Origin of the sequence: Streptomyces natalensis ATCC 27448 (assembly GCF_000935125.1) — a bacterium.
Taxonomy (GTDB): Bacteria; Actinomycetota; Actinomycetes; order Streptomycetales; family Streptomycetaceae; genus Streptomyces; species Streptomyces natalensis.
Genome location: NZ_JRKI01000061.1, coordinates 857,217 through 912,510, shown reverse-complemented (window position 1 = coordinate 912,510; position 55,294 = coordinate 857,217). Strand labels below are relative to the sequence as shown.

General features: G+C 66.5%; 64 protein-coding genes, 3 tRNA genes and 2 pseudogenes (2 of these 69 only partly in view). 54 read left to right on the top strand and 15 right to left on the bottom strand.

The features are described from left to right. On the bottom strand, nt 1–302 hold the 5' end (the start) of the coding sequence (locus SNA_RS34825) for a D-alanyl-D-alanine carboxypeptidase family protein (protein ID WP_078970423.1). Its footprint begins 1,066 nt before the window's first position; only the first 302 of its 1,368 coding nucleotides appear in the window; the start codon lies at nt 300–302; its stop codon lies beyond the left edge, outside the window. Nucleotides 303–390: 88 nt separating this feature from the next. Between SNA_RS34825 and SNA_RS45465 the strand changes: the two are divergent. The 9 genes and pseudogenes from SNA_RS45465 to SNA_RS34790 all read left to right on the top strand — a co-directional run. Next, a pseudogene (locus SNA_RS45465) lies at nt 391–453 on the top strand (SCO4848 family membrane protein); the annotation flags it as partial. A 47-nt stretch (nt 454–500) separates the two neighbouring features. Continuing rightward, nucleotides 501–2,240, top strand: coding sequence for a recombinase family protein (locus tag SNA_RS34820; protein WP_030066737.1), 1,740 nt, complete (start codon nt 501–503; stop codon nt 2,238–2,240). 505 nt (nt 2,241–2,745) lie between these two features. After that, nucleotides 2,746–2,820 (top strand) — tRNA-OTHER (locus SNA_RS42990). A 58-nt stretch (nt 2,821–2,878) separates the two neighbouring features. Then, a tRNA-Pro gene (locus SNA_RS34815) sits at nt 2,879–2,949 on the top strand. 187 nt (nt 2,950–3,136) lie between these two features. Continuing rightward, nucleotides 3,137–3,207: transfer RNA gene (locus SNA_RS42985), tRNA-Asp, on the top strand. Between the two features lie 26 nt (nt 3,208–3,233). Next, a complete protein-coding gene (locus SNA_RS34810) occupies nt 3,234–3,485 on the top strand; it encodes an Acb2/Tad1 domain-containing protein (RefSeq protein ID WP_044368211.1) in 252 nt (83 codons plus the stop codon). 69 nt (nt 3,486–3,554) lie between these two features. Beyond that, on the top strand, nt 3,555–3,770 hold the full coding sequence (locus tag SNA_RS34805) for a hypothetical protein (protein WP_051877328.1): 216 nt from the start codon (nt 3,555–3,557) through the stop codon (nt 3,768–3,770). Nucleotides 3,771–4,724: 954 nt separating this feature from the next. Continuing rightward, the gene (locus SNA_RS34795) at nt 4,725–5,159 is read left to right on the top strand and encodes a phage terminase small subunit (RefSeq protein ID WP_030066741.1); all 435 of its coding nucleotides are present in this window, start codon (nt 4,725–4,727) and stop codon (nt 5,157–5,159) included. A 43-nt stretch (nt 5,160–5,202) separates the two neighbouring features. Beyond that, nucleotides 5,203–6,831: a terminase gene (locus SNA_RS34790; protein ID WP_030066742.1), complete on the top strand. Its 1,629-nt coding sequence runs from the start codon at nt 5,203–5,205 to the stop codon at nt 6,829–6,831. Here SNA_RS34790 and SNA_RS34785 read toward each other — a convergent pair. Beyond that, the gene (locus tag SNA_RS34785) at nt 6,828–7,379 is read right to left on the bottom strand and encodes a hypothetical protein (RefSeq protein WP_030066743.1); all 552 of its coding nucleotides are present in this window, start codon (nt 7,377–7,379) and stop codon (nt 6,828–6,830) included. The genes SNA_RS34790 and SNA_RS34785 overlap by 4 nt on opposite strands. A gap of 107 nt (nt 7,380–7,486) precedes the next feature. On the opposite strand from SNA_RS34785, the gene SNA_RS34780 reads away from it, so the two are divergent. The 24 genes from SNA_RS34780 (at nt 7,487) to SNA_RS34675 (ending at nt 26,406) form a co-directional block, all read left to right on the top strand. Then, nucleotides 7,487–8,932, top strand: a complete 1,446-nt coding sequence (locus tag SNA_RS34780) for a phage portal protein (RefSeq protein WP_030066744.1) — start codon at nt 7,487–7,489, stop codon at nt 8,930–8,932. Then, the gene (locus SNA_RS34775) at nt 8,916–9,902 is read left to right on the top strand and encodes a VG15 protein (RefSeq protein ID WP_030066745.1); all 987 of its coding nucleotides are present in this window, start codon (nt 8,916–8,918) and stop codon (nt 9,900–9,902) included. The genes SNA_RS34780 and SNA_RS34775 overlap by 17 nt, the downstream gene beginning before the upstream one ends. A 56-nt stretch (nt 9,903–9,958) precedes the next feature. Beyond that, complete coding sequence (locus SNA_RS34770) at nt 9,959–10,480, top strand: hypothetical protein (RefSeq protein WP_051877330.1); 522 nt, start codon at nt 9,959–9,961, stop codon at nt 10,478–10,480. 75 nt (nt 10,481–10,555) lie between these two features. Beyond that, nucleotides 10,556–11,527, top strand: coding sequence for a phage major capsid protein (locus tag SNA_RS34765; RefSeq protein ID WP_030066747.1), 972 nt, complete (start codon nt 10,556–10,558; stop codon nt 11,525–11,527). 10 nt (nt 11,528–11,537) lie between these two features. After that, nucleotides 11,538–11,912, top strand: a complete 375-nt coding sequence (locus SNA_RS34760) for a hypothetical protein (protein WP_030066748.1) — start codon at nt 11,538–11,540, stop codon at nt 11,910–11,912. 316 nt (nt 11,913–12,228) lie between these two features. Further along, nucleotides 12,229–12,525 carry a DUF5403 family protein gene (locus SNA_RS40830; RefSeq protein ID WP_338059846.1) on the top strand — a complete coding sequence of 99 codons (297 nt, stop codon included), beginning with the start codon at nt 12,229–12,231 and terminating at the stop codon, nt 12,523–12,525. Next, the gene (locus SNA_RS34750; protein ID WP_030066750.1) at nt 12,522–12,929 is read left to right on the top strand and encodes a hypothetical protein; all 408 of its coding nucleotides are present in this window, start codon (nt 12,522–12,524) and stop codon (nt 12,927–12,929) included. Before SNA_RS40830 ends, SNA_RS34750 begins: the two co-directional genes overlap by 4 nt. Before the next feature lie 67 nt (nt 12,930–12,996). Beyond that, on the top strand, nt 12,997–13,614 hold the full coding sequence (locus SNA_RS34745; protein ID WP_241779949.1) for a phage tail tube protein: 618 nt from the start codon (nt 12,997–12,999) through the stop codon (nt 13,612–13,614). 82 nt (nt 13,615–13,696) lie between these two features. Next, nucleotides 13,697–14,044 carry a phage tail assembly protein gene (locus SNA_RS34740; RefSeq protein ID WP_030066752.1) on the top strand — a complete coding sequence of 116 codons (348 nt, stop codon included), beginning with the start codon at nt 13,697–13,699 and terminating at the stop codon, nt 14,042–14,044. A 749-nt stretch (nt 14,045–14,793) separates the two neighbouring features. After that, the gene (locus SNA_RS40825) at nt 14,794–17,127 is read left to right on the top strand and encodes a phage tail protein (protein ID WP_241779948.1); all 2,334 of its coding nucleotides are present in this window, start codon (nt 14,794–14,796) and stop codon (nt 17,125–17,127) included. Between the two features lies 1 nt (nt 17,128). Continuing rightward, a complete protein-coding gene (locus tag SNA_RS34735; RefSeq protein ID WP_030066753.1) occupies nt 17,129–18,001 on the top strand; it encodes a phage tail domain-containing protein in 873 nt (290 codons plus the stop codon). 10 nt (nt 18,002–18,011) lie between these two features. Then, the gene (locus SNA_RS38770) at nt 18,012–19,019 is read left to right on the top strand and encodes a hypothetical protein (protein WP_051877331.1); all 1,008 of its coding nucleotides are present in this window, start codon (nt 18,012–18,014) and stop codon (nt 19,017–19,019) included. 81 nt (nt 19,020–19,100) lie between these two features. After that, a complete protein-coding gene (locus SNA_RS34725; RefSeq protein WP_338059845.1) occupies nt 19,101–20,204 on the top strand; it encodes a hypothetical protein in 1,104 nt (367 codons plus the stop codon). Then, nucleotides 20,188–20,937 carry a hypothetical protein gene (locus SNA_RS34720; protein ID WP_030066756.1) on the top strand — a complete coding sequence of 250 codons (750 nt, stop codon included), beginning with the start codon at nt 20,188–20,190 and terminating at the stop codon, nt 20,935–20,937. The genes SNA_RS34725 and SNA_RS34720 overlap by 17 nt, the downstream gene beginning before the upstream one ends. Next, on the top strand, nt 20,924–21,169 hold the full coding sequence (locus SNA_RS34715; protein WP_030066757.1) for a hypothetical protein: 246 nt from the start codon (nt 20,924–20,926) through the stop codon (nt 21,167–21,169). The genes SNA_RS34720 and SNA_RS34715 overlap by 14 nt, the downstream gene beginning before the upstream one ends. Nucleotides 21,170–21,185: 16 nt before the next feature. After that, complete coding sequence (locus tag SNA_RS34710; RefSeq protein WP_030066758.1) at nt 21,186–21,428, top strand: hypothetical protein; 243 nt, start codon at nt 21,186–21,188, stop codon at nt 21,426–21,428. Between the two features lie 139 nt (nt 21,429–21,567). Further along, on the top strand, nt 21,568–22,224 hold the full coding sequence (locus SNA_RS43490; RefSeq protein ID WP_030066759.1) for a hypothetical protein: 657 nt from the start codon (nt 21,568–21,570) through the stop codon (nt 22,222–22,224). 125 nt (nt 22,225–22,349) lie between these two features. Further along, nucleotides 22,350–23,378: an Lsr2 family DNA-binding protein gene (locus SNA_RS34700; protein WP_037790550.1), complete on the top strand. Its 1,029-nt coding sequence runs from the start codon at nt 22,350–22,352 to the stop codon at nt 23,376–23,378. A gap of 227 nt (nt 23,379–23,605) precedes the next feature. After that, nucleotides 23,606–24,322, top strand: a complete 717-nt coding sequence (locus SNA_RS34695; protein WP_078970421.1) for a PD-(D/E)XK nuclease family protein — start codon at nt 23,606–23,608, stop codon at nt 24,320–24,322. Between the two features lie 121 nt (nt 24,323–24,443). Continuing rightward, nucleotides 24,444–25,169 (top strand): recombination directionality factor, encoded by a 726-nt coding sequence (locus SNA_RS34690; RefSeq protein ID WP_030066761.1) that lies wholly within the window; start codon nt 24,444–24,446, stop codon nt 25,167–25,169. Between the two features lie 73 nt (nt 25,170–25,242). Then, the gene (locus tag SNA_RS34685; protein WP_078970395.1) at nt 25,243–25,515 is read left to right on the top strand and encodes a hypothetical protein; all 273 of its coding nucleotides are present in this window, start codon (nt 25,243–25,245) and stop codon (nt 25,513–25,515) included. An 83-nt stretch (nt 25,516–25,598) separates the two neighbouring features. Then, the gene (locus tag SNA_RS34680; RefSeq protein WP_037790552.1) at nt 25,599–25,778 is read left to right on the top strand and encodes a hypothetical protein; all 180 of its coding nucleotides are present in this window, start codon (nt 25,599–25,601) and stop codon (nt 25,776–25,778) included. Further along, nucleotides 25,778–26,026, top strand: coding sequence for a hypothetical protein (locus SNA_RS42980; RefSeq protein WP_157880179.1), 249 nt, complete (start codon nt 25,778–25,780; stop codon nt 26,024–26,026). Before SNA_RS34680 ends, SNA_RS42980 begins: the two co-directional genes overlap by 1 nt. Next, on the top strand, nt 26,023–26,406 hold the full coding sequence (locus tag SNA_RS34675) for a hypothetical protein (RefSeq protein ID WP_157880178.1): 384 nt from the start codon (nt 26,023–26,025) through the stop codon (nt 26,404–26,406). Before SNA_RS42980 ends, SNA_RS34675 begins: the two co-directional genes overlap by 4 nt. On the opposite strand, the gene SNA_RS34670 is transcribed toward SNA_RS34675, so the two are convergent. Next, nucleotides 26,407–26,562, bottom strand: a complete 156-nt coding sequence (locus tag SNA_RS34670; RefSeq protein ID WP_241779947.1) for a hypothetical protein — start codon at nt 26,560–26,562, stop codon at nt 26,407–26,409. Between the two features lie 469 nt (nt 26,563–27,031). Between SNA_RS34670 and SNA_RS34665 the strand changes: the two genes are divergently transcribed. From SNA_RS34665 to SNA_RS34625, 9 genes are all read left to right on the top strand, one after another. Further along, on the top strand, nt 27,032–29,476 hold the full coding sequence (locus SNA_RS34665) for a phage/plasmid primase, P4 family (RefSeq protein ID WP_241779946.1): 2,445 nt from the start codon (nt 27,032–27,034) through the stop codon (nt 29,474–29,476). A 170-nt stretch (nt 29,477–29,646) separates the two neighbouring features. Next, entirely contained in the window at nt 29,647–31,470 is a 1,824-nt protein-coding gene (locus SNA_RS34660; protein WP_241779945.1) for a DNA polymerase, read from the top strand. Between the two features lie 273 nt (nt 31,471–31,743). Then, complete coding sequence (locus tag SNA_RS42975) at nt 31,744–31,908, top strand: hypothetical protein (RefSeq protein WP_157880177.1); 165 nt, start codon at nt 31,744–31,746, stop codon at nt 31,906–31,908. Between the two features lie 494 nt (nt 31,909–32,402). Further along, entirely contained in the window at nt 32,403–33,128 is a 726-nt protein-coding gene (locus SNA_RS34650) for a sigma factor (protein ID WP_030066768.1), read from the top strand. A gap of 50 nt (nt 33,129–33,178) precedes the next feature. Beyond that, entirely contained in the window at nt 33,179–33,427 is a 249-nt protein-coding gene (locus SNA_RS40820; protein ID WP_157880176.1) for an HNH endonuclease, read from the top strand. Between the two features lie 14 nt (nt 33,428–33,441). Beyond that, nucleotides 33,442–33,609, top strand: coding sequence for a hypothetical protein (locus SNA_RS42970; protein ID WP_157880175.1), 168 nt, complete (start codon nt 33,442–33,444; stop codon nt 33,607–33,609). A 590-nt stretch (nt 33,610–34,199) separates the two neighbouring features. Then, the gene (locus SNA_RS34635) at nt 34,200–34,601 is read left to right on the top strand and encodes a hypothetical protein (RefSeq protein WP_157880174.1); all 402 of its coding nucleotides are present in this window, start codon (nt 34,200–34,202) and stop codon (nt 34,599–34,601) included. 581 nt (nt 34,602–35,182) lie between these two features. Then, the gene (locus tag SNA_RS34630; protein WP_030066771.1) at nt 35,183–35,371 is read left to right on the top strand and encodes a hypothetical protein; all 189 of its coding nucleotides are present in this window, start codon (nt 35,183–35,185) and stop codon (nt 35,369–35,371) included. Between the two features lie 96 nt (nt 35,372–35,467). Further along, nucleotides 35,468–35,860 (top strand): hypothetical protein, encoded by a 393-nt coding sequence (locus SNA_RS34625; RefSeq protein WP_044368200.1) that lies wholly within the window; start codon nt 35,468–35,470, stop codon nt 35,858–35,860. A 188-nt stretch (nt 35,861–36,048) separates the two neighbouring features. Here SNA_RS34625 and SNA_RS44545 read toward each other — a convergent pair whose 3' ends face one another. Beyond that, nucleotides 36,049–36,270, bottom strand: a complete 222-nt coding sequence (locus tag SNA_RS44545) for a DUF397 domain-containing protein (RefSeq protein WP_030066773.1) — start codon at nt 36,268–36,270, stop codon at nt 36,049–36,051. A gap of 31 nt (nt 36,271–36,301) precedes the next feature. After that, nucleotides 36,302–37,075 (bottom strand): annotated as a pseudogene (locus tag SNA_RS40815) (helix-turn-helix domain-containing protein); the annotation flags it as partial. Between the two features lie 113 nt (nt 37,076–37,188). Between SNA_RS40815 and SNA_RS34615 the strand changes: the two are divergent. From SNA_RS34615 to SNA_RS34605, 3 genes are all read left to right on the top strand, one after another. Then, nucleotides 37,189–37,599: a hypothetical protein gene (locus SNA_RS34615; protein WP_157880173.1), complete on the top strand. Its 411-nt coding sequence runs from the start codon at nt 37,189–37,191 to the stop codon at nt 37,597–37,599. A gap of 741 nt (nt 37,600–38,340) precedes the next feature. Beyond that, on the top strand, nt 38,341–38,802 hold the full coding sequence (locus SNA_RS42965) for a glycine-rich domain-containing protein (RefSeq protein ID WP_157880172.1): 462 nt from the start codon (nt 38,341–38,343) through the stop codon (nt 38,800–38,802). Between the two features lie 810 nt (nt 38,803–39,612). After that, nucleotides 39,613–40,119: a hypothetical protein gene (locus SNA_RS34605; RefSeq protein WP_044368196.1), complete on the top strand. Its 507-nt coding sequence runs from the start codon at nt 39,613–39,615 to the stop codon at nt 40,117–40,119. Nucleotides 40,120–40,535: 416 nt separating this feature from the next. Here SNA_RS34605 and SNA_RS34600 read toward each other — a convergent pair whose 3' ends face one another. Then, nucleotides 40,536–40,805 (bottom strand): GntR family transcriptional regulator, encoded by a 270-nt coding sequence (locus SNA_RS34600; protein WP_030066777.1) that lies wholly within the window; start codon nt 40,803–40,805, stop codon nt 40,536–40,538. A gap of 149 nt (nt 40,806–40,954) precedes the next feature. Between SNA_RS34600 and SNA_RS34595 the strand changes: the two genes are divergently transcribed. After that, nucleotides 40,955–41,422, top strand: a complete 468-nt coding sequence (locus SNA_RS34595; protein ID WP_030066778.1) for a hypothetical protein — start codon at nt 40,955–40,957, stop codon at nt 41,420–41,422. A gap of 90 nt (nt 41,423–41,512) precedes the next feature. On the opposite strand, the gene SNA_RS44540 is transcribed toward SNA_RS34595, so the two are convergent. Beyond that, nucleotides 41,513–41,752, bottom strand: a complete 240-nt coding sequence (locus SNA_RS44540) for an SCO4848 family membrane protein (protein WP_030066779.1) — start codon at nt 41,750–41,752, stop codon at nt 41,513–41,515. A 94-nt stretch (nt 41,753–41,846) separates the two neighbouring features. Here SNA_RS44540 and SNA_RS34585 point away from each other — a divergent pair, with 94 nt between their 5' ends. Further along, the gene (locus tag SNA_RS34585; RefSeq protein ID WP_104532131.1) at nt 41,847–42,050 is read left to right on the top strand and encodes an SCO4848 family membrane protein; all 204 of its coding nucleotides are present in this window, start codon (nt 41,847–41,849) and stop codon (nt 42,048–42,050) included. A gap of 193 nt (nt 42,051–42,243) precedes the next feature. On the opposite strand, the gene SNA_RS34580 is transcribed toward SNA_RS34585, so the two are convergent. Further along, nucleotides 42,244–43,044, bottom strand: coding sequence for an RNA-guided endonuclease InsQ/TnpB family protein (locus SNA_RS34580; RefSeq protein WP_275042040.1), 801 nt, complete (start codon nt 43,042–43,044; stop codon nt 42,244–42,246). Nucleotides 43,045–43,222: 178 nt separating this feature from the next. On the opposite strand from SNA_RS34580, the gene SNA_RS34575 reads away from it, so the two are divergent. From SNA_RS34575 to SNA_RS38760, 4 genes are all read left to right on the top strand, one after another. Then, nucleotides 43,223–43,534, top strand: coding sequence for a hypothetical protein (locus tag SNA_RS34575; RefSeq protein WP_030066781.1), 312 nt, complete (start codon nt 43,223–43,225; stop codon nt 43,532–43,534). 99 nt (nt 43,535–43,633) lie between these two features. Further along, entirely contained in the window at nt 43,634–45,046 is a 1,413-nt protein-coding gene (locus tag SNA_RS34570) for a hypothetical protein (protein WP_030066782.1), read from the top strand. Between the two features lie 129 nt (nt 45,047–45,175). After that, the gene (locus tag SNA_RS34565) at nt 45,176–46,372 is read left to right on the top strand and encodes a S8 family peptidase (RefSeq protein WP_044368194.1); all 1,197 of its coding nucleotides are present in this window, start codon (nt 45,176–45,178) and stop codon (nt 46,370–46,372) included. 10 nt (nt 46,373–46,382) lie between these two features. Beyond that, complete coding sequence (locus SNA_RS38760; RefSeq protein WP_157880171.1) at nt 46,383–47,027, top strand: hypothetical protein; 645 nt, start codon at nt 46,383–46,385, stop codon at nt 47,025–47,027. Between the two features lie 75 nt (nt 47,028–47,102). Here the strand turns inward: SNA_RS38760 and SNA_RS34555 are convergent, their stop codons facing one another. Both SNA_RS34555 and SNA_RS34550 read right to left on the bottom strand, forming a co-directional pair. After that, entirely contained in the window at nt 47,103–48,014 is a 912-nt protein-coding gene (locus tag SNA_RS34555; protein WP_078970420.1) for a TetR/AcrR family transcriptional regulator, read from the bottom strand. A gap of 104 nt (nt 48,015–48,118) precedes the next feature. Next, nucleotides 48,119–48,964: an alpha/beta fold hydrolase gene (locus SNA_RS34550; RefSeq protein WP_078970391.1), complete on the bottom strand. Its 846-nt coding sequence runs from the start codon at nt 48,962–48,964 to the stop codon at nt 48,119–48,121. Here SNA_RS34550 and SNA_RS34545 point away from each other — a divergent pair. Together SNA_RS34545 and SNA_RS34540 are read left to right on the top strand one after the other, a co-directional pair. After that, nucleotides 48,963–49,460 (top strand): MerR family transcriptional regulator, encoded by a 498-nt coding sequence (locus tag SNA_RS34545; RefSeq protein WP_338059844.1) that lies wholly within the window; start codon nt 48,963–48,965, stop codon nt 49,458–49,460. The two genes, SNA_RS34550 and SNA_RS34545, sit on opposite strands and share 2 nt — an antisense overlap. 182 nt (nt 49,461–49,642) lie before the next feature. Beyond that, nucleotides 49,643–50,461 (top strand): hypothetical protein, encoded by an 819-nt coding sequence (locus tag SNA_RS34540; RefSeq protein WP_052809023.1) that lies wholly within the window; start codon nt 49,643–49,645, stop codon nt 50,459–50,461. Here SNA_RS34540 and SNA_RS34535 read toward each other — a convergent pair. The 5 genes from SNA_RS34535 to SNA_RS34515 all read right to left on the bottom strand — a co-directional run bounded on the left by SNA_RS34535 (nt 50,458) and on the right by SNA_RS34515 (nt 54,691). Next, on the bottom strand, nt 50,458–51,231 hold the full coding sequence (locus tag SNA_RS34535) for a succinate dehydrogenase iron-sulfur subunit (RefSeq protein ID WP_030066790.1): 774 nt from the start codon (nt 51,229–51,231) through the stop codon (nt 50,458–50,460). The genes SNA_RS34540 and SNA_RS34535 overlap by 4 nt on opposite strands. Continuing rightward, nucleotides 51,231–52,985: a succinate dehydrogenase flavoprotein subunit gene (gene sdhA / locus SNA_RS34530; protein WP_030066791.1), complete on the bottom strand. Its 1,755-nt coding sequence runs from the start codon at nt 52,983–52,985 to the stop codon at nt 51,231–51,233. The genes SNA_RS34535 and sdhA overlap by 1 nt, the downstream gene beginning before the upstream one ends. A 25-nt stretch (nt 52,986–53,010) precedes the next feature. After that, on the bottom strand, nt 53,011–53,478 hold the full coding sequence (locus SNA_RS34525; protein ID WP_030066792.1) for a succinate dehydrogenase hydrophobic membrane anchor subunit: 468 nt from the start codon (nt 53,476–53,478) through the stop codon (nt 53,011–53,013). 9 nt (nt 53,479–53,487) lie between these two features. Then, nucleotides 53,488–53,868, bottom strand: a complete 381-nt coding sequence (gene sdhC / locus SNA_RS34520) for a succinate dehydrogenase, cytochrome b556 subunit (RefSeq protein WP_030066793.1) — start codon at nt 53,866–53,868, stop codon at nt 53,488–53,490. A 202-nt stretch (nt 53,869–54,070) separates the two neighbouring features. Continuing rightward, nucleotides 54,071–54,691, bottom strand: a complete 621-nt coding sequence (locus SNA_RS34515; protein ID WP_420823535.1) for a 2-oxo-4-hydroxy-4-carboxy-5-ureidoimidazoline decarboxylase — start codon at nt 54,689–54,691, stop codon at nt 54,071–54,073. 440 nt (nt 54,692–55,131) lie between these two features. Between SNA_RS34515 and SNA_RS34510 the strand changes: the two genes are divergently transcribed. Beyond that, on the top strand, nt 55,132–55,294 hold the start of the coding sequence (locus SNA_RS34510) for a beta-N-acetylhexosaminidase (protein ID WP_044368191.1). Its footprint extends 1,511 nt past the window's final position; the window shows 163 of its 1,674 coding nt (coding positions 1–163); the start codon lies at nt 55,132–55,134; its stop codon lies beyond the right edge, outside the window.

Here is a 55,294-nt window from a genome sequence, read left to right as displayed (position 1 = left end):
CCGACCTGCGACATCTTGGCGGGCGGCGCCGGGGCCTTGGGTTGCTTGTCGCCCTTGGGGACGGCGAATGCGGCGCCGGCCGGCAGCGCGGAGGCCAGCGCCGTGGCGAGGGCCAGCGCGGTCAGGGTCCGCGCGGGGCGGCGCCGGGGCCCGGTGCCGCCGGGGGCGGTCGAAGGGGTCACAGCCGTGGAGTCAGCAAAGGTCATCGGCACGTCGCAGAACGTACCCGGCCCGCGGCCCTCCTTGGCCCCCACCCCTCGGAAGAGTGCCCCACCCGGCCGCCGGATGGAGCCGCTGCCCATACTGGATCCCATGCTGCGATCCTCGGATGACACTGCGCCCGAAAGTGGCTCCGCCACGGGCCGCACCCCCGCGACCCTCTCCCGCCCCGTGTCCTGGTTCCTGCTCGCCTTCGGGGTCTGGAGCTGGTTCATCTGGATCACCTTTCACAAGTAACTAACCTTCACGACCGGGACTAGGCGAAAGAGCAGGTCAGAGGCATGACGCCGTTGACGTTGCCCAGCAGCGAGCACAGGGACACGATTCGCGTCGCCGTGTACGCAAGGCAATCCAAAGCACGCCCCGACGCCTCCGAAGCGTCGCCCGAAGCGCAGGTTGCTGCCGGGGAGGCGCTGGCCAGCAGTCGGGGTTGGCAGGTAGTCCACAGGTTCAAAGACGTCGGTCGGTCCGGTTGGGATCCCAAAGCCGTCCGACCAGGATTTGAATCACTCATGGACGCCGTGCGCGCCGGCGAAGTGGACGTGGTGGTGGTCAATGAGCTATCCCGCCTCACACGCAAGGGCGCGCATGATGCGCTGGACATCGACCGGGAGTTCAAGGAACACGGCGTGCGGTTCGTGTCCGTACTTGAACCGTTCCTCGACACGTCCAACCCCATCGGCGTTGCCATCTTCGCGCTCATCGCTGCTCTCGCGAAGCAGGACAGCGACATCAAGGCGGAGCGACTCAAGGGCGCCAAAGAAGAGATCAAGGCCGTTGGCGGCCGGCACTCCTCCTCTGCGCCGTACGGCATGCGCGCGGTACGAGAGAAGATCGGCAATCTCGTGGTGTCGGTGCTTGAACCGGATGAGGACAACCCGGAACACGTAGCACTCGTTGAACGCATGATCGAGATGAGCTGGGGTGGCATCTCCGACAATGCCATTGCCCGCACGTTCGCCAGCGAAGAGATCCCCGCCCCGGGTAACGCTGAGCGTCGGGCCACGGAGAAGCGCATGGCTTCCATCAAGGCACGTCGGGTGTCTTCGGAAGACTCGCCCATCCGCTGGCGAGCGCAAACTGTCCGATGGATTCTCAATCACCCCGCCATCGGAGGGTTCGCCAGCGAGCGCGTGAAGCGGGGTAAGGCGCACGTCAACGTCATTGCCCGGGATGAGTCCGGCGCTCCCGTCACACCGCATCGCGGGATCATCCCTGGCGCCAAGTGGCTTGAGCTTCAGGAGCGACGGAAGAAGCGGACCAAGACCAACCGTCAGCCAGGCGGAGAAGGGACAACGCCAACGCTCCTTTCAGGGTGGCGATTCTGCCGCTGCGGCATCGAAATCTGTCAGGGCTCAATGGGGCAGTCAAAGAACAACGGCGGACAGGACTACTACATGTGCGCCAACCCCAAGGGCCACGGCGGACTCTCCATCAAGCGCCACGACGCCGACAACTACGTTGCACGACGCGTGTGGGCACGTCTCGCGAACGCCGACATGGACGACGAGGCAGACCGGGAATGGGTAGCCGCTGCCGCAATGCGGTTCGCGGCACAGAGGAACTTGGCTGGCGTCCAGGAAGAGCGTCGGGAAACCGCAGCCCACCTTGAACACGTACGGCAGTCAATCGCAGAGCTTCAGGCAGACCGAAAGGCAGGTCTATACCGGGGGCGCCACGAGTTGGCCACGTGGCGAGCCACCATGGAGCAGTACCGGGCATACGAGGATGATTGCACCGCCCGGCTAGCTGAGTTGGACACCAAGACCGCGCAGGCCGTACAGGTTCCGTCTGAATGGTCCGAAGGGGGAGAAGACCCGTTGGGGCCAGACACGCCGTGGGGCAGGTGGGACGTGTTCAAGCGGCGGGAGTTCCTGGACCTGTTCCTTGAGGGCGTATCAGTCGGCCCCGGCAGGGACCCGGAGACGAAGAAGTTCATCCCAGTCGAAGAACGGATTTCTCTGGACTGGCGTCCACTACCTACAGACGACACTGAGGAAGACGCGGAGGTCACTGCGTGACCGTCCAGCAACTTGGACCGACAGCATGACGCAGCAGTAGACGCAGGCGCCCCCGGCCGGATCATGCCGACTGGGGGCGCCTGTGCATGTCCCGACCCAGCTCAGGAGGACGCGTTCCCACGCCAAGGGATAGCACCTCTGCCGAGACGACTGTCTCTTTCCCAGACGTTGGATGACCCACAGTCGCGGATCGTCACCGTGGGTGGGAGGTGATGCAAAAAAACTGCATCACCGAACTACTTTCTTGGGAGATCCCTATAGGAAGTATCTCGGTGATGCAGTTTTTTTGCATCACCCCTCACGAGCGAAGCTGAGACGACTAGTTGGGCTGTAACCGTCCCCAGACAACTAAGACGTGAGCGGGAGCGTTCCACGCACCAGCGCGTAGACGTGGACGTGAGAGTGAACCCGTTCCCGCCCCGTCCGCGGTGTGGCCTCCCAGGTATCTCCTGGTTGAGTTGGCCCCCGGACGGGGCCCTTGTTCGACCCGGTCGCCGCCGGGTCAGTGTCTGTCGTCCAGTGGTAGGACTATTCCCCTTGGCGAGAGGGGATTACCCCGGTTCGATTCCGGGCGGACACACTTTGGGCTCCCATGGGATCCCTTGGCGTGGTGGGTAGCTCCTACGGAATCGCCTAAAGCGTCTGTAGTTCAGCGGACTAGAACAGCTCCGTGGAGGAGCCAACCCCGGTTCGAATCCGGGCGGACGCAAGCTAGCCTTCGTAGCTCAAACGGGAGAGCGGCCGTAAAACGGAACGGCGGCATGGTGGGACGGTTGCGGATGCACCGGGGCCGGACCCAGCGCTCAAAAGGCGTTGGGTTGGGGAACCTTAGCCCTCGGCAGGGAAGCGCGTTATCCAAGCCCACTTACTTTGGTGCGGGTTCGAGTCCCGCCGAAGGCACCTATTGGTTGGCGAGAGCGCCCGATTGTCGATCGGGAGGACGCCGGTTCAAGTCCGGTTGGGGCCGCTCTCTCCCGCCGGCGGGGGTGTGTGATGACATACGAAGAGATCTGTAAGCGGTTCGACCATCACCCTCCGCGGTGTGAGCAGACCGCGGAGCTTCACGCGCTTGTACGCGCGGAGGTCAAGCGGTTGGCCCTGGCGCTGAACGAACAGCTCCCGGACGACCGGGAAAAGTCGGTGGTCTTCATGAAGCTGGAGGAGACCCTGATGTGGGCCAACGCCGCCATTGCGCGCGGGTGTTGTCTGTGCGTACAGCCCACGCTGCCGCCGAATGCTTGCTAGTCCCGTCCAGGTAGCTCATGACCGGAACATGTTCCGGTCTCACGGACGACATAGGGAGACAGTTTGTCTATGTGGTCCGTGGCCTGGCTGGGATGGATCGCTGCCTTTGTGGCACTGGAAACCCCGGCCCTCCTCAATAAGAGCGCTGGTGACACCTTCAGCGCGCACGTGTGGAAGTGGGCTGGCATCAAAGGCCGGGGCCCGCTGGTGAAGGTGCGGCGTACTGCCCTGTTGCTGGGGCTGGCCTGGCTGGTGACCCACTTCCTGACAGGGGGCTGGGTGTAGCCAGCGCGAGAGGGGAGGCGCCATGGTGTGGGGCACGAGCAACCGCCGGCAGCGTCTCCCCTCGAACTGGGCAGCCCTGCGAGCGCTGGTGCTACAGCGAGACGGATATCAGTGCGTTGCTCGCTCGCTCGATGGGGTGCGGTGCACTGAGCCGGCCACTGATGTGGACCACATCAAGGCCGGTGATGATCACAACCTCATCAACCTTCAGGCCCTGTGCTCATGGCATCACGCACGTAAGAGCGCGCGTGAAGGTCATGAGGCGAACAGGGCGAAGGCGCGACCCATGCGCCGGCGGCCGGAGGCTTCACACCCTGCGGGGCTGTGACCTGGGGGTATGCCCCCTTGGCTTTGGCTTCCGGATCGCAAGCGTATAGCAGCTCAGATCGTGTACGGGTTCCAAGGCCGTCAGACCTCGGTCCGCGCGGCGGCGCCGATCGGTTCACCGGCTCGTCCACCAGGCGGCACCAGTGCCGGCGGCAGTAGTCACCAGAGTCAGCAGCCACACCGGGATGCGTTGGATGGTTAAGTGCATTCCTCCACATCGCAGTTCGAACTGTGGAGCGCTTGAGGTGCTGTCAGTTCTCGATGCCATGACTTCATCGGAACACGCGGGCGGCATCGCTGCTTGACGCTGTGGATAACTGCGTTGTTGTCGCTCGTTCGGCAGGCCGACATCGGACCACGCTCCAAGGGGAAGAGCCATAGGAGAGCGGGAGTCCCGCGGGAGTCCCGCCCCAACAGCAGCGCCATCGGCTCGCTCACCTTTCGGTTCTTGCCTGTCGTATGTCATGTCCCCAGCTCATACGGAATGGGCGCGCGGAGCCAGAGCCTTCGCCGTGAACTTCGTGAATCTCAGCCGCTAAGCGTGAAAAGGCGTGAAATCCCAGTGGGCGGCCCCATACCTCGATCTGTGGTCAAACTTCTTGGATATCTGCTGTAGGGGGTGACACCATGCCGGGCCCCGTCCCGAAGCGCAGTGACCAGCGTCGCCGGCGCAACAAGGGCGACGGTCCCGACGTGGTGAAGGCGCCCGGCGGAGTCGCCCCAGACGTTCCGCCGGCGGACGAGGAGTGGCACCCGATCGCTGGTCGCTGGTACGCGTCGCTTGTCCAGTCTGGACAGGCACAGTTCTACGAGGCCAGCGATTGGGCCACTGCCCTTTATCTGGCGGAGGCCATGAGTCGGAACCTCAACTCCGGCAAGTTCTCCGCCCAGTTGCTCCAGGCGGTGCTATCCGGCATGACCGACCTCCTGACCACAGAGGGCGCCCGACGACGGGCCCGGGTGGAGTTGGAGCGCGAGAGCGGTGCTGACGACCCGCGAGAGGCCGCCCGCGTGACGCTTATGGATTCCTACCGCAAGGCCGCCGGCTCTTCGGACGGTTGATGCCGGCCGCCACTCACGAGCGGTGACGTTCGGAGGTGGGCCAATGACTGCTGTCGCGCTTGAGCCTGTACGTACATGGCCGGACAGCGTGCCGCCGGAGAACCGCACGTTGGGTTGGGACGTCCTGGAATGGACTTCGCGCTACCTGTTGCAGCCGGACGGTCCTGATGCCGGTCAGCCGTGGAAGTACACCCCGGAGCAAGTCCGCATTGTGCTCCGCTGGTTCGAGATCAACGAGGCTGGTGTGTTCGTGCGCCGGCAGGGCACGATCCGGCGCCTGAAGGGCTGGGGTAAGGACCCGTTCCTTGCGAGCTTGGCCCTGGTGGAGTTCTGCGGTCCCTCCCGCTTCGGCGGCTGGCGGCCGGACGGGACTCCGTACGCGGTGCCACATCAGGCTCCGTGGGTCCAGGTGGCGGCCGTCTCTCGGGACCAGACCCGCAACACCATGCGCTTGTTCTCCCCGATGTGCTCCCCGGAGCTGATCGAGGAGCACGGCGTAGACCTGGGCAAGGAGATCATCTACTCCGCCCGGGGCGGTGTGATCGAGGCGGTTACCTCCTCTCCGCGAACGCTGGAGGGTGGCCGCGCCACCTTCGTGATCTTGAACGAGACGCACCACTGGATAGCCGCGAACCAGGGCCACGAGATGGCCCAGACGATCGCCGGCAACGTCGGCAAGAGCCGTGGTGGCGGCGCTCGAACCATGGAGATCACTAACGCCCCGTTGCCCGGTGAGGACAGCGTGGCGGAACAGACCTGGCATGCCTGGAGCAAGGTAGCCGAAGGCAAAGCCCGGGACTCTGGCGTCTACTACGACAGCGTGGAGTCCCCGCCGGTTGATCTGGCGGACCCGGACCAGCTCCGCGCCGGCATCATCGCGGCCCGCGGGGATGCCACATGGCTGGACGTGGATTGGATCGTCTCCACGATCTACAGCGGCGTGATGCCGCGCGCCCGGTCACAGCGCATGTTCCTTAACCAGCTGGTGACCGCGGAGGACCAGCTCATAGCCCCGGCGGACTGGGACGCCTGCGCGGGTGATGAGGCGCTACAGGCCGGGGACGAGATCACACTTGGATTCGACGGGGGCAAGAGCGACGACGCCACATGTCTCGTCGCGGTCCGCGTACGGGACCGGCTGATCCAGCCCCTGGGGGCCTGGGAGCGCCCGGACGGCCCGGCCGGCGACGGCTGGGAGGTGGACCGCTACGAAGTGGACGGAGCGGTCCGCAACGCCTTGGAGCGGTACGCCGTGTCCGCGTTCTTCGCGGACGTGGCCCTGTGGGAATCGACCATCGACGCATGGTCGGAGGACTACCGGGACCGCCTCCTGGTCCGAGCTTCCACCCACTCCGCGGTGGGACGCGACATGCGCGGCGGCCTCCAAGAGCTGACGGCCGCCAATGAGCGCCTGGTATCCGCGATCGAGAACGGCCAGGTACGACATGGCGGAGCTTCGTCTCCGCTTGGCCGCACTCTGCGCCGGCACGTTTTGAACGCCCGGCGCCGGCCCAACCGATTCGGTCTCAGCTTCGGCAAGGAGAGCCGGGAGAGCGGCCGGAAGGTGGACGCCTACGCGGCCACCCTGCTGGCGGATCTCGCCCGCCACCGACTTCTTGAGTCCGGAAAGCAACGGCCCCGCGAACGTTCCGGGGCCGTGTTCTTCTTCTAGACGCTGTGGATGCCGCCAGTGAAGTTGGCCCAGGCTTCGTAGCGTAGTCGGCGGGCGGCGTCGTTGTAGGCGCTGAGATGCGTGAAGATCTTCTTCGCGGGTTGCCAAGTCTCTTCACTTGCCCGGCGCTGCTCGACGTCGGCGAGGACACCATCTATCAGCTTCTCAAGTGCCTGCTTTGTCGTGATGACGTACTCCTCCACGTCTGGGCTCACCACGAGTTGGAGGGTGTCGAACGCCTTCGTGATCTTGCTGCTGGTTTCTTCGTGGTACTTCATGAATTCTTCAGCCGTCACCACTGTGTCGTCGTCGTCGGACGCGAGGAAACGCCCGGCGTGATCTGAGGCGTCCTCGCAGACTTGGAGGAAGGCGACGAGCGCCGCATGCTCCTTTTCCATCAGAGCCGCAGCGAAGGCGGTTCGGGCCTGGGTGACAGCTACCTTCCGTGTGGTCTTCATGCTCAGCATGGCGGCACACAGGGCTGTTATGGCCGTCAGGGACGAACCGATGACGGTGGCGATGGGAACCCAGTTGTTGGTCTGACTCATACGGCCACGATGGCCGTACGCCGCGCGAAAGCGGGTGTGTTTGAGGAAGGCGAGAGCCTTCTCCGGTGTCAGCAGGACCCCGGCGGATTCATTAGCACCCGGGAGGGGTGAACTTGGTCGTATCGGAGATCACCCCGCTTGAGGCGACGGATACGGGGCTTGCTGGGCTTATGGCGGACCGGGAGCGGCTGGACCGTATTCACCGGTACCTGAAGGGCGATCACGACGGCCCGTACATGCCGCGCAATGCGTCAGAGGAGTACAAGCTTCTGGCCAAGCGCGCGGTGTCCAACTGGCTGCCCTTGCTGGTGAAGACGCCGGCCCAAGCACTGGCCGTTGAGGGCTACCGCCGCGCCGGTCAGGCCGGCGACCCGGCGGCCACGTCGGTGGAGTGGGAGGCATGGCAGGCCAACCGGATGGATGGCCGGCAGATGGCCGTACACCGGGCGGCGTTGGCCTACGGGCAGGCATTCGTCACGGTCCTGCCCGATCTGGCGGACCCTTCGCGGGCGATCATCCGCGGGGTATCGCCCCGGCTGATGTACGCGGCGTACGAGGACCCTGCCGCTGATGAAACCCCGCTGTGGGCCATCCAGTTGGAGGACCACCCGCAGGAGGGTGAGGAACAGCGGGCGTGGCTGTACGACGCGGAGGGCGTCACAGAGCTGGTGATTGGGGGCAAGAACGGCCCGCAGGTGGCCGGCTTCCGCGCCCACAACCTGGGTGTGTGTCCCGTGATCCGCTTCGCTCCGGACATTGACCTGGAGGGCGTGGTCACGGGCGTGGTGGAGCCCATGATGCCGATCCAGGATCGGGTAAATCAGACTACTTTTGATCTTCTCGTGGCCCAGTCGTTCGGCTCGTTCAAGGTGCGAACCATCAGCGGCATGGCGCCGGAGTTCGAGCGCGACCCGGAAACCGGGGAGATCGTCTACGACCCCCGCACAGGCAAGCCGCGTGTGGTGCCTATCCAGGCGGACGCGTCGCGTTTCCTGGTGGCTCCTGACCCGGACACGAAGTTTCAACAGCTCGATGAAACCCCGCTGGCGGGGTTCCTTGAGGCGATTGAGGCCGCTGTCCGCGCGCTGGCCGCCGTGAGCCAGACCCCACCCCACTACCTCCTTGGCTCCCTGATCAACTTGTCCGCGGAGGCGTTGGCCGCCGCGGAGGCGGCACTGACCCGGGCCGTGGACGAGTACAAGCATGTGTTCGGCGAATCTTGGGAGTTGGCCCTCCGCCTGTGCGGGCGGATTGCTGGCGTGGGCGAGGATGACAAGGCCCAAGTCCTGTGGAAGGACGCCGAATCTCGCTCGCTGTCCCAGACCGTGGACGCGCTGGGTAAGGCCGTGCAAATGCTGAACGTTCCGGCCCGCGCGCTGTGGTCCCGCATTCCCGGGGCGACTGCCACGGACGTGGAGCAGTGGGCGCAGATGCAAGAAGACGATGACCCAGCCCTCCGTCTGGCTGACTCCTTGACCCGCGCCAGTGCGCCGGCTCCAGCGCCGGCCCTGCCTGATGGGGAGGAGTCGTCCAACGATGCCGCAGCAGCGTGAGGTATCGCGGCTCCTTGAGGATCACCAGCGCGTCCAGGCCCGCATCGGCGCGGGAGTCTCTGCCCAGGCCCTGGCGGCGTGGTCGCGAGTCTCGCCCACGTCGCTGACCGCATCGGCTACCGCGTGGCTGGCCTCCATCCTGACCGTGATCCGCCGGGAGCGGACACGATCGAGGGAGGCCGCCGCATCGGTCTATCGACTGCACCGGGCCCTTGAGACTGGCTACACCCTGCCTCCGCTGGCCGGCGACGGTGCCGGCGACAGTGTGACGCTCGGGGAGCTGCGGGAGGACTGGGCGCAGTACACCGATGCCCCGCATGTGGAGCGGCCAGACGATGAGGAGGCCGTCCAGGTCGAGGAGATCGAATGGCCGGAGGAGGACACCGCCGGCCAGGATGCGGCGGCCCAAACGTCGCTGGTCGTCACGGGCCCGGTCCGCGCTCAGCAGGGCATTGAGCGGGTTTCCGGTGGTGACCAGCGCGGCCGACTGGATGACGCGGATTTCCTGGAGGAGCTGGAGAGCGTCATGGGCGACGCCGGCACCGGTTCGGCGGGAGCCGCGGACCGCGAAGCGCTGCGGGGTGGGCGGGACTTGCTCCGCGATGCTTCCCGCGCGGATCCGCGGGTGATCGGCTGGGCGCGCGTCACGGATGGCGACCCGTGCTCCTGGTGCGCGATGTTGGCCAGTCGTGGAGCGGTCTACCGCTCTCGCGAGATTGCTGGCATCCGGGGCCGAACGGGACGCGGCATGGCGCCTGTTGAAGATCCAGAAGACCTCCAGAAGTACCACGATCAATGCCATTGCCAAACGGTCCCGGTCTACTCGCGGACCGCCTTCCTCCCAGACGCCTCCGCGCAGTACGCGCAGGACTGGCGCCGGGTGACGCAGGGGCTCGCAGGCGCTGAAGCCCGCGCCGCATGGCGCCGGCACATCGACAGCCAACGTCGCGAACGTCGCCGCACTATCTGACCACTTCGTTGCAGCCTGGCCCGGTGGCGGGCTGCCTGGCCCCAGGAGGCTTTTCCTTGGATGAGCAGAACGCGCCCTCTGCCGAGACGGACGAGACGCCGGAACATGTTCCGGACCCCACGGCAGAAGACGCCGGCCTGGGCCAGGAGCCTGCCGCGGAGAGCCCGGGGGGCGACTCCGAGCGGGACGAGGCTGGGCTTCCCGACTGGGCACGCACCGAACTGGCCGACGTCCGCAAGGAGGCCGCCAAGTACCGCGTGGCTGCCAAGGAACTGCGGGAGTCGCTGGCGAAGGCCAAGAGCCCGGAGGACTTCGCGGCGGCCACAGCGCGCGTGGCGGAGCTGGAGACCGAACTCCACCGTGAGCGCCTGGCCCGTACCTACCGGCTCCCGGACGTGCTGGCGGCCCGCGTCACCGGCGACACCGAAGAGGTCCGGGAGGCGGACGCCAAGGCCATGGCGGAGGCATTCCACACGCGGGCGGTCGGTCTGGGCCGTGGCGGGCTGGACCCCAGCGAGAAGACCACACCGAAGGACCCGGCCGCTCTGGCGGGATTGATCCCGCGCCGCCGGCGCTGATCGACCCGCGCGCCGCGCTCACACCTGCACGGCCCCTTGACCGGGGCTTTTTCTATGCCCTAGGGGGACGCCGCAATGGCGAATCGTTTTCTTAAGCCTGAAGTCATCGCATCCGCGGCCTTGGGACTGCTGGAGCGGGATCTTGTCCTGACCAACCTGGTGTGGACGGACGGGGCGTTCGACTTCACCGGCGCCAAGAACGACACAGTGACCATCCGCATCCCGGCCCGGCTCAAGGCTCGTGAATACGGCTGGCGCAACGATCGGTCTGAGGCCATCGTCATGGACGAGCTGCACGAGGACCGAATAGACGTCAGCCTCCACAAGGACATTTACAGCGCGGTCCCGGTGACAGACGAGGAACTGACGCTGGATATCGCGGACTTCGGGGAGAAGATCCTCGCTCCGCAGACCCGCGCGATCGCGGAGGCCGTAGACGACAACGTGGCCGCGCTGATCGAGAACGCGCCCTACCGCACGACCCTGCCCCTGGACGGCCGCGATCCGTATGTGTCCGTGGTCGCCGCTCGCAAGACCCTGAACCGGTCCTTCGTTCCGAAGGGCGGCCGGTACCTCCTGGTGGGTTCCGACGTGGAGGAGAAGATCCTTCTCTCCGAACGGTTCAACCGGATGGACTCCACAGGGGAGGGTGCGGCGGTCTCGGCGCTTCAGGAGGCCACCGTGGGCCGGATCGCTGGCTTCACGGTCGTGACCAGCGAGGCGATTGACCCGGAGGCCGCTTACGCCTTCGTGCCCTCTGCCTTCGCAGTCGCCACCCGGGCGCCGGCGATCCCGGACGGGGCTGCCTTTGGCTCCTCACAGAGCTACAACGGCCTGGCCATGCGCTGGATTCGTGACTACGACTCCGCCCGACTCCGGGATCGAAGCGTGGTCAACATCTTCGGCGGGTTCAACGTGATGCGCGATCCCGTTGGGGATGAGCGCCCGGACGGGACGCGGGAGAAGGGCCTTGTTCGCGCGGTGAAGCTGGATCTCAACGCCACGCCGGCCCCGGCTCCGACCCCGCGCCGATCCACCTCGAAGTAAGGCGGCCCGCATGACGGAGCCGCTGGCGAGCGTGGAGGAACTAACCGCCCGCCTGGGCTACGGGCTGGAAGGCGAAGAGCGTGTGATGGCGGAGGCCGCCCTTGCGGATGTCTCCGCCACAGTGCGCGCGTATGGGCTGCCCTGGCCGACCCGAGCCATGGCGCCGGCGGTGGTTGTTGCGGTGGTGTTGGCGGTCGCTGAACGTCGTGTCCGGAACCCTGAGGGGTACCGGGCGGAGAGTCAGGGCGGCTATCAGTACCAGCTGCCGGCCACTGCCCCCACGGGCGTGGAACTGACACCCGTAGAGATCCAGCTCATCCGCTCACAAGCTGGCATGGGCGGGCTGTATGCCGTTCCGGTTGAGCGGTACGGAGGCACACTGTGAGCCTCCTCGACCATGGGCCGGACCAGATCACTGTCTATCCCGCCGTACTCGAAGACGACGGATACGGCGGCACGCAGCCGGCCGCCGGGGAGCCCATCCGCCTCCAGGCCCGCGTCATGCCTATGCACAGTGACGGGGCGGGAGAGGCGGGCTACCTGACACAGACCACGTACCGGGTCACAGCCCGCACGCTCCCCGCTGGCCCGTGGTCACGGGTGGAGTGGCGGGGCGAGACCTGGACTGTTGTCGGTGACGTAGAGCGGTATGGCGGTAGCCGCCCCATTGCTTTCGCCGCGGCGACGATCCGTAAACGGGGGTGACCGTGGCGTACGTAGACCCGCGCCTAAGCGCTATCGCGGCCCATCTGCCCGAAGTGAAGACGCAAGTACGGGCGGAGCTGAGCCGGAGGGCTAGTCATGTGCAGGCAGTCGTATCGGCGCATGTGGCTACGGGCGCACTGGCCCGTTCGCTGGACGTGGAGACCAACACAACGGACAGCACCGTGAGCATCGCAGACCCGGCCGTTGAAGCCATCAATTACGGGCACTGGACTGCCGGAGAGAACCCCGCCTATGTGGAGGGCATTCACGCGATTGAGGCAGGTCTTACGTGATTCCAGTCCTGCCCGACATTGACGAGCTGGTCACCAGTGCCCTGCGGGAGGGACTGCCGGGCGTCACGGTGCGGGTGCTGTGGCCCGAGGACTGGCAGCATGCGCTGCCCCTGGTGGTGGCTCGTCGTGTCGCTGGCGCGGCAATCAGTCCCGTTGGCCTGGACGCTGCCGTGATTGACGTGCAGTGCGCGGCCAGTACCCGGCGTGAGGCGTCCGCCCTGGCCCGTACAGCGCGGGCGGTACTGCTGAGAGCCTGCGTGGCCCAATATCACGGCGTAGACGGCTACTTGAGCCACGGCGAAGACATTGCGGGCCCTTTCGAAATCCGCACGGGAATGCCCGAGCCGGGAACGGACCTCTTCCGCTTCCAGGCCAGCTACCGCGTGACCGCGCGCCCTCTCTAACTCCCTGACCTTTCCCTTGTCGTCTCCGGGCGGCTTTCTATGTCTTGCTGGAGGCTCCTATATGCCCATGAATGACAATGCTGTCATTGTGCCGGGGAATGGATACATTTACTTCGCCGAACCCAACACTCCGAAACCCACACACATTACCGACCCGCTGAAGCCAGGTCCGGAGTGGACAAACATTGGTCATACTTCACGCGATGACCTACCGGAATTCGACCGTGACGGCAAAGACGCAGAAGCCATCGGATCTTGGCAGAACTCCACGCTCCGTATGACTACGCCGGACATTACCTACACGGTCACATTTAAGGCTCTCCAGGCAAGTGCCGACACCTACCGGGCCTACTTCGGGGCGGATGAAGACGCCGTTCAGCCGGATGGTTCCATCCGCATTCCCGCCACTCCGGTTCCCCAGGTGAGGGCTTTGCTGGTCATCCTCGTGGACGGAAAGCAATTTGTGCCGCTGTGGCACCCGAGGGTTTCCCTCCTGGGCTCGGACAAAATCGAGATGAAGGAAAAGGAACTCGTTGCCTTCCCGATCAAGGGAACTTTCCTCAGTTCGCCGCTGATTGGCGGCGCCATTGGGGAATGGGCACAGATCCTTCCCCGCCAGACCTTCCGTCTGGATGGCGCTCCTTCCTCAGGCCCTATGCAGGACGGTTCAGTCGGCGCCTCGTAGGCCCGCCCGGCATACAGACACACGCCACCTCCTCACGTGTGGGGGTGGCCTCCGAATTCGATGCGACGAGGTAAACCCGGATATGAGTGCTGTCCTTTCCTGCGCTGACCTGATGGCGGAGGCGCAGACCGAGTACGCGGCGATGCCGTTGGAAACCCGAACAGGCCACGTTGTCCAGCTCCGCAATCTGCTGATGCTGTCACGAGAGGCCCTGAAGACGGCCCGTGTCCTTCTGGAGAAGCTCGAGAAGAACGCGGGCAACCTGGATGAGCTGGAGCCCATGCTCCGGGACCTTCTCCTGGTGATTGCGAGCGACCCCAAGGTTATGTCTGATGAAATGAAGGGCTGGCCTCTTGGAGTTTTCGTGCGTGTCGTGAACCTCTGGCAGGAGGCGACGCAGGCGGGGGAAGCGCAGGACTCGGGCAACTAATTGAGGACGGGCACGGCAGCGCACTACGGGCAGATCTACAGCGCTATTACGGCCTGGACCTGGCCGATATCTGGCGCGGTCTCCTCGCACCCCGCCGTGTCTGGCAGTTGACCGAGCATCTACCGGACGGATCCGAACTACCCGCGGCTCTGGCAGGCGACTCCGACCACCGAGGCTGGACGCTTCAAACGCATTTGATGGCGCATCTCCTGGACGCTGTGCGTCTGGCAGACGCCCACAACATCCGCGTAAACGGCGGCAAGTTGAAGCGTGATCCCAAACCAATTCCAAAGCCCGGAGCAGTGCCCGCGCGGGGTCCGCTGAACCTTTCCGCTCATCCACTCGCGCAGCCACTACCAGATCACTACAGACGGGGGTGACGTATGGCCGGACCTGGCGGGCGGGAGGTAGGGCGGCTCTCTATTCGGGTTCTGCCCGACACCTCGAATTTCGCCACATCTCTACAGGGGTACTTGGATCGCATCGAGTCTCGCGCCCGGGTCCAGGTCAAAGTCCTTGCCGACACACGGGAATTCTCGTCCGACCTACGTGCACGTCTGAGTCGCTCACGGGAACAGACCAGTGTCCCCGTCACCCCGGACCTCTCTCGATTCGCGGCTGATCTGCGGGCGGGACTGTCCACAGGTGGCGCGCGAATGCCGGTCCGCCTGGAGGTGGCGGACGGCGAGATAACCCGGCTGCGTGCGGAGCTGGCGCACGTAACTCCGCCACTGACCATTTCGGCCCGGGTGGACGCCGACCGCTCCGGGCTGGACTCCTTGAGGTCCGAGATGTCCTCGCTGGGCAAATCGGGTGGCGGAGCCTCCGGGGGCGGGATCATGGAATCCCTCACGAATTGGCGTCGGCTCGCAGCCGCAGCATCGCCACAACTCGCCGCCCTCTCAACCTCGCTGGCACACATGGCGCCGGCTGCCGGTCTCGCGGCCCCGGCACTGCTCGCGATGGGGAGCGCCGGAGCGGTGCTAAAAATCGGCCTGTCCGGCGTCGATAAGGCGCTGATGGGGAATGCCAAGGCGTTCGCCAAACTAACTCCTGCCGCACAACAATTCGTCATCCAGTTGCGGGCTCTCTCCCCGGCGTGGAAAGAGGTTAAGTCGTCAATCACCACGGCCCTGTTCAAGGGCATGGGCGACTCCTTGAGTAAAACGGCGACGTCGGTTTTGCCTGTCCTTAGGTCAGGGCTCACGGGGACAGCTGGGGCACTAAATCAGATGGCCCGTAACGCTATGGGCATGCTCAAGGCATTGGCCGATACCGGAACGCTGAAAACTGCGCTGTCTGGCGCTACGGCCGGTCTTAAGAACATGTCGAGCCTTCCGGCTGTCATCATCCAAGGTCTGACCCAGATAGGTGCGGCAGCGGCTCCCGCATTCCAGAGGCTAACGGCTGCCGCGGCAAATGCGCTTACTAATCTCTCCGCTCGTATGACGCTGGCTTTTAACTTCGGCACCATGGAAGGCGCCATCAATCGCGCGCTGGTCATTGCGCGAACATTGTTCGGTACGCTGCTCAATCTGGGCCGGACGCTGTCAAATGTTTTCGGACCGGCCGCACAAGCGGGCGCGGGATTCTTGGGTATCCTTTCTCGAATAGCCGCGACGGCCGCGAAGATCACAGCAGCACCGCAGGCTCAGGCTACATTCACCGCGCTCTTCCAGACGCTTTCGGCACTGGGCGGTGTAATTTCTGGCACGCTTGGCGCGGCACTTCGGGTCGTTATGAGTCTGCTGAGTTCGTTGGTCGCGAAAGTGGCCGGACCGCTCCAGAATTTGGCGGCCACGCTCGGCCCGATTTTGGCGAAATTGGCCGGACAATTGGGTGCAGCGCTCAAGCCTGTCGTCACGTCTCTCGCCTCCGCCCTTGGCGTGATATTGCCGGTTGTCGGCAAATTGGCTGGCCAGTTGGCAGGAGTTTTGGGGCCCACCCTGATTCGCGTGGGTGCACTCATAGGCAAACTTGCAGGCACCGTTCTGGGGACGCTAAAGCCAGTCCTTTCCGCCCTCCCCGCGGTTCTTGGCCCCATCCTGAAAATTGCTGGCTCGCTTTTCGGGATCGTCTTTAAAATCGCCGGACAACTCATTTCAGCCTTGAAGCCATCTCTCGTCAGCATCGGAAAATCACTAGGTCAACTGATGGTCGCCCTCGGGCCACTGGTCCGGATTTTGGGCTCGGTGCTGATGGCTGCACTAAAGGCACTTATGCCTGTGATCCGCCCCATTATTGGCATCATCGGTAAGCTGGCTCAAATTTTCGCCAAAGTGCTCGCATCTCAGATCACAAATATCGTGGTGCCTGCTATTCATCTGATTACCAGTCTCCTGCGCGGCGATTTCTCCGGAGCGATACAAGCGACGAAACGGCTACTCACAGGAATCAAAAACCACTTCGGGGTCATCTTCAAGGCGATTGGCCAAATCGTTCTTTTGGGAATCACAAAGCTCCTGCCGATTTTCGCTAGGCTGGCGCTCCAGGCGCCTGTCTACATTGCGAAAATGGGGGCAAGGCTTGTCCTCCATATCGGAACGGCGATGAGGCGAATGGGCGCATCGCTGCGGGCGCATGCTCCGCAAATTCTCGCCTTTTTCGCGAGCCTTCCGAGTAGGGCTGTGAGGGCTATGGGGAATCTCGGTGGCTATCTGGTCAATGCTGGTAGTCAACTCCTAAGCGGGTTCATCCGGGGTATTGCCTCTCGGATTTCTGGAGTGAAAAGCGTTCTTCAGGGAATCACGCACAGCCTGACATCCTGGAAGGGACCGGCGTCTCTGGACCGGCGAATCCTGACACCCAACGGCCGTTTGGTCATGGATGGATTCATGTCCGGGATTTCGGACCAAGTTCCGGCTCTGCGGCGGGAGTTGGGAGGCATCACCGACAACCTTTCTATGTGGGTCGGAGGATCCGCAGCGATGGGGCCGGAACATGTTCCGGTCGGTTCCGGCCTGGGCCTCATGGGCCCGGCGGGTGGGGGTGCATCGGTGCAGATCGAGCACTTTCACGCGGGCGGTATTTCGCCCCAGCAAGTTGCCCGCGAATTGGAATGGCGCATGAAGGCACGGGGGTGACGTGGACGACCTGATAACCCAGGACGGCCAAATGCAGTGGGGCGGCCTCCTGTTGGGAGAAAGGACTTCCTACGTAGGAGTGCAGCTCACCGGCTGGGATGACTTGCCGGACATGGAGAACGGGACCGTGGCCATGCCTACCCAACACGGGGCATGGCCCGGCCCGCTGCTGGCCGGTACCCGAGCCCTTACGTGGGACTTCCGCATCCTGCCGTCCCGTCGCCAGGACTTCCCCCTCCTGCTGGATCGGCTCCGCCGGGTCACTGGCGTCCGCCAGGAGGAACAGCCCCTTGTGATCCAACTCGCCGGCGCCCGCCGGCTGATGTGGGCCCGCGTCACGAAGCGCGCCCTCACTGCGGATCGGACGTACACCCGCGGGGAGCCCACCGGCTCCCTGGTGTGGGAGGCGTCCGACCCCCGGCGCTACGAAGTGACCCAGCGTGTGGCAAAGACGAGGCTCCCGCGGGCGGAACCTGGCCTTGCCTGGCCGCTGACCTGGCCCCTGGACTGGGACAGCACCAAGGCAGGGGACGGCTGGCTGGAGGCAGAGAACACCGGGGAAGCCGCTACTCACCCGGTGGTGGTCTTCCACGGTCCCCTCAAGCTGCCCGCCCTCATCGATGAGGAGAGCGGCCGGGCCCTGGAGTACGCCGTGGCCCTGGGGCCGGACGACACGCTCACGGTCGATTGTGCGGCCGGAACCGCCGTCCTCAACTGGAGCGCTTCCCGTCTCGACACCGCGACGGCCCGCAGTGCGCCGGAGCGGACATTCACCTTGGAGCCGGGCCTCACGCGGCTCCGATTCAGCGCGGAGCCCGGTCCGTACGACCCCCGCGCTTCCGTCTCGATCTTTTGGCGTTCTGCCTTTTGGTAAGGAGAAACAGTTGACGGTACGTAGTGGCTGGCTTGTCACACGCTCCGAGTGCGGCGCCGGCCAGAGCCGTGAGGACACGCGGCTGGTCCCCGTGGGCAGCATGACGCCCACCGGCGAGATGACCACACGTGGCGGCGTGATCCCAGGTGGCGACCCGTTCGCCCTGGCCCGCGTCAGCGACATGCAAGCGGCCATCGGCGTGGGTCGGGCGATCGTCCAGGGCCGGGCCGGACAGGGCGCCTACCCCGTAGCCGTCACAGCCCCGGAGGTGCTGGCCTTCGCGGATGGCGACCCCCAGAACCCACGCATTGACGCCGTGGTGATCCGTGTCCTGGACGCGCAGTACGACGCCGCGGGCTACGACGTCGCCCGCCTGGAGGTCATCCAGGGCACCGCCTCCGCCCACCCTGTGGCGCCGGTCGTGGCGGGCACCGCGGAACTTCTGTATGAGGTGACGATCCCGGCTGGCGCGTCCCAGTGGACCGGTGGCCTGGACTGGGCCACAGCAGTGACCGACCGGCGCCGGAGCACAGCCTCTGTCGGTGGCATCAACCCGCCCGGCTGGTCCGATAGCTGGTCCGGCTCCTACGTCGGCCAGTACCGCGACAGCGCCGGTGGCCTGGAGCGCTGGGACGGCTCCGCCTGGACGCCGTACCCCTCCCCGGAGGCGCCGGCGGCCTGGGTGCCCGTCGCGCTGGCGGAAGGCTTCAACAACGACGGCAACAACGCCGGGCCGCTCCGGTACCGGCGCATCACGATTGCCGGCGTTCCACACATGCAATGGCGGGGCGGTATCAGCTGGTCCACCAAGGGCCAACCGCCCAACGACGGCAGCCTTTTGGCCAAGCCGCTGCCTGACGGCTTCCGCCCCGAACGGCACAGCCCGGTTGCTGCGGCTGCCGGCGGCGTCCCGATGAAGATCGATTTCACCAAGGCGGGCCAAGTCCGGCTGATCGTCCCGGAGGGCGTCACCACCTGGGCGGCCATTACCGGAATCACGTATCCGTTGGACAAGTAGAGGGGGTGGTGGAGGGTGCCGGAACATGTTCCGGACCTACCGTTCCGCCTCCTGTTCACGGACCTGGGAACGGACCGGCTCTTGGACGCCTTGCCGGTCAAGGGGCTGAAGTTCGATGACTACATAGGCAAGGCCGGATCACTGGCAGGAACCATCCCGATCCCGGACCGCTCCATGTCCGCCCGCGTGCAACAGGCCATACGGCCTGGCCGTACGGCGGTGTGGGTGGAGCGGGGCCGCGAACTGTGGTGGGGCGGAATCGTGTGGACGCTCACGCCCCAGGTGGACGACCACGGATTTGTGACCGCAGACCTTCAGGCGGCCACCTGGGACAGCGCCCTGGACCACCGCATCATTTACGACCGGCAGACCGCCACCAACCTTGATCAACTGGCTATCGCGCGCCAGCTCGTGGACTACGCCCAGATGCAGCCGGCCGGAGACCTGGGGATCGTCATGGACTCGGCGCAGACCTCCGGCGTACGCCGGAACCGCAAGGTGGGCGGTGATGAAGTACCGAAGGTCCGGGAGGCCCTGGATGACCTGGCCAAGGTGGACAACGGCTTTGAGTGGCGGATCAGGGTCTCCCGCTCGGAGGCCGGCGCACGCATCAAGGAATTGCAGCTCGGATTCCCGGTGATCCGTACCGGTCAGCGCCCGCTGATGCTGACCTACCCGGGCAACGTCCTGGCCTACTCGTGGCCGCAGGACGCCACCAACGTGGCGACCGTGTGGCAGTCGCGCGGGGCCACCACCAACAAGAACCAGGCGCGGGGCACCACGCCGCTTCTGTCGGAACGCCTGGAAGCCGCGAAGGAGCTGGCGGCAGGCTGGCCCCGGCTGGATGGCAGCAGCGACTACAACACCGTGCGCGACGCCAAGACACTTAACGAACACGCCCGCGCGGACCTGGACGCCGCAAGGCAGCCGGTCACCATCCCCACTCTGCGCGTGAGGCTCGATGACCAGATCACCCCCGACTTGATCGGGGCAACCGTGCGCCTGCGCATCGCGGACACCTGGCATTACGAGGGCCTGGACGCCTCCTACCGGGTGGTGGGTTGGCAGGCAACGCCAGCTGAACGCGGAGCCGGCGCCAGCCTGGAACTGTATTTGGAGGAGAACGTTGGCCAACGTGCCGCAGGACATAACGGATCGACTCAAGAGGGTGGAGCGGCAGCTTAGAGACCTGACCAGCGCCGCGAACAAGGCCCCGGCCCTGGACGAGATCCAGCGCGGTGACGTGGTGATCGGCGAAGGCGGTCAGCTCCGCGCCGAAACCCCGGACGGCAAGCGGGTTCTCGCGGTTGGCCAGACTCCACGGGAGGACTGGGGCACCATCCTTGGCCGGCAGGACGGCACACAGGCTCTCGCGGTGGGGGTGGATCGCACCGCGCATGACGCCCAGATGATCCGGCTGTTCAGCCGGAGCGGTGAGGCGATCGTCATGGATGATCCGTGGGCGGACGGCTACCTGGGCCGGCCGGCCCTGCCCATCCCGTGGCAGCCCACCCCGGGATGGACCACCGCGAGCAAGGCGAAGAGTGGAACCGTCAGTTGGTACGCGGCCACCCGCATCCAGTGCCCGGTCCTCCACCTCATCACTGAGACGCACGCGCCGGCTGGAGCTACAGCGAGCGTGGTCCTGGAGTGCTCCACCGGGGACGGCTACGAGGAGTGGGAGACCTGGACGGCTGTAGGCGGCCGTGCCGGCGCGTGGACCACGCACACCGTGACACGACCCATGCACGGGATCAGCCACTTCACCCACGTGACGTGGCGCATCCGGCACCGCGTCAGCAAGGGCGCCGGCCGGATCACCACCCACGTCATCGGCGCTTACCAGCGCAACACGCTGGCCAAGGACGAGGTGCCGAAGGCGCCAGGAGAGGAGGGAGAGGGCGGTGAGCCCAAGTGACCAGGACGGGGACCGGCTGGAGGTGACGATCTCTGCGCGGGAGATCTACGACCAGGTAACGGGCGCGCGCCACGACCTCCACGACATGCGCCAGGACCTGGAGGCGGTGATCCACACCCAGGAAGCACAGGGCCACCGGGTGGATCGGCTGGAGCGGTGGATGGCGGCCCTGCCCCTGACCGTGCTGGGCACGCTCGGGGCGCTCTACCTGGCGGCCACCAAGGGCGCTTAACAGAAACGGAGAACAGATGATCGAGGCAATACGGGCATGGCTGCGGGCCAACCCCGTGAGGGTGCACGCGGCGGTTGCGGCCCTGGTCGGGTGGCTCAGCCACCAGTACCCCCAGATCAACACAGCCATCGGCAGTAAGGAGCTGGTGGCGGTCCTGATGGGACTGGTCACGCTCGCACTGGGTGAGGCTGCGTCCCGGCAGGTGGCCAAAGCCAAGGCGGCAGCCAAGACGTACGACGGCAGCAAGCTCAGGGAGTGAACGCAGGCCCGGACGGGCCGGACTCAGGTCCGGTCGGTCCGGGCCTTTCTTAATCCAGCCTTAAATACGGAACACCCCCGTACGGGGTCAAGTTAGTGATACCTTACCTACCCGTCAGCACCCGACGGGAAGGCTTCCCATGACCGACAACAGCCCCGCGATTCTCGCCGCTCTAGAAACCGCGTGGGAGGTTATCCAGAGTCGGCACCCGGACCTACCGGCGGTGACGATCACCACAGGTATGGCCGTGAAGCGGGACGGGCTGAACTGGAGCTTGCGCGACGCGGTGGCAGCCCAGGAGGCCACAGCGGTGGTCTCGACAGAACCGCCGGAGCTGCGACTTTCCGGGGAAACGCTCCAGGCCGGCCCGGTGGCGGCACTTACCGCGATGCTTCACCAAGCCACACATGCACAGTGCGCCCTGCGTGGAGTGCGAGACTCAACCAACCGAGGTAAGTGGCACAACAGGCGGTTTCGCGAAACCGCCGCAGAATTCGACCTTGCGTGGCCTGAGGGGCAGCCCCGGGACATGAAACGGGGGTTCGCGGACGTTCACTTGACCAAGGAAGGGCAAGACGCGTACGCGCCCCTCCTCGATGCACTGGACGGCGTGCTCAAGACGTGGAAGCGCACGGCGAAGAAGGCGGCAGCCGCAGCACCGAAGGCCACAGGGCGCACGGACTCCCGACTGGTCCTGACCTGCGGATGTGGGCGCAAGGCGTACATGGCCAAGACCAGCTATGCCCAGGGCGGAGTCACCTGCGACGTGTGCGGGGAGAAGTTCACGGTTCGCTGACACAACACAACCCGTACGAGGGTGTGTTGTGTTACGGTTCTCTTGCTCAACCACCGGAGAAGGCAAGACTCCGGTGGTGGCACTCCAGCACGGCACTGAAGACCAGAACCCAGGAGGGGGCCACTATGGCGGCCAAGGAGACAAACGCCAGCAAGCAAGCGCCGGCCAAGGACACCAAGAAGACCGCGGGGCGGCGTGCGCCTGCCAAGCCCGCACAGACCAAGGCCCCGGCTCGCCCTTCGGCCGACGCGGCGAAGAACGCAGAGATGCGTGAGTGGGCTAAGTCGGTCGGTTACGAGAACGTAGGCTCTGGACGGGTTCGGGCGGCGATCCGAGAGGCGTTCGAGAAGGCCCATCAGACGGCAGCGGCAGCCCCGGCGACGCCTTCAACAGACGAGATCACCGCGCGCATGGCGGAGAAGACCGTGGAGAAGGAGAAGGCCGCGGACAAGGCGGCGGCCCTTGCTCGCCGCGTGGTGGAGGGAAACATCGTCGGCGGTCCGAGCCCGACCGCTCTCACGGCGCTGAAAGACCCGAAGGTCTCCGAGATCTACAACGCCACCAAGCCTCTGGTGACGGAGTATGGCCAGGTGGAGGGGCGGGCGACGGAACTTCTTCGGGCGATCTCCCACAAGCTCATGGACCTTCGGAGCCTCTTCAAGGACGACGCCGGTCGCACCGACTGGAACGGCGGCTCCGCGCAGTACCGGGCGGTGGCTGATGCCCTCCTGAGGGAGGCCGGTATCCCCGCTGACAGTGAAGGCAGTACTCGGCGGGCCATCGGCCACCACATCGAGGACCGTAAGCGGGAGCGCATCCCGGCGAAGGAGCATGCCTACTACGGGGTGCAGGCTCTCACGCGGGGACAGCGCCAGGGTCTCGCGCAGAAGCAGGCCAAGGCCCTGGTGGAGGTGGACAAGGGTGTGAAGGACGCCAAGAAGGCCAAGGGTTCGGCAGATGGCGCCCAGATGGTGGTCCTTGCCCGCAAGATCGACGCCGGCATTTCGGCTTACCATGAGGCACAGCTTTCGGCCCTGAGCCCGGCACAGCGCAAGACCTTCCGCCAGACGCTTGAGGAGACTCGCGCCAAGGCGGACGCCCTCTTGGCCAAGCTCCAGGAACTCGAATCGCCTGCCGCTGGCGATACCGCCTGACCGTCCTGCAGAACGCTCAACAAGCCCCCGCTCCACGCCCGGAGCGGGGGCTTTGCGCTGTCTGTTCCGGAGCCGCGTAACCCTTCCCAGACAACTCCCCCGGAAGCCGCAAGCGGCCTTAGAAGGCCCTGTAGTAGGGGAGTTGGGCATTGGGAGCCCTTAGCACCATCACGCGCGGCGGGAGCCGCTTCTACGTCGATAGCGACTCCGGAGCCAAGGCCCCGGGCGTGACCTCCATTCTGTCAATGCAGCCAAAGCCCTTCTTGCAATTCTGGGCGGCCAAGACCGTGGCTCAGGCAGCAGTGACCAACGTCGGCTCTCTGGTGGGTCTGGCTATGCAGGACCCGGCCGGCGCAGTCGATTACCTCAAGGGCGCCCCGAGGCGCATCACCAAAGAGGCCGCGGAAACCGGCACCGCCGCTCATGACCTCTTCGAGCGTCTGGCACGGGGCCAGAACCCGGGCCGCGTCCACCCCGAACTTGAGCCTTTTGTAAGGCACTTCCGGGAGTTCCTTGAGACGGTGAAACCCCGCTTCCTCTACATCGAAGACGCCATTTGGAGTGACAGCCACAACTACGCCGGTTCTTTCGATGCGATCTGCGAAATCGCTGGCGAAGTCGTGATGTTGGACTTCAAGACCACGCGCTCCGGCGTCCATGAGGACGTGGCCCTCCAGCTTGCTGCCTACAGCAATGCGGACCGCATCATCCGCGCCGACACCGGCGAGTCCGAGCCCCTGCCTGTCATCGAGGCGGCGGCCGTCCTCCACGTCCGCCCGGAGGGCTGGAAGCTCGTGCCCGTGCGCCACGCACCGGAGCTGTTCGACGTGTTCTTGCACCTTAGGGCGGTCTTCGACTGGGACCGAGAGATCAAGCGCGGAGTGATCGGCCGACCGGTCGCCTCCGGCGGTGAGGCAGAGACCGGCAGCCAGCGCCGCAAGTAGCCGGCGTGGGGCTGTAACGGCCCCCAGACAACGACACCGAGCCAAGGCCCCGGGGCGGCTGTTCCTACGCCCCCGGGGTCTTGCGCTGCCCACACCGTCAAGCGAATTCAAGTGAGGCCGCGTGTCCCTGCGCATTTTCGAGACCGACCCCAATGCTCTGCCGAAGACCTTCAGCTCCGATTTCGTGGGCCGCTTCCGAGCCGGTCAGCTTCTCAACAACAGGCCCGTGGCCCTGCCTGCCTGGCGGATCACCACCGGAGATCCGGAAGTGGCCGATGCCGTGGCCGGCCTCTACGGCGGCACCCCGCAGGAGTGGGAGACCACCAAGGAAGACAACCGCGAAGTCCTGACCACCGCGGACAGCGTGCGCGTCATCGTGGAGGGCGCGGAGGCGATCTCCTCCCGCATGGCCTTGTACGGCATGCAGGGCGTCATCCATGCCTGTGACGGCGTCAGCTTCCTGGAGCCGGAGGAGGACCGCGGGAAGCCGTGCGGCTGCCCGACCGACTTCAAGGAGCGCCGGGCCCTGGCGAAGAGCGGCCGTGGCCCTAAGCCGGATATCCGAATCAGCTACCGCCTGGCTGACGCTCCCCACCTGGGGGTCTTCCGGCTGGTGACCTCGTCCTGGGACTTCACCCGGTCTCTGCCGGCTACTCTGACCGCGCTGGACAAGGTGCAAGGGCCGGCCCTGTGTGACCTGTACCTGGAGCTGGTGGAGTTCACGACCTCCGCTGGCGTGGACGTGACCTACCGCCACCCCCTCCTCAAGGTCCGCGGGCCGGCTCCGGCAGACGTGGAGGCGGCGCTGCCGTCGCTGAGCAAGTCCCTTGATGAGCCCCCGTTCTAGTTCTGGGCCGTCACTTTCTCAAGCGGGACCACTGCAACGCCCCGTAACCACGCTCAGCATGAGGAGAGTTCGCTTGAGCAAGAGAGGTCATATCCACGACTTCACCGGAGCCCCGATCGTCGTGGGGGACACCGTGGTCTACGCGACCCGCCAGGCCAACCGCGTGAGGATGACGGAGGCCGTGATCCTCAAGACCACCTCCGCCATCATCGGTGGGCGCGTCGTGCCCCTGCTCAAGGTGAAGCCCACCGGCCAGGAGTCCGGGTTCGTTCGCCGGCGGAGCTTCCGTGTGGAGACCATCGCGGCTGAACACGTCGCGGTCACGATCCCCGGTGACGACATTTAGAACCCTCGTCCGTACCGGCCCCCGTCGCACTACGGCGGGGGCCTTGTCGTGACCGGAACATGTTCCGGTCAGAAGGAGCGACATTGAACGCCCTGGAGATCAGGGGAAGTCAGGCCCCGCCGCTGGGGGAGATCCGCGCCCTGGCAGGCGGGGAGGTCCACCTCTTCGCGTCCGCACGGGAGCGGGAGGACTGGCCCCGGTACATCGACGCCTTGGCCTCTGCCATCGCGCGTGGCGTGAGCGTGAAGTGGGTGAGGCTCTGATGGCGCGCACCATTGCAGTAGACGCGGACCGGGTGTACCGCGCCGTGATCGTTCAGACCTACGCGGCCAACGCTGAACAGCCCGAGCGCACGATTCGGCACGCGGAAGGGCCGTATGGCGCAGAGGCTGTCGCGCGTCGGCGAGCCACACACTGGAAGAACTTCGCGCAGGAACACGCAGGTTGGGGCCCATCTCGAATTGAGGCGTATGTGGAGAGCGCAGCTCTCGCCTGGGAGCGGGTGGAGTGAGCAACCCGAACAAGGCACGGGGAACCGCCTGGGAGACAGCCATAGTCCGGTACCTGAATGAGGTGTTGGGTGTTCCGCTGACTGAGAGCGGGGCGCCGAAATTCGGTGCCCGTCACCTGTTGCCGATCCGCAGAAAGGTGCAGACCGGCCGACACGACACAGGCGACATCGACGCTTACCCGTTCGTGCTGGAGGCCAAGGACGAGAAAGCGCACCGCCTCTCGGCGTACGTGGAGCAAGCCAACCAAGAGGCGGTTAACGCCGAAGTGCCTTACGGGGCAGCCGTGGTCAAACGCCGCGGGAAGAACGTTCGTCACGGGTATGTCGTGATGGACCTGGAAACCTTCGGTCGAATACTGCGGGATGGGCGCGGGCGGTAGTTATTTGCGCCGCCAGAAGCTCATCAGATCGGCTAGGGCCCGGATGATCTCCGGCCGATGCTCTGCCTCGGTCTTCCGCAGGGTAATGACCAAAGCCAGCAACAGCATGAGGGCAAGAAGCGCCACAAAATAGATCAGCGCCTGGGGTGCTGACATCGCGAGTTCCTGCATAACGGCCCACATAACGCCCTCCGAGGCGGGTTGGCCGTCGCCTTCGAGAGGGTGCGTCGAAACGCGAACCTCAACGAAGACAGACGGATGTCTGTCAAGACACAGCGCCCGTCGACTGTGCGCCGCCATGGTCGGCAGCTATTCGTTGAGGTCTGTCGCAAAGACCGTCAAAGCAATATTGGGATTACGGGCTGGGCAATTTGCATCAGGCAAGAGTAGGTCGCGCCCAAGGCAAGACTCCTTCGCTTCATTCCACCCACATGATTTAGGGGCAGTCTGAGCGTCGGTTCCTAGGCCGTGGTCGTTACCGCAAAGCAAGCCTACAGAGAGCCCGTGGCGCGCGCCAACTGCCCAGCTCAAGCGGCCTCGTTGAACGCCGAAGGGCGGGCGTGTAACCGGTCCCAGACAACGGTCTGGACCGGTGCACGCCCGTCTTTTTGCGTTGGAGGGGATCTTGAAAAGTCTCGCGGAGTTCCTGGGCCGCTTCCCACAGGTTGTGGAGGAGCGCGGGGAGTACGGCGTCCAGTGCCCCGCCCACCAGGACACCCGCCCCTCCCTGTGGTTTCGACTCAAGGAGGACGGGAGCCTCCTGGTCAATTGCTGGGTGTGCCAGGACCGTGCCAAGGTGCTGGCCGCGCTGGACTGGAGCCCGGCAGACCTCTACGACTGGGCGCCGGGGGAGGGCGTCACGGTCTCCTCCAAGCCCGTTCCGGAAGACCTCAGTCCTGGGCATATTGCGAGCCTGGCCACCTACGTGGACACCACGAACCTGGCCTTCATGGGGGAGAGCGACGAGGCCGCGCGGGCGCGGACGTACGTCTGGCAGCGCTTCGGCCTCGACGCGGAGAAGGCCGCGGACCTGGGCCTGGGCGTGGACGCTCTGGGGGTAGACGAGGCGTTCCTGCACCGGTCGCCGGCCTACCAGCGCTACCCCCGCGTCACGGTCCCGCTCGTGGACTTCCACGGCGTCCCCAAAGGGCTCCAGGGCCGTGACCTGACCGGCGACTGTCCAGCACGTTGGGCCAGCCTTTCCAACCCCGATGGAGCCGAGTGGGCCAAGTACGGCGTGCTGCGTGCCGACAACACCGGGCCCGTGTTCATCACCGAAGGCCCCGGCGACGGGCTTACAGCCGTGGCTGCCGGCTATGACGCTGTGGCCATCCGGGGCGCCACATTGGCCGGCAATGCCGTGCTGGTGGAGGAGCTGACGGCCGGCCTGGGGGACAGAGAGGTGATCCTTGCCGGCGACCGTGACGCGGGCGGCGCCGGCTTTAACACCGCACTCGCTGACGCCCTCACCCGCGCTGGCCTCGTTGTCCGCCTTCTGGAGATACCCCACCAGGGGGACGACCTGACCGACTGGCGGGCCCGGGACGCCGACGCCTTCCCGGTCGAGTTGCGGACGACCGTCCGGCGAGCCGCTGTGCACGTCGTAGACGTCGCGACAGAGGAACCGGAACATGTTCCGGACCTCATCACGGAGATAGACGGGCCCCCGCTGCCCCTCACAGACCTGGGCAACGCGGAACGGCTGTACCGCCAACTGGGCGGCCATATCAGGATGGTGCCGGGCGTCGGCGTTTCCAAGTGGACCGGCCGACACTGGCGGACCATTCCACAAGAGGCCCTGTACGCGGACGTGCGGGCCGTGATTCAGGCCATGCCCCACGAGAGGGGCCAGGACCCGGTACAGCTGGCCAAACACGTGCTTGAGAGCCAGAACGCCAGCCGGGTCAAGGCCATGGTGTCCATGTTGGCGTCCATCCCCGGCGTCTACGCTGCCGCGGACGAGTTTGACGCCTTCCCTCACTTGCTGGCGTTCCGCAATGCGGTGGTGGACCTGCGTAGTGGCGCGATGCGTGAGCATGCTCCGCAGGACATGAACACCTACTTCGTGAACCTGGACTACGACGCGACCGCCCAGGCACCACGCTGGGAGCGCTTCCTTGCGGAGTGCCACCCCACAAGCCCGCAGACACCGGATTTCCTACGGATGTTGACCGGCTACGGCATCACAGGCCACGCCGTGGAACGGATCTTCGTCATGCACGTGGGGGAGACCACGAACGGGAAGACGACGTTCACGGACAGCCTGGAGAACGTGTTCCGGGAAATGATCAAGCGGGCGGACCCCTCGCTGTTCGAACGCCGGCGGGAGAATGGTGGACCCCGGGCGGACATTGTGGGCCTTCGTGGAAAGCGGCTGGTCCTCTCCAGTGAGTGGCCGGCCGGCATGAAATTGGACCAAGCCCTGATGAAGTCGCTGACCGGCGACCAGTCGATTACAGCCCGCGGCGTCTACGCCCGGTCGGAGATCACGTTCCGGCCCACGGCTCTGGTCCAGGTGGACACGAACTATCCGCCGGATGTGGACGCAACGGATGCCGCGCTGTGGCAACGCGTCCGTGTCGTGCCCTGGCTGGAGGACTTCCGCGGGCGGGAAGACCGACACCTCAAGTCGGCACTTGCCCAGGAGAGCGCCGGGATAGCCGCCTGGGCAGTGCGGGGGGCTATCGAGTGGTACGCCCAGTACAAGGCCGGCAAGGGCCTGACCTTCCCGGCAGCCGTGGAAAAGGCCACTGCCCGATACCGCGACGCCTCCCACCCTCTGAGCGGGTTCATTGAGGCCGGCGGAGACGAATTCGAAGTAGTGGAGGGGGAGTTCACGACCCGGACGGAGGTCTGGGAGCGCTACCAGACGTGGTGTGAAGACTCCGGCATCCGGCACCGCATGACCAAGCCACGGGTGTTCGCGGCTGTGCGCTCCTTCCCCGGCGTGGCTGAAGGGGCCGGCAGCGGCGTGCACAGAGGCATACGGGGGTTCCGCCACCTGCGCGACTGCCGGGCCGTGAAACCGGCCCCAGACAACACCGGTGACATCTTCGGCCAGCCGAAGTAAGAACCGCGACACCACCGAAAAGGGGGTCGGCCTGCGGGCCGGCCCCCTTTCGCATGCCGCGACGCAGGCCGGCACCGCCTCACGGCTGCCGGCGGCTGGCCCCGCACCGGGGAGCAACCTTGCGCACGTACCGCCACCACATAGCCGGCACGGAGACCACCATCCACGCTGTGGAGACCCAGGAGGACGGACAAGAGGCCGTCCAGTGGCTCAAGCGCCACAACCCGCGGTCCCTGGCACTGGACACCGAGACCTCCGGCCTGAACATCTACAGCCCAGACCACCAGCTCCGGACAGTCCAGTTCGGCACTGGTAACACCGCCTGGGTCATCCCTGTGGAACGCGGCCCCTACTTCCAGGCCCTGGCGCGTGGCGTCGTGCTCAAGGCTCCAGAGCTGGTGATCCACAACGCGGCCTACGACCTCTTGGTGTTGGATCGCCACGGCATCGCACCACTGGAAGAGCTAGCTCCGAAGGTCGTGGACACCAAGATCCTGGCTCACCTGTGCGACTCCCGGCAGGACTATGAAGGCGGAGTGGGAATCAGCCTCAAGCCCCTGGCGGCCCACTACGTGGACCCAACCGCCCCTGACACTCAGGCTGGCCTGAAGAGCGCTTTTCGCGTCTACGGACTTACAGAACAGACCGGATGGTCTGGAATTCCGTACGAGGACGAGACGTACCAGCGATACGCGGGACTGGATGTGTTGATCACTTTCCGCCTTCTCCCAAAGCTGAATGTGGAGATTCACCGGCTGGCTATCCCGGATCGACTCGTGGAGTTCGAACACCGCTTGATGGCGATATGCGCACGAATGCAGCGCACAGGAATGCGCCTGGACGTCGAGTACACCCGCGGACTTCTAGACCGCCTGGAGCGGGACGCCGAACACCATGCCCGCCGTGCCGCTCGCTATGGCGTGCAAAACGTCAACAGCACATCGCAAGTCGCCAGCGCTCTGACGGGGATGGGCGAGATGCTTACCGAAGTCACCGCGTCAGGGTCCCTCCGCGTGGATAAGGCTGTCCTCCTAGACCTGGCGGACCTTGACGACCAATGGAACCCGCGCGCCAGCCGGCGCCCAAACCCGCTGGCTGATGCGGTTCTTCATGCCAAGCGAGCGTCCCGCTGGCGCACGTCATACGCGCTGGCCATGTTGGAAGGCCGCGACGCCAACGACCGCGTACACCCCAGTATCAACACGCTTGGAGCCCGCACCGCCCGCGCCAGTGTCTCCGGCCCGCCTCTGCAACAGCTCCCATCCAGGGACTGGACGATCCGCCGCGCGATCGTGGCGGAGCCAGGGCGGACGTACTTCTCCGTGGACCAATCCAGCGTGGAGCTAGTGGTGTTGGCCGCTTTGTCACAGGAATCACGCATGTGTGAGGCAATTAGGCAAGGGCGTAACCTACACGACTTCACCGCAAAATTGATGTTTGGTGAAGGATTTACGAAGGAACAACGCAATCTGGCCAAGGTCGCCGGCCTGGGTACGAGCTATCAAGGAGGGCCGCAGGCTCTCGCGCGACAGACCGGCCTGCCTGTTTCTGTCATGCGCGACACCCTCAACCGGTACGCCCGCGCCTACCCCGGCATCAAGCGATGGGCCGGGGCTATGCAGCGCCACGCCCTGGCCAACGGGTGCGAAGTCCGGACGCCTTCGGGCCGCCGGCTGGTTTTGGACCGGGATAAAACCTTTCGAGTGGTCGCCTACCTGTGCCAGTCCACGGCCCGGGACACGATGGGTCAGGCGCTCATCGACCTTGAGGCCAAGGGGCTGACGGACTACCTCAACCTTTGGATTCATGACGAGGTACTGGGCACTGCACCGGAAGCGGAAGCGGCAGATATCGCCGCTGAAGTCGCGGAAACCGTGCGTATGTCGCTCTTCGGAGTGCCCATTGATGCCGAAGCAGATGTATACGGCCGAACATGGGCAGGTGGTTACGGACTGCCAGATGAATGGCAAGTCCCGGACGCTCAGGGCGTTTAACCCGACTGCCAGCCCTGAAACGCACGGTTGTGTGAAGGTTGCTTTGGGTGACAGTCGAATGTCCTTGATCCCCGTACGGGTCAATGACAGGTTGGCATATGCGCCACGGGGGAGTGGCGCACGAACTGGGGGTTCTTCATGCACGACCGTCCACGGTCCCGCACAAGCGGCAGCCGGACAAAACTCTGGGCCATCGCCACCGCCTACCGGAAGCTACGGCAGTCCAAGCCCTCCAACTCCGCTCGCCAGCAAGCCGCGAAGGTGTATTCCTACGTGGCGTCGCACGGCGGAGGCATCACCCGCGATGCAACCGATGCGGCAGCCGTGCGAGCCACCTCACTGCACGATTACGAACGGTTCGCAGACCTGGCCAGCGATGCTGCATACGCACTGGCCAACCTCTCCGCCAGCATGGCGAAGCACGCCGCCCGGGGCTGAGCCCCGGACGGAGTCGTTAGCGTACGCACGCTAACCAGCTAGCCGCTTAGCGGCTTTCAAGCCCCGCCCGGTTCCCCCAAGCCGGTCGGGGCTTTTCCGTCTCTTGAGCCACCACGGCCCCGCGTTCGCGGCCCCGTGACGCTTGCTCATTCCCTGACGCCAGTACGGCCCACCTTTCCCGGGCCCTGCGTCGATCCCGCGCATTCATGTGCTGTCCGGAACATGTTCCGGACCCCTTAGAGACGGGATCTTTGCACCCTTTCATTCGAACATTTCTTCGAATTCCTAGGGATCGGGCTGGGCCGTAACCGCCCCCAGACAACGCCGGCAAGCGCCGCGCGGGGCGGCCCTTTCGCCCAGGAGATCCCACCTTGCTCTCACATGCCTTGATTTGTGCTGCCCAAAATCAGGACGCGGACGCTGTAGCGGCCGTTCTGGAGGCCGCAGAGCCCTACGTCCGAGAGGCCGCAGCCCGACATGTGGGGACGGCGGCCGTGTCATCTGCCGGCCACGCTGACCTCTTCGAAGAGCTGTGCCAGGAGGGCCGGCTTGCGGCACTGGAAGCGCTGGGGACCTACAACTCCGACAAGGGCGCGCAGTACACCACGCACGCGTACCGGCGCATCCACATGCGCATTTACGAGGCTGCCAACGGAGGCGCAGACAACGGAGCCTCCGCTGATCAGCGCGCCACCTTCCTGCGTTGTCTGGGCGTGGTCGGAGGCGACTGGGAGGCAGCCGAGTACCTGTGCACGGTGCTGCCAGGGGACGGGCACCGCATGTCAGCGGAGACCGCCGGCCACGTCCGCCGCGTCATGCAAGGAACGGACTCCTTGGACGCGCCTGCTGGACGCGGAGCGGAAGGAGAAACGATTCCCCTCGTGGAGTCTCTGGCCGATCCCTACGGCCTGGGCCTGCCGGATGACCTCATAGAGGCTCGGGACCTGGACAGGCGCCAGCGTGCCCAGCGAATCGCCCTGGCACATGCCCTGTTGGCCACCGTGGATGACCGTAAGGCTCAAGTTCTCCGGCTCACCTACGGGATAGCCCCGGACCCGCACTTGGCGAACGAGGACGGCAGCCCGGACAACGCGGCGATAGCCGAAGTGATGGGCATCGACCGGGCCAACACGGTGGCAGTGATGCGCACCCGCACTCTTGCCAAGCTTCGGTCCGTGGCCGAACGCGTCGCGGAGGAGCTGGAGGACAAAGCGGCGTGACGCCGGCTGCCCGTCGCCGGCTCGTAAACCAGCGCCGGCCCGTGCGCAGCGTGCCTGAACTCTCCCCGCGAGCCGCACGCAGGCGGCGCCGGCCCCGGCCCGACCCCTACAACCGCGCGGAGATCCTGGCCCGCTGGGCCGGGTGCTGCTACTGCGACGGCCCCGCGGAGGAGCTGGACCACGTTGTCCCCCTTGCCCACGGCGGGCCAGATATTGCGGCCAACATCGTGGCCGCCTGCCGTGACTGCAATTCCAACAAACACGCCAAGTCGCTTGCCCAGTGGGCGGCAGAGCGCTGAAACGGAGTGCCCAAATGCAGCCCCGAAACCTGACTCCGGAGGACGCGGCCCTCATGGGCCTGCCGGTCCTGGACCACGGCGAAACCAGCCAATGGGACACCGCAGAGCTTGAATCCATATCCCTTGGAGTTCTCTTTCTCGCGAGTGACGAAGAGGGCGAACGCGAATTTGACGAGTGGTGATCGAGACTCCCGATCACACCATGCCCACTAAGGAGAACGAACGTGCCTCTTCATGAGACCCGGGAACACCGCGCAGATCTCACCAGCCGCACCGGCCGGGTTCGCGCCTGGACCACTGAGAAGGAACCCGGCCACATCTCGATAGCTGTTCCGAATGACCGATGCCAGATGACTCCGGCTGACGCCCGAGCACTGGCCGCTTGGCTGAGCGCTCGGGCAGCAGAAGAGGAGACTCCACAGCAGCGCCGCACGGGCCTGACGACACCGGCTCCTCGCAGCTGGCCCGTGTGGTCGTGACGCTCGCCAGGGCGCAGCACGGCGTAGCGAGAAAGGCGAACTACTAGGCCCTGACGGGCCATTCATGCCGGGGGCGTGGCCATGGTGCCAGACGTGCAGGCAGGCCGCCCCTACGGGCCCTAGCGGGCCCTACGGGGTGAATCGCGGGCGCCTTCGGCGCGTTCACCGCGATTCAGTCCGCGCAAGCGCGGACCGCTTTTCCGGGCGCCTTCGGCGCGTTCACCGGAAAAGTAATAGTCCGGGCGCCTTCGGCGCGTTCACCGGACTATTAGCCAGCCTTTACGTCCGGCCTCATGGACACGCCCCCGGCAACCGCGGGGCTGGAACTAGGAGGCAAAGTGCGCGTATTCGGTACTTGGCATGGTGGCAGTAACTACGGATTGGGCGACGTGTTCGCCGACATGGAAACGTGGCCGTCTCTCAAGGCGGCCAAGCTCGCACTCTGGCTCCGCGCCGACAGTAACGGGTATCCGGTGGACGACGGTGCCCATGTTGTGGACTTTGACGAGGACGGCAACGCCACCGTGGGGCTTGCACAGGGCGGTATCGCTTACCCGTGCGTGGACGCTGAGGCGTCCTACCTGGACCTGTTCCCGGCCCGCCGGGATGGGGACGGCTGGACCATTGATGTGGACTACCCGATGACCCGGCTGAAGTTGGGTCCGCGCGGGGGCGTCCAGGTGGAGAACGTCTAGCACAAACGCAAGGGGCGGGTGGCAAGGCAAGTGCCACCCGCCCCTCTTCGCCGCCGAAATCGACAGCCCTACGGGCTGGGTCGCCCCTATGTGGCCTGCGGCCACGGCGACCAAAGCGGACGGGCCTACGGCCCGGGTGCCTTTCAAGCGGCCTTCGGCCGCGCGGCACCCAAAACAACCCGCCCTCCGGGCGGGGCGCTTCGCGCCGGGCCCCCTCAAGGCGCTTCGCGCCAGGGCCCGCCCCTGCGGGGCAAAGGAACCGGCCTGCGGCCGGCCCGCCCTGTACCTATGGGTGAGCGTCAACCAGCCAGGCCCCCACCGGAGTTCCCGGTGGGGGCCTTCCTGTGTCAGGGTCCGGAACATGTTCCGGATCTCGCTTCACACCCCCGTACGGGTTGTGTATTGTTCTGGGTGTCGGGAGGAAACGCCTCCCGGCGGCACATTGATAAATCAACAGGGGAAACGCCAGGTCAGAGATCTGACCTGGTAACCGCGAGAGGTCCCGCCGAAGGCAAGTCGGCGGGCCTCCCGTCCCCCTGTAGCCGGGATGCGTCCCGGCTCTACCCAGGGAGAAGCACCGAATGGCGAAACGCTGCGACGGGTTCAACGTGTTCATGCACCAGTGCCCGGATGGTGCCAAGTGGATGGTCAAGCGCAGGGACATGGTCTTCAGCTGGTTCTACGCGTGCAGCGAGCACCTTGATCAGGTCTGCGCAGAGCAGGAGGACAACTCCGGCCAGAAGCTGGAACTCGTCCGACTGAGCGCCTAAGCGCCCATTACGTGGGCTCCCGCCACAGGCAAGGTGGCGGGAGCCCACGCCCCAGGATCGCACACAGCCAAGATCAGCAGGAAAGGGCGAAGGAGCATGAGCAATACGACCCGATACCACGTGGGCCACAACGTGCCCGGCCACGATCCCGTATGGCCGGCGCAATGCATAGCCGACGCGATCGACGCCGCGGATTGGCAGGCATACGACGCGGAGTCGGTAGCCACCTACTACAAGGGTCGGCACGACGAAGAGTGCAGCGCAGTCCTGGATCAAGACCGTCCCTGCGGCCACGACCACTACCTTGCATTCCTCCAGGCTCAGGAGCTTACGGAGCGATGCGAGCGGGGCGAGATAGTCTCATCCTTCATGATCGACGGAGAAGAGTGGTGGATCCGTCGCGTGGACGACTGCGGATGCCCCTGCAACTGTGACGACCCGTGCAACGGGGAACACATCCACACCGCCGTCAACAAGATCACCGGCTGATGAACTAAGAGCCGGCCCCACGTAATCGAGAGCCCCCCGCCGTTGCTGGCGGGGGGCTCTTCTGAGTTCCACGGGCCGCCAAGAAGGGGCTAGCGCAACCCCCTCCCGAACGTGCCACGAGGGCAGGGAGAGGCCGCACAGGGCCACCAGGACGGAGTCTAGGGCGGCATGGCCTCAGCCGGGGTGGCTCAGATGGTGCCGAACTTGCCGGCCTTCGCGGCCGACACGAATGCAGACCACGCCGATGACTCAAAGGTGAGCGCCGGGCCATGCGGGTCCTTACTGTCCCGGACGGGGACGACGCCGGACACTGCGAAGGCGGGGGCCCATTCGATGCAGTCTCCGCCGTTCCCCTGGCTGTAGCTGCTCTTGATCCACTCCACGGCGGAGAGGTCGGGGGTGGTGCTCATGGGCGTACTCCTTCATCGCGCGCTGAATGAGGGCTAGTGATTCTTCGCGTGATAGTGCGTCGGCGCGTAGGCGGTCGTATGCCGCTCGTGCTGCGGTCACTACTTCCGCTGAGTCGTCCACCTGCCCTCGCTCGTAAGTCTCCTCGTACAGGACTTCGGTGCCGTCCTGCCGCGTGAGCACCTTAAACGGTGTTGCGCGTGCCGGGCTTCCTGCGCTGAACGGAAAGACCTGGATCGTGATGTGTGGTGACTCGGAGGCTGCCACCAGGTGCTGTAGCTGCTCCCGCATGACGTCGGCGCCGCCTACTTCGGTCCGTAAGGCTGACTCGTGCAGCACAACCCACAAGGACGGCGGGGTAAGGGTGTCGAACACCTCGCGGCGGCGCATGCGTTTTTCTACCTGCGCCTTGATCTGGTCTGTTGTGTCCTCGGGACGGGCGGACCGGTAGACCGCCTCCGCATACCGCGGGGTTTGCAGTATGCCTGCCACCAAGGTGGGCGAGTAGTCGCAGATCGCCGACGCCTCACGCTCCAACTGGAGGTACGGAATGAACCACAGGGGGTTGCCCGCGTCGGCCGCCCGCTGGCGCATCCGGGCGTAGGTGCCGGGGGTGCCGAACACCTTGTCGCACTGCTCGGCGAACGGAGCACTTGCCAGCTGCTGCCCTCTCTCCACCTTGCTCACGTAGGGCTGTTGGCAACAGAGCTTTTCGGCAAGCACAGTTTGCGACCATCCGCGCGCCTCACGGGCGCACTTGATCTCGTTGCCGAATGCCTCGGCAGGGGACTCGGGGGCATCGCTCATACGTCCAACTCCCAATATTCCAAAGCCGCTTGGAATGGCTAAAGCACTGGTCAGCGTACTCCTGCGGGCGCAGGGTTGGACCACCCCCGAAACAGGACAAGGGAGAGTAGGCCATGACTGGCACAGTCCGAACACCACATCAGGCAGCGACCGATGTACGCCAACGACTCGAAGAAGCGTTGCGCGGCGCTGGACTCGATGCAGGTTCCCCGATCGTGGTGTCGGACAAGGTGGAAGGCATCAAGGTCAGCCGAATTCGCTTCTCCCCTCTGACGCTAGATCAGGCACGCTCGCTGACGGCCAAGCTGGGAGGACAGGTCAGCTCGTGGGGCAAGCACCTTGGCGCGAAGGAAGTTGGGCGGGACCTGGACACGGCACTACGTGCAGCCAAGATCATTGCAAACCCGTCTTTGATCGTCGTGAGCAGCGTGAACGGCCTGATGACGAACGAACTCCTCCCGCCCTCCCTGACGCTGATCCACGCTGAACGACTTGTGCGCATTCTGGAGGAGGTATCGCAGTGAGCAGCAACCGGCACCAGGGGCGCCCCGTGTCGCTCGGCGAGCCGTACCCCGATCTCACCCCAAGCCCTGTTGCCGGCTGCGCCGAGTGCAGTGAGCTGGACAAGAAGCGCTACGAGGCCCGGAAGCTTCGGAAGTTTGCAGACGCTGTCGTGGCAAGCCAACGGATCAGAAACCACGGGCGTGGTCATGGTGCCTGAGCAGCACATGCGGTGCCCTCGCGGAGGGCATGAGATCACGCAGGTGGGCAGTTGGATGTACCGCTGTGACGACCACGGGGTAACGGTGGTCACCACCAGCACGGCTCCTGAGCGCCAACCTCAGTTGGATCAAGCCATCCGTGAACAGAGGTGGGACGGGTGATCAGAGCGGCGATATCGCTCCTGCTGCACCCCATCCAAAAGCGGCTGAGGCGCGCCCTCGCTGCCATCGGACGATGGTTCGGCCTCCTTTTCGTGATCTTCCTGAGTATGGCCACAGGAGCAGTAATTGCCCTGGCCATTGTCACCAACACCCCATAGTCCCCGGCGCAAGACCAGCCGCCGGGCGCGCTTCTCCCAGAGGGCCCAACCAATTCCCCGGCCCCCATCTCGTCTATCACCAAGAGTCCGAGATGAAGGGGGGAGCGCGAGCGGCTGCCCAGCGCTGAGGGGTCTGGGCAGCCGCCATAAGCCCCCGACTTCCAACACCTCTCCGAGGCAGGGAGTCGGGTCACTCACCACCACCTCAACAACAAGAGAAAGCATGACTGTGACTGCACTACAGGAAGTTCCCGTACAGGATGCGACGGACGCGCGGGGGCTCATCAGTGAGGACGCCTTCCGCGACGTTGCCGACGCTGTGCAACGCAGCAACCCGGACATGAACTACAACAGCGCGTCCCGAATCGTTGTAGAAGCACTGAAATTCGTTGCCACAGCTGCCAAGTTCCCCGACTGTCAAATGCGCCCTTCGAAGCTCGTAGATAAGGGATGGCATTCGCTCGTACTGAACACCCGTGTGTACGAGACGCTGTGCTCCGATCTCGGGCGTTTTGTTCACCACACGCCGGACCAGCCGGCGTCGGATCCTGCCCGCACCGTCGCATTGGACCTGACGCAGGACCTGATGACCGAGGCGGGGTATCAGCCTGATCTGACGCTGTGGCTCGAATCCGGTGCTGCGATGTGCTGCAACACCTGCGGGCCGAAGAAGCCGGGCAACTAGCCCCAGGGTCCGCGCCCTGTCAGTTCGCCAGGGCGCGGACGCCGCCCATAACCCATGCACGCTGAGGGGCCTGAGATGCAAGGACACGTACGCACAGAGTTGGAGACTCCCTGATGAGGCGTAGGCGGTGCTCTTCCAAGGCGCGCGTCTTGCACGCGCATGACTCTGACTCTTCAGGCGAACGAGGCTCGAAGTGGGTTAGGTGCGACCTCTCCCACGGTCACAAGGACGTGCACCTGGTGAAATTCCCGGGAGGGGGCTGGAAGTGGTGGCCCCGTAAACACGCACGAATGCCGCGGTGGTACCCATTGATTTAGTGACCCCCGGCGTACAGGCTCGCCGGGCGCGCTCCCCGTGGAGGGCCCAAAAACATTTCACGGCCCCCGTCTCGTTTATTCCAAGGGTCCGAGACGAAATGAGGAGCGCGTGAAGCGGTCGCCCGGTCACTCGATTGGCCAGCGCCGGGCGACCGCCATAATCTCCGCCCCCTGCCGGAAGTTGCCGAAAGAGGTTCCCCCACCGCCTTTCGGAATCCTGGCAGGGGCGGGCACCACCCCCGCCCGACTGTCTCTACGGACAGCGGCAGTTGGGCGGGTAGAGTCGCCGCCCCGGCTTACCTGGGGAGGTCTGCCGGGACGGGGGAACCGCCCAATAGACGTCTCTGCGACGGGGGCATCCCCGCCAAGCAACTGCCCCCGCAGTTCGGGGCTTCCGTCGCAGAGCACAAGACAGCTCGTGTGACCTGGGGAAGCGGGATGGGCTATGCCCGCCGTCCTAGACTGCGTGGGTTCCTAGGAGGAGACACCAGATATGCGCCCCACCCGCTTCCCCACGTACCTCGCCGACGTGATCAGGCAATCCCCGGGCCCCATGGTCAAGGACGTTCGAACGTTCCAAGAGTCCGGCTTCACCAAGGTTCCGTACGGCCTGATCGTCACCTTCGCGACCGGCGCCGAAGCGTACATCCACGCCGTTGGAGCGTCCGAGACAAAGGACAATTTCGATAAGCCGGAGCAGATCGTCGAGGGCGAAGCGGCGATCGAGCCGTGGCCCTATCCGGAGGGTCTGGGGGCCAGCGGGAAGATCAAATTGGCGGACGTCGAGGCGTGGCTAGCTGCCGTCTTCACGTCCAGCGGCAGCCGAGAAATCAGCCGCATCGAAGCTTGGTCGCAACGGGAAGACGGCCGCCCGGATCACGCTGGAGTGACTGCGTACTTCCACTCCGGGGCAAGGATCTTTGCAGCCGTGGCGCACCTCGTTGGGCCAGGACAAAGCACCGACCGACAGCAGTGGTACGAGCCATCTCAGGAGGTCTAAATGCGATTCGACCCCGGTCTCTTATGGGGCTTCTGTGGCAGTTGCGGTCAAGGCGTTGGCGCAGAACCCGGCCAGCCCACGGCGCAACACCAGAAGCCGGACGACAGTCGCGAGATGTGCCCAGGCAGCGGGCAGCCAGCCCAATAGGTCATCAGGTATGGAGTTGCGCTACGGGCTCTACGATGAAACCAGTGACCTGACGGACGGAGCTGTCAGGTAGTCAGGGACCCGCCAGCGTGGGGCTGGCGGGTCCTCTCGCCGCTCGCGGCCAAGGAGCGGCCCGTACCCTGACCGACGAACAGGGCCATGTCTAGGTGGTGTGTGAGCTGCGGATCGCGTTACGCGGGTCGCCTCGCCTGAAACACCTTGCCCGCCCCGTCCGTGCGCTGCCCCCGTGGTGCATGGGCGGGGCTCTCTCATGCGTCCTCGATGGTCTCTGCCGGCGGACTCTCAGCCACGAAGGTTCCCCGCCCGTGCACCGTGACGATCAGGCCGCGCTCACGCAACACTGCCGTCGCCCGGCGCATCGTGACGTAGGAAACGCCGTATTCCACGGCTAGGTCACGTTCGGCCGGCAGACGCGCGCCGACCTTGAGATCACCCGAAGCGATCCGCGCTGCTACGTGGTCAGCCACGGCGACATAGAGCACCTGGGACGGCTGCGGGGCGAACTCCGGTACGCGCATAAACCCAAGCTAGAACACTGCGAAACTCCCAAAAGCTCTGTAGAGCTATACATAGCTCTACAGAGCTATGTACGATCGTGGACACCAAAAACCCCCGCGACCTGGCCGGGTCCGGGGGCATGGCCCATCAGCGCTAGGAGCTGACGAACATGTGCGACTTTACCGCGCGCTTCCTCATGACACTGCTCTCGTGGCTCTTTCCCACGACCGGCAGGCATCGCGCCACCCCCACCACCCCCCAGCCCGCAATGCCCCCCATGCCGGACGAGGCGCCCGAAGTGCTGCCCCCGCACGTCCAGGAGCGCTACCAAACCATCTGGGGCGAAGAAAGCGGCGCCGTCCGCCTCTACCTCGTGCACCACGAAGCGCGTGAGCATAAGCGCCGGACCATGGGCAAGCTGGCGCGGGCCTCATGGAGGCTGAAGCAGCACGCGGAAGACATGCGCCGGGCCGACCGGTGCCTTGCCGTCGCGCTGGCCACAGTGGGCATTGACTACACCGGCCCCGGCGTCCGGGACTACGCAACAGAGGGCCGGGCGGAGTACGCAGAGCGGTACGAGAACGGGGCATGGGGGCTTCGGCCCTGGGTGCCTCAATGGACGGCTCAGGCGGCCTGAACGCCCACCTGAGCCCCTACGAGCCCCGCCCGGACCCCAAACCGGGCGGGGCTTTCTGTTGCGCTATAGGGCTGGACGGAGCTTCCTCTCCTACCTGTTGCTACGGGACGCGCGAACGCCCCGGAAGCCGATCACCCCAATGATTGTTCCCAGGATGAACGAGACGATGGCAAGGGTGAGGTGCACCCACAGGTACCCCGTGGGCTTGCCGTGATCGAAAGCGAGCCCGCTTGCATCCTTGATCAAGTTCTTCGCGAAGGTTGTCCAGATCACCCAAGACCAGACACCGAAGGCGAGTAGGAACCAGGAGACGGGGCGGCTTAGCTTCATGGCGCGGTGTCCTCTGCTGCGGGGGAGCCTTGCCTTGCCAGTATCCGGCCGGCGGCCCTATGCCCTATCATCGGGGTGAGTAGTGGTTAGTTGAGTGTGGATCACTTTCGTCAAGAATCTGGTCAAGGACGGCAGCGGCCTCGCCTTCACTGCGGCAGGCGACCCGACGGCCTATTTCTGGGTCCACCTGGTGCTCGCGGTGACGTCCTTTCTCTTGGGGACGGCGATCGGGGTCATCGGGTTCCGCGGAGTGCGGGCCCTGCGGCGCGCGGCGGCGTCGCCCGCGCAAGAGGGGTAGCACCGGGCCGGCGGGCGGGACCCCACGGCATGGGCGGTCCGGAGGGGACCGGCTCCCAGATGTGGCCCCTGACATCCTCCCGGGTCCGAAGGCCCGGGGTTCCTTCCACGGTCGGCTGACCGTCCAGGCGGGTTCCTGTTTCATCGAGCGCCGCGGCCGCTAGGGGCCGTCTTACGTGCTCTCCGCAGGCGTTTTACCTCTCCGCTCGTCCAGCGGCGAGGAGACGCTTCCCTTCGCGTCTGATGTTGATCTCCGCGTTCACATCCCGGTCGTGGACCGCTCCGCACGAGCAGGTCCACGACCGCACGCGCAGCCCTTCGAGACCCTTGGGTCCCTCGATGGAGCCGCACGCGGAGCACATCTGCGTGGACGGGAAGAAGCGGTCGACCTTGGCGAAGCCGCGCCCGTACCGGGCGCACTTGGCTTCGAGGGCGCGGGCGAACATGCCCAGCGACCGGTCGTGGACGGACTTGGCCCGCTTGCCCTTCTTCGATCCCATGCCCTTCACGTTCAGGTCCTCCAGATAGACCGCTTGGCTTTCGCGGACGATCCGGGTGGTTTCCTGCTCGATGAAGTCGCGGCGCTTGTCCGCGATCCTGGCGTGGATCTTCGCTACGGCGAGCTTGGCCTTCCTGCGGTTGCTGGAGCCCTTCTCACAGCGGGACAGCTTGCGCTGCGCCCGCTTGAGCTTCTTCTCCTGGCGGCGGAAGAACTTCGGCGAAGCGATCTTCCGGCCCCGCAGCACCGCATAGGTGGACAGGCCCAGGTCGATACCGGTTTCGGTCTCTTCCCAGTTCAGTTCGGGGACCGCAGGTGCGGGTGGGTGCGCCGCCGGATGTGACGGTCGTGGAACTCGCTTCCTTGCGGGCGTAGTTCGTGCCCCGTTTCCGGTCTCTTCCGGTCCCCGTCGGCCGTCTTGATCTCTCCCTGGAAGGGGTAAAAGACGAGCCGCCCGGGTACTTGATAACGGACCGCTGACAAAGTGCGGTCGCATTACGCCTCGAACCGGGCGGATCGCGACCTGCGATCTTGCTGTTTCGGTCGCAAACTCCCTATTCTTTTAGTGTCTTTACGCTGCCCATAACCCCTCTGCCGCGGCGGCCGCCGGACGGCGGCTCGGCGGGCGGCGCACCGGGGGCGAGCGGGGTGTGCGCGTCACGGGGAGAGTGATCATGAACAAGGACTTCAGGGTCGACCTCGATGAGCTGGACGGGGTGGTGCGCCAGCTCAGGCACCTTCAGGGCGATATGGATGAGACCAGCCAGAAGGTGAAGTACAGCACGAACATCCCGAAGTCGTCATTCGGGGTCAACTTCCTCGAAGTGGATGACATTTCGCAGGCCCACGACAAAATGCAGGGCTATTTGTCGGACGTCGTCCACGCACTCCAGGACCTTATGCACACCTTCGGCGAGAAGACCGAGGCCAGCCGGGGCGCGTACGAGGACCAGGAGCACCAGACCAAGGTCTCGATGAACGGCTGAACACGGCCGGGGGCCGCAACGGCGGCACGGGGACGAGAACCGGGACCGGGACGCGGACGGGGACGAGGATGCGAGGGATGACGACCAAGGGGGACCGGCGTGGTTGATGCCAGGCAGGAACACGACAGTGCCCAGCAGATGGCGAAGCAGCGCCAGGACCAGGAGCGCGAAAAGCGGCTGAAGTCGTTCAAGGGGCAGCGCCTGACCCCGCATTCCCCGTCCGACTTCCATCACCACGGCATCAACTCCCTCCGCGCCATGGTCGCGCACGCCAATCCCGGCACCATCGAGACCGCCGGCACCCACTGGCGCGCCTCCGCCGACCTGCTGGGCGGCAGCGACGGACACGGCGGCGTCCGCAAGAAGTTCATGGACGCCATCGACCATGCGTCGAAGCACTGGTCGGGGGCGGCGGCCGAGGCGTTCCGCCGGGAGGCCGTGAAGGTCCTCAGCAAGATCGACCGGACCTATCAGCACGCCCGGAACATGGAGTCCTCGCTGATCGGCACGCGCGAGTCGGGCCCCGAGATCGGCCTCGCCCACAATGTGCGCGAGGCCATGAAGGCCATGGCGAAAATCCATGACCCGGGCACGGTGGACAGCGCCATGGACTCCAGCGGCGACGACAGCCAGTTCCACCGCGACATGGCCGACCCGCACATGGACGCCCGCCAGGCGCTGGAGCTCAACCGGGACAGCCTGTCCCTGAGCAAGGAGCGCCAGGTCGAGGCGGTCATCGTGATGGATGAGCTGGCCGACCACTACACGACCCATTCCCAGGGGTGGGTCCAGAACGCCGACGACGGTGTGCACGGCGACTGGCCGACGCACCCCACCAGGACCCAGCCGCCGCCTCCCGTACGGATGCCGACGACGGGCGATGCCCACCCCCATCCGTCCTCGACCGGCACGCATCAGCCCAACGGCGTGGCCGGCGGCGCCGTCCCGGACGGCTTCGACGGACCCAAGGCCCACCGGCCCGAACTGCCCGTCACCACCGGACTCGACAGCGTGCAGGGCGGCACCATGACGCCGACCTCCGCCACCGGCATCCCCAGTACCGGCGGTCCCGGTGTCGGGCACGGTGTGTCCGGCGGCCCCGGGGGCTTCCCCGGCGGCATGCCGCCGGGCGTCTTCGGCGTACCCGGCGGCCCGGGCTCCGGCGGCGGACGCGGCCCGTCCGGTGCCGGCGGTCTGCGCGGTGGCGGTATGCCGGGCGCGGGCGGCGTCAAGGGCGGTAAGTCGGGCGAGGGCGCGCTGGGCCGCGGCGGTGCGCAGGCGCGTACCCGGGGCGGCGTGGCAGGTAAGCCGGGCGGTCCCGCGGGCGGCGCCAAGCAGGGCGGCTCCGGGCTGCACCGCAGCCGCGGCGGCCAGCAGGCGGGGGGCGCCGCCGGGGCCAGGGGCAAGGACCAGAAGAAGGAGAAGGGCGGCAGTCAGCGCCCCGACTACCTGGTCGAGGACGAGGAGACCTGGACCGCGGAGCGCCAGGTGGCGCCGCGGGTCATCGAGTAGTACGGCGATCGTGCGGACGGCGGCCGGGCGCCATGCGGCCGGCATCGAATGGCCCCGTGCCCGAGGGTGCGGGGCTTCTCCTCGGATGGAACACTGCCGTCCGGACGGCACACCGACAAGGAGCCAAGGATGAGGGTCACCCGAACACTGCGCGCGACGGTGGGTGCGGCGCTGACCGGCGCGCTGCTCCTCACCGCGGGCGCCACCGCCTCCGCGGACCAGGTACGCAAGGAACAGTGGCCGCTGGAGGCGTTCGGGGCCGAGCAGTTGTGGAAGGAGGCCACCGGAAAAGGCGTGACGGTGGCCGTGCTCGACAGCGGCTTCCGGGAGACCCACCAGGACCTGAAGGGCCAGTTCCTCCCCGAACCGGACTTCGGGAAGCGGAACGAGGCCGAGGCCGCGAAACACCTCAAGCCCGGTGAACACGACGTCCGTGACCACGGCACCGCAATGGCCTCGATCATCGCGGGACACGGCCACGGCCCGGGCGGCTCCGAGGGCGTCAAGGGCCTGGCCCCCGACGCCAAGATCCTCCCCGTCCCGGAATACGGGAGCAGCGGCCAGGCCACCCGCTGGGCCGTGGACCACGGCGCCGACGTCATCAACATGTCCTACGGCGGCGCAGGGCAGGCCGGCGACGAGTGCGCCTCCATCGCCTACGCCCTCTCGAAGGGCGTCGTGGTCGTGGCCGGAGTGGGCAACGACGCCACCACCGGCAGGACCTATCCGGTGGGCTGCCCCGGGGCGATCGGCGTCGGCGCGGTCGACCAGTACGGTGCGGCGGCCGAATTCAACAACTACAACTCCGACACGGACCTGCTCGCCCCCGGCGTGAAGATCACGGTCGCGTCGGGCACCAGCGACACCGGCTACGACCGCGCCGCGGAAGGCAGCTCCGACGCGACCGCCTACGTCTCCGCCACCGCCGCCCTCCTCAAGCAGAAGTTCCCCGGCCTCACCCCCGGCCAGATCGCCAACCGCCTGGTGAAGACCGCCGGACTGGCCCAGCCCCAAAAGGCCAAGCACCTCAACCTCCCCGACCCCCACTACGGCTACGGCTTCCTCCAGCCCGGCCCCGCCCTCCGCAAAACCCTCGCGGCAGGCCCGAAAGAGGGCCCGCTGCCCATGCCCAAGGGGGCCGACACCGCAACGCCCTCCGGCGCGAACCAGGGCGAGGACGCCGGCCAGTCGTCGGACAACGCCACGCACAACGCCCTCCTCTACGGCGGCATCGGCGTCGGCGCACTGGTCGTCGTGGGCGCCGTCGTCGCCCTCGTGGCGTCGGCTCGCCGCCGTAAGAACGCCGGTGGACAGGCCCGGGGCTGAACCAGCAGCCATGGCGTACGACGCGCGCACCCCAGCACCACCGAAGGCTCCCGACACGGCGCAGGTACGGAAGGCCAACCGCCGTGCCCTGGCCGGTCTCCTTGCCGTGCGTGTGCTGATCACTGCGCTTCTTATGGCAGTCCCGCTGGCGTTGTCCCGTATAACCGGGTCGACCTCGGTTTTTCTTGCTCTGCCCATTGTTGCCGGTATGTTCGTGCTCATCCTCACGATGTACCGCGTCATTCACGGTCTCCGTGTCATCCAGTGCGGGAGAGTGCTCCGTGAGTATCCGCTGGAGTTCCATCCCCGGGTGATCAAGAAGCGTGCGAGGTGGACCCGGTACGGCGACGTGTTCGAGGTCCGCGTGACGACGCGTGGGCAGCACGGGGCGCCGCTGATGCTGGCGGTTCCTGCGACGGGGCGTCGGCGTTGGCCGGAAGGTGCGGAAGAAGGCGCGTGGGTCGCCGGTGACCTGCCGTTCGGTGGCGTCCTGGTAGTGCCGGGGAGTAACGCGATGTTGTTCCTCAAGCCCGCGGACTGGGACAAGACCGCCCGGAAGCGGGAAGAGGCCGACGCCGAGCGCAGGGCAAGGGCGCAGCGGGCGAGGCTCATGGACGGAACGAAACGCGCGGTGATGATGCGGCCGGGCGCCTGAGGCCGCCGGGGGTGCCCAACTCGCCGTAGGATCCGGGCCGTCCGGGGGCCTCACCTCACCTCGCCTCACCTCGGCTCAGGGGTTCTGGAAGCCCACCTCTGGATTCGCAGCCGTCGGCCCATCCAGCGACGGCTGTGGATTCCGCGTAGTTGCTGGTCGATCGCCGCGGCGGGCCGTGGCCGCCGGGAGCAGGAACTCGCCCAGGACATCGGTCACTTCGCGCACCAGCGGGCGCAGTACGCGAAAGCGCGAGGCGGCGAGGGCGCGGGCGACCAGGGGCGAGGTGCGTTCCACCAGGGCGCGGCTGCGGGCGCAGTTCTCCGAGCGGTCGTAGACCCAGTACAGGACCAGGCCCATCTGCTGGAGCCAGAGCAACCGGGGCAGCAGTTCGGCGAGTTCGGCGTCCACCGTGATGTCGGCGTCGTCCACGAGGCGGCGGTGCAGGGCGATGACCGCCTCGCGGGGGCCCTCGGACTCGTCGGAGAACGGGCTGAGCGGGCTGGCCGGGTCGGCGGCGTTCTTGAAGAACTGGGCGGCGAATTCGTGGTACGGCTCGGCGATGTCCAGCCATGCCAGCAGTACCCCGCGCAGCCGCCGCGCCAGTTTGGTCTCCGTGTCGAGAACGTCCTGGGCGGCGGCCGCGTGCTCCTCGGCCATCTGGTCGTAGAAGCCCTGGACCAGGTGTTCCTTGGAGGCGAAGTAGTAGTACGCGTTGCCGACGGAGACCCCGGCCTCCTGGGCGATGGCCCGCATGGTGGTCTTGTCGTAACCGCGCTCCCGGAACAGGCGCAGCGCGGTCTCCAGGATCAGCCGCCGGGTCTGCTCGCTCTTCCCGCCGCGCCCGCCCGCCACCTGCTTGCCGAGGCTGCCCGCGGACCGGCCACCACCGTCCGCGGACCGGCCGCCACCGTCGGGGGACCGGCCGGGGTCGCCCGCCGCCCGCCCGCCGGACCCGCCCGTCGGCGTACCGGATCCGCCCCTCGGCATGCCGGATCCGCCCCCCGCCTCAGGCATGCTCTCCCCGCTCCTGGTCGCGTCGTCATCCACGCGACGACCCTATGCGGGGCCGCGGCGGGCGGTGCGCCCGGGAGTCAGAGGCCGTGCTCGGCCAGGAAGTCCGCCACCAGCGCCCGCCACTCCTCCGGGCGCTCCAGCATCGGCAGATGGCCGGTCGCGATCTCCGCGTAGGCGGCGCCGGGGATGTGGTCGGCCAGATAGCGCGAGTGGTGGGGGTGCAGCAGCGAGTCCAGCGTCGTGGCGATGACCAGCGTCGGGACCGCTATGCCCGGCAGGTCGGCGGTGGTGTCCAGGGTCTGGACGAGCGCGGCCTGTTCGGCGGAACCGCGGGGCGGCAGGGACGGGTCGGGGTCCAGTGCGGCCGTCAGTTCCTGCGGGGACAGGGCGTTGAGGTAGTCGGGCGAGAGCCCGCCGAGCGTCCGGGCCTGGGCGAAGCCCGCGTAGTCGCCGCGCTCCAGGAGGCGCAGCCACAGGTCCACCCAGAGGGAGGCCCGCGCGTCGGCACGGGCGAGCCCGGCGGTCAGGACGAGGCCGCGGACCTTCTCCGGGTGGCGGGCGGCGGCCCGTACGGAGACCGCCGTCCCCATGGAGAAGCCGATCAGGGTGAAGGTGTCGAGCCCGGCGGCGGTGGCCTCCGCGACCAGGGCGTCGGCGAGGGCGTCCAGGGACAAGGGGCCGTCGGCGCGCGGGGTGTCGCCCGAGCCGGGATAGTCGGGGGCCACGATGCGGTGCCCGGAGCCGGCCAGTACGGGGATCAGCTCCCCGTAGTTGCTCTGCACGCTGCCGGTCGCCCCGTGGGCCAGCAGGATGCCGGGCCCGTCGGACGGACCGGCGACGGTGGTCGACAGGCGCGGGAGCGAGGAGCCGGGTGCCTGGGACGGAATGCGGTCGGCTGCGGGAGCGTTGGGAATGTTCGTCATGAGGAAGAGCGTGCAGCTTGACGCCGGTGTGAAGGTCAAGCCGCCCGCGGGAGACCTGGGTCACAGGGGAGGACGGGCCGTCATGGAGGAGCGGGACCGGATGCGGATCGGGGAGCTGGCGCGGCGCACGGGGGTCAGCACGCGCTCGCTGCGCTATTACGAGCAGCGGGGCCTGCTCCGCGCCCACCGGGACACCAATGGCTATCGCGCCTATGACGCCGAATGCGTCGAGACCGTGGGCCGGATACGGGAGCTCCTCGCCACGGGCCTGGGCACGGACGACATCCGCGAACTGCTGCCCTGCTCCCAAGGCGGCCCGGCCCTGATGCCCTGCGCGCTCTCCTGGGGCGCCATCGAACGCCAGAAGGCCCAACTGGACGCGGAAATAGCCGAGTTGGAGCGACGCCGCACCGCGCTCGGCACGTATGCGCAGATCATGCGGGAACGACGGACCCAGGACGAGGCACTGGCGGCGAGGGCCCTGCGGTCGGCCTGACGCGCCGCCCGCCGACGCCTGACGCGCCGCCCGTCAACCACCCGCCGACAGCCCGTCAACTCCCCGCGCTCACCGGCGTGTCCGGCTTGCGGCGCCCGCCCGCCGGACGGATCCTCGTGTGCACGCCGCTCGGGGGAGCGGCGTCCCCGGAGCCCCGGGGTTCCCGAACCCCGGGAGACGATGTGCTGCGCATCCACTTCACCCCGCAGGATCTGTCCCGTACGACCGTGGCCGACGGGGCCGACCCGCTGTGGGAGACCGTTCTGAGCCTGCACGCCCTGCGGGAGAGCCGGGCCGATCCGGCGCTGGCCGCCTGGCGGCGGCATGCCGTACGGCACGGCCCGGGACCGCTGCGCACCCTGTTCCCGCTGGTCCCGCCGCGCGGCTACTTCCCCGACTTCCTCACCCCGCCCGCCGCCGCGAACGGCGTCGAACCGGGGCTGGAGGCCGTGATGAGCACCCCGCGCACCCGGCTGCGCGCCGAACTCGCCGCACTGGCGGGCGGCATCCACACCACCGGGCAGCGGGCGCTGCCGGGCTGGACGGCGGACATCGCGGCGGGCGAACCGGCCGCGCTGCGCCACCTGGCCCGCAGCCTGCGCACCTACCACCATCACGCGATAGCCCCGGGCTGGCCGCGGATCGCCGAACAGGTCGGCAGGGACCGGGCGTTACGACGGCACGCGCTGGGCGCGGCGGGCGCGGAGGCGATGCTGCGGACGTTCGGGCCGGCGATGCGGTGGCGGCCGCCGGTGCTGGAGGTCGGCTATCCGGTGGAGCGGGAGCTGCACCTTCAGGGGCGGGGGCTGGTCTTCGTCCCGTCGTACTTCTGCCGCGACGCCCCGGTGGCGCTGGCCGACGACGCGCTGCCGCCGGTCCTGGTCTACCCGGCGGCCGCGAACGGCACGACGGCCCGGGGGACGCCGAAGGGCCCCGCCTCCGTACGTACGGAAGCGGGGCCCTCAGGGACGTCCGGCCCGGCTAGGGGCCCTCGTTCCTAGAAACGCCGCGTGATCAGCGCTCGCTTCACTTCCTGAATCGCCTTGGTGACCTCAATACCGCGCGGGCAGGCGTCCGTGCAGTTGAAGGTCGTCCGGCAGCGCCAGACGCCGTCCTTGTCGTTGAGGATCTCCAGCCGCTGCTCACCGGCCTCGTCGCGCGAGTCGAAGATGAAGCGGTGCGCGTTGACGATCGCCGCCGGCCCGAAGTACTGGCCGTCGTTCCAGAACACCGGGCACGAGGACGTGCACGCGGCGCACAGGATGCACTTGGTGGTGTCGTCGAAGCGCTCGCGGTCCTCGGCCGTCTGGAGCCGCTCGCGGGTGGGCTCGTTCCCCTTGGTGATCAGGAACGGCATCACATCGCGGTAGGCCTGGAAGAACGGGTCCATGTCCACGACCAGGTCCTTGAGGACCGTCAGGCCCTTGATGGCCTCGACCGTGATCGGCTTCTCGGGGTTGATGTCCTTGATCAGCGTCTTGCAGGCGAGCCGGTTCTTGCCGTTGATCCGCATGGCGTCCGAGCCGCAGATGCCGTGCGCGCAGGAGCGGCGGAAGGTCAGCGTGCCGTCCTGCTCCCACTTGATCTTGTGCAGACCGTCGAGCACCCGCTCCTTGGGGTCCAGCTCCAGCTGGAAGTCCTCCCAGGTCGCCTCGGCCGCGACCTCCGGGTTGAACCGGCGGATGCGGAAGGTGACGGTGATCGTGTGCGAGTCGCTGTCCTCGGCCGCGTCCAGGGCCGCGGAATGCTTGTCAAGCGTGGGGGTGCTCATCAGTACTTACGCTCCATCGGCTGGTAGCGGGTCTGCACGACCGGCTTGTAGTCGAGCCGGATCGACTCGGCGCCGTCTGCGCCCACCTCGCGGTACGCCATGGTGTGCCGCATGAAGTTGACGTCGTCGCGGTTGGGGTAGTCCTCGCGGTAGTGGCCGCCGCGGGACTCCTTGCGGGCCAGCGCGGAGACCGCCATGACCTCGGCCAGGTCGAGCAGGTTGCCCAGCTCGATGGCCTCCAGCAGGTCGGTGTTGAAGCGCCGGCCCTTGTCCTGCACCGAGACGTTCCTGTACCGCTCGCGGAGCTCGCCGATCTTCTCGACGGCCTCCTTGATGGTCTGCTCGGTACGGAAGACCATGACGTTCTTGTCCATGGTCTCCTGGAGCTCCTTGCGGATCTCGGTGATCCGCTCGCCGCCGGTGGCGCCGCGCAGCCGCTCGACCTGCTCCTCGACCAGCTTCGCCGGCTCCTCGGGCAGCTCGACGAACTCGGCGGTGGCGGCGTACTCCGCCGCCGCGATGCCGGCCCGGCGCCCGAAGACGTTGATGTCCAGCAGCGAGTTGGTGCCCAGGCGGTTGGCGCCGTGGACGGACACACACGCCACCTCACCGGCCGCGTACAGGCCCGGCACGACGGTGGTGTTGTCCGACAGGACCTCGCCCTGGACGTTGGTCGGGATGCCGCCCATCGCGTAGTGCGCGGTCGGCTGGATCGGGATCGGGTCGGTGTACGGCTCGATGCCCAGGTACGTCCGCGCGAACTCGGTGATGTCGGGCAGCTTGGCGTCCAGCTGCTCCGGCGGCAGGTGCGTCAGGTCCAGGTAGACGTGGTCGCCCTCGGGACCGCAGCCGCGGCCCTCGCGGATCTCCGTGTAGATGGAGCGCGAGACGACGTCACGGGAGGCGAGGTCCTTCATGACCGGCGCGTACTTCTCCATGAAGCGCTCGCCGTCCTTGTTGCGGAGGATGCCGCCCTCACCGCGGGCGCCCTCCGTCAGCAGGATGCCCATCCGCCAGATGCCGGTCGGGTGGAACTGGAAGAACTCCATGTCCTCCAGCGGCAGCCCGCGCCGGTAGCAGGCCGCCTGGCCGTCACCGGTGAGGGTGTGCGCGTTGGAGGTCACCTTGAAGAACTTGCCGTTGCCGCCGGAGGCGTAGATGACGGCCTTGGCCTGGAAGACGTGGAGCTCGCCGGTGGCCAGCTCGTAGGCGACCACACCGGCGGACTTCTTGACCCCGTCGACCTCGGTGATCAGCTGGTCGAGGACGTAGAACTCGTTGAAGAACTCCACGCCCTCCTTGACGCAGTTCTGGTACAGCGTCTGGAGGATCATGTGGCCGGTGCGGTCCGCGGCGTAGCAGGACCGGCGGACCGGGGCCTCGCCGTGGTTACGGGAGTGACCGCCGAAGCGGCGCTGGTCGATGGTGCCGTTCGGGGTGCGGTTGAACGGCAGGCCCATCTTCTCGAGGTCGAGGACCGCGTCGATGGCCTCCTTCGCCAGGATCTCGGCGGCGTCCTGGTCGACCAGGTAGTCGCCGCCCTTGATCGTGTCGAAGGTGTGCCACTCCCAGTTGTCCTCCTCGACGTTCGCGAGGGCGGCGGCCATACCGCCCTGGGCGGCGCCGGTGTGGGAGCGGGTCGGGTAGAGCTTGGTCAGCACCGCGGTGCGGCTGCGCTTCGTCGCCTCGATGGCGGCGCGCATGCCCGCGCCGCCGGCGCCGACGATGACGGTGTCGTACTTGTGGATCTTCATGGGTCGGTTACCTCAGCCCCGGCGTCTAGCGGATGTTCGGGTCGAAGGTGAAGATCACCAGCGTGCCCAGAAGGACGGTGAACACCGTGGCGGTGTACAGCAGCATCTTCAGCCAGAAGCGGGTGTTGTCCCGCTGCGCGTAGTCGTTGATGACGGTGCGCAGGCCGTTGGCGCCGTGCAGCATGGCCAGCCACAGCATGATCAGGTCCCACGCCTGCCAGAACGGCGAGGCCCAGCGGCCGGCGACGAACGCGAAGCCGATCTTGGAGACACCGCCGTCCAGCATCAGCTGGATCAGCAGATGGCCGAGGACCAGGACGACCAGCACGATGCCGGACAGCCGCATGAACAGCCAGCCGTACAGCTCGAAGTTGGTCCGGGTCGTCTTGGGGGTCTTGCCGGTGCGCTTGCGCGGCGCCTCGATGACCGGGGCCGGGTTGTCCGCGTCGTACAGGGACGTCGCGTCGTTCACCGGAGTCGTTTCAGCAGACATCTCGCGTCATCAGCTCCCGAACAGGGTGCGCAGCGTGTGCTGGAGCACGGGGTAGAAGGCACCGGCCATCAGGACGACCCAGACACCGACGACCGTCCACAGCATCTGCTTCTGGTACTTCGGGCCCTTGGACCAGAAGTCCACCGCGATGACCCGCAGGCCGTTGAGCGCGTGGAAGAGGATGGCGGCCACCAGGCCGTACTCCATCACGTTGACGATCGGTGTCTTGTAGGTCGCAACGACGTTGTCGTACGCCTCAGGAGAGACGCGTACGAGAGCGGTGTCGAGGACGTGTACGAACAGGAAGAAGAAGATGAGGACGCCGGTGACTCGATGAGCCACCCAGGACCACATACCTTCCCGGCCGCGGTACAGCGTTCCAGCCGGCACGGAAAAACCCTCCGGGAGCGGGGATTGGGGCCGCGCCGGCTTCTGTGTCGGTCGGGCCCGGCCGGGTACGGTCCACCGGCCTTCGACATCGTAGCGACGCGCTGTCGGTTCCTGGCGCCCGGGTCCTTAGGTGTGATCAAACAGCCACCAACGGGCTATCGCACAGGCATCAAATGGGACGTTACGGGAGATGTGCCGCGATTCACCGGTGGGCGGCGGCGAGTCGCGCCAGCCTGCCGCGGGTCAGCCGGCGCAGTTCGTCGGCGGTGACCACGCGCTCCTCGTCCACGTCGTTGCCCAGCCGCTGGCGGATGGCGGCCAGCACCTGGTCGAGCTGCTCGTCCTCGCGGAAGCCGTCCAGGCAGATGACGAAGACATGGCGGAAACGCCGCTCGTACTCGGCGTGCGCGGCCCGCAGGGCAGTGTGCGCGGCGAGCGTCCCGGGGCCGCGGGCACCGGCGAGCGGATGCGGTGAGACCGACTCGCGGGCCAGCGCCTCGTCGATCTCGGCCGGCGCCAGGTCGTAACTGGCCTCGTCGGAGGCGGCCAGCAGCGATTCGAGATCCGGGTACGGGCGGTGCGCGGCGATCCGCTGGGCCCACCGGGTGCATCCGCAGCACGTCAGCAGCGTGGCCTCGGCGTCGTCGCGGGCCGCGGTGTTGAAACGGTCGAGCCCGGCGCCGGCCATCCGGCTCTGCGGCAGCACGGCCCGGCTTTCGGGACGTATGCCGCACGAAGCGGTGAACGGGGGCAGCGTCGTCGGCCGGACGGCCGATGTGTCACCGGACAGCGTGGGCTCCTCGGACGGATGGCGGACGGACATTTCCCCGAGCTCTCAACTCCGTTCGAGCAGGGGAGACCCCAAGGGCGGGGGGCTGGACAGCGGGAGCACCGGGCGGGTCGGATGGCCTGCGCGGTCCCCAGTGATCTTCCGGAGGGCGCGATACGGAACCTTTCGACGGGTGCGGGAGGGACGGCTGACGGAAGCTGGAGGGAAACCGGACGGGATCCGGCGGCGTTCGGAAGTGGAGACGGGTGTGGTGGCGGTGCTGAGGCGACACGACACTCCGGCGGAAGGGCCGGCGGTCCGGGGCCCCTGGGACGGAGGGCGACGGACTAGATGTCGCCACGCTAACGACGCTTGTCGACCGCTGTCCGGTGGATGCGCGAATTTCACCCGGATGAGAGAGCTTTCGCGCACTTAGTGGACGGCGACCCCGCACACCTGGCAATGCCTTCGCCCCGAAAAGTGAGGATTGCACGATGTCGAACCCGACCCACCCGAGGTCCCGCACAACCCCGGTGGCCCGGTCGGCCGGGCTACTGGCCCCGGCCCTGGTCATGGCGCTGGCGCTGACCGCCTGCTCCGGCGCCGCGGACTCCCGGCCCCCGGGCAGTACGGGCACCCAGGCGGCCCCCGCACCCA

What these genes read in the sequence shown, in the direction of transcription:
- SNA_RS34820 (WP_030066737.1), top strand. Translation starts at nt 501, where the DNA reads ATGACGCCGTTGACGTTGCCCAGCAGCGAGCACAGGGACACGATTCGC.
- SNA_RS34810 (WP_044368211.1), top strand. Translation starts at nt 3,234, where the DNA reads ATGACATACGAAGAGATCTGTAAGCGGTTCGACCATCACCCTCCGCGG.
- SNA_RS34805 (WP_051877328.1), top strand. Translation starts at nt 3,555, where the DNA reads ATGTGGTCCGTGGCCTGGCTGGGATGGATCGCTGCCTTTGTGGCACTG.
- SNA_RS34795 (WP_030066741.1), top strand. Translation starts at nt 4,725, where the DNA reads ATGCCGGGCCCCGTCCCGAAGCGCAGTGACCAGCGTCGCCGGCGCAAC.
- SNA_RS34790 (WP_030066742.1), top strand. Translation starts at nt 5,203, where the DNA reads ATGACTGCTGTCGCGCTTGAGCCTGTACGTACATGGCCGGACAGCGTG.
- SNA_RS34785 (WP_030066743.1), bottom strand. Translation starts at nt 7,379, where the DNA reads ATGAGTCAGACCAACAACTGGGTTCCCATCGCCACCGTCATCGGTTCG.
- SNA_RS34775 (WP_030066745.1), top strand. Translation starts at nt 8,916, where the DNA reads ATGCCGCAGCAGCGTGAGGTATCGCGGCTCCTTGAGGATCACCAGCGC.
- SNA_RS34765 (WP_030066747.1), top strand. Translation starts at nt 10,556, where the DNA reads ATGGCGAATCGTTTTCTTAAGCCTGAAGTCATCGCATCCGCGGCCTTG.
- SNA_RS34760 (WP_030066748.1), top strand. Translation starts at nt 11,538, where the DNA reads ATGACGGAGCCGCTGGCGAGCGTGGAGGAACTAACCGCCCGCCTGGGC.
- SNA_RS34745 (WP_241779949.1), top strand. Translation starts at nt 12,997, where the DNA reads ATGAATGACAATGCTGTCATTGTGCCGGGGAATGGATACATTTACTTC.
- SNA_RS34740 (WP_030066752.1), top strand. Translation starts at nt 13,697, where the DNA reads ATGAGTGCTGTCCTTTCCTGCGCTGACCTGATGGCGGAGGCGCAGACC.
- SNA_RS34710 (WP_030066758.1), top strand. Translation starts at nt 21,186, where the DNA reads ATGATCGAGGCAATACGGGCATGGCTGCGGGCCAACCCCGTGAGGGTG.
- SNA_RS43490 (WP_030066759.1), top strand. Translation starts at nt 21,568, where the DNA reads ATGACCGACAACAGCCCCGCGATTCTCGCCGCTCTAGAAACCGCGTGG.
- SNA_RS34700 (WP_037790550.1), top strand. Translation starts at nt 22,350, where the DNA reads ATGGCGGCCAAGGAGACAAACGCCAGCAAGCAAGCGCCGGCCAAGGAC.
- SNA_RS42980 (WP_157880179.1), top strand. Translation starts at nt 25,778, where the DNA reads ATGGCGCGCACCATTGCAGTAGACGCGGACCGGGTGTACCGCGCCGTG.
- SNA_RS34670 (WP_241779947.1), bottom strand. Translation starts at nt 26,562, where the DNA reads ATGTCAGCACCCCAGGCGCTGATCTATTTTGTGGCGCTTCTTGCCCTC.
- SNA_RS42970 (WP_157880175.1), top strand. Translation starts at nt 33,442, where the DNA reads ATGCAGCCCCGAAACCTGACTCCGGAGGACGCGGCCCTCATGGGCCTG.
- SNA_RS34635 (WP_157880174.1), top strand. Translation starts at nt 34,200, where the DNA reads ATGGACACGCCCCCGGCAACCGCGGGGCTGGAACTAGGAGGCAAAGTG.
- SNA_RS34630 (WP_030066771.1), top strand. Translation starts at nt 35,183, where the DNA reads ATGGCGAAACGCTGCGACGGGTTCAACGTGTTCATGCACCAGTGCCCG.
- SNA_RS34625 (WP_044368200.1), top strand. Translation starts at nt 35,468, where the DNA reads ATGAGCAATACGACCCGATACCACGTGGGCCACAACGTGCCCGGCCAC.
- SNA_RS44545 (WP_030066773.1), bottom strand. Translation starts at nt 36,270, where the DNA reads ATGAGCACCACCCCCGACCTCTCCGCCGTGGAGTGGATCAAGAGCAGC.
- SNA_RS34615 (WP_157880173.1), top strand. Translation starts at nt 37,189, where the DNA reads ATGACTGGCACAGTCCGAACACCACATCAGGCAGCGACCGATGTACGC.
- SNA_RS42965 (WP_157880172.1), top strand. Translation starts at nt 38,341, where the DNA reads ATGACTGTGACTGCACTACAGGAAGTTCCCGTACAGGATGCGACGGAC.
- SNA_RS34605 (WP_044368196.1), top strand. Translation starts at nt 39,613, where the DNA reads ATGCGCCCCACCCGCTTCCCCACGTACCTCGCCGACGTGATCAGGCAA.
- SNA_RS34600 (WP_030066777.1), bottom strand. Translation starts at nt 40,805, where the DNA reads ATGCGCGTACCGGAGTTCGCCCCGCAGCCGTCCCAGGTGCTCTATGTC.
- SNA_RS34595 (WP_030066778.1), top strand. Translation starts at nt 40,955, where the DNA reads ATGTGCGACTTTACCGCGCGCTTCCTCATGACACTGCTCTCGTGGCTC.
- SNA_RS44540 (WP_030066779.1), bottom strand. Translation starts at nt 41,752, where the DNA reads ATGAAGCTAAGCCGCCCCGTCTCCTGGTTCCTACTCGCCTTCGGTGTC.
- SNA_RS34580 (WP_275042040.1), bottom strand. Translation starts at nt 43,044, where the DNA reads ATGCGACCGCACTTTGTCAGCGGTCCGTTATCAAGTACCCGGGCGGCT.
- SNA_RS34575 (WP_030066781.1), top strand. Translation starts at nt 43,223, where the DNA reads ATGAACAAGGACTTCAGGGTCGACCTCGATGAGCTGGACGGGGTGGTG.
- SNA_RS34565 (WP_044368194.1), top strand. Translation starts at nt 45,176, where the DNA reads ATGAGGGTCACCCGAACACTGCGCGCGACGGTGGGTGCGGCGCTGACC.
- SNA_RS38760 (WP_157880171.1), top strand. Translation starts at nt 46,383, where the DNA reads ATGGCGTACGACGCGCGCACCCCAGCACCACCGAAGGCTCCCGACACG.
- SNA_RS34555 (WP_078970420.1), bottom strand. Translation starts at nt 48,014, where the DNA reads ATGCCGAGGGGCGGATCCGGTACGCCGACGGGCGGGTCCGGCGGGCGG.
- SNA_RS34545 (WP_338059844.1), top strand. Translation starts at nt 48,963, where the DNA reads ATGAGGAAGAGCGTGCAGCTTGACGCCGGTGTGAAGGTCAAGCCGCCC.
- SNA_RS34550 (WP_078970391.1), bottom strand. Translation starts at nt 48,964, where the DNA reads ATGACGAACATTCCCAACGCTCCCGCAGCCGACCGCATTCCGTCCCAG.
- SNA_RS34535 (WP_030066790.1), bottom strand. Translation starts at nt 51,231, where the DNA reads ATGAGCACCCCCACGCTTGACAAGCATTCCGCGGCCCTGGACGCGGCC.
- sdhA (WP_030066791.1), bottom strand. Translation starts at nt 52,985, where the DNA reads ATGAAGATCCACAAGTACGACACCGTCATCGTCGGCGCCGGCGGCGCG.
- SNA_RS34525 (WP_030066792.1), bottom strand. Translation starts at nt 53,478, where the DNA reads ATGTCTGCTGAAACGACTCCGGTGAACGACGCGACGTCCCTGTACGAC.
- SNA_RS34515 (WP_420823535.1), bottom strand. Translation starts at nt 54,691, where the DNA reads ATGTCCGTCCGCCATCCGTCCGAGGAGCCCACGCTGTCCGGTGACACA.